Origin of the sequence: Jiangella muralis, assembly GCF_001270745.1 — a bacterium.
Lineage (GTDB): Bacteria > Actinomycetota > Actinomycetes > Jiangellales > Jiangellaceae > Jiangella > Jiangella muralis.
On record NZ_KQ434755.1, the window covers coordinates 280942 to 338612 of the forward strand.

At 72.8% G+C, this 57671-nt stretch carries 45 protein-coding genes and 1 pseudogene (1 of these 46 running past the window's edge); 22 read left to right on the forward strand and 24 right to left on the reverse strand.

From position 1 onward, the window contains the following. Positions 1–15: 15 nt before the first annotated feature. The 4 genes from ACW62_RS33970 to ACW62_RS11610 all read left to right on the forward strand — a co-directional run bounded on the left by ACW62_RS33970 (position 16) and on the right by ACW62_RS11610 (position 3789). A complete protein-coding gene (locus tag ACW62_RS33970) occupies positions 16–531 on the forward strand; it encodes a hypothetical protein (RefSeq protein WP_053204259.1) in 516 nt (171 codons plus the stop codon). 109 nt (positions 532–640) lie between these two features. Beyond that, positions 641–1738 carry a PLP-dependent cysteine synthase family protein gene (locus ACW62_RS34715; RefSeq protein WP_053204260.1) on the forward strand — a complete coding sequence of 366 codons (1098 nt, stop codon included), beginning with the start codon at positions 641–643 and terminating at the stop codon, positions 1736–1738. Continuing rightward, on the forward strand, positions 1735–2994 hold the full coding sequence (locus tag ACW62_RS34720; RefSeq protein ID WP_053204261.1) for an MFS transporter: 1260 nt from the start codon (positions 1735–1737) through the stop codon (positions 2992–2994). Before ACW62_RS34715 ends, ACW62_RS34720 begins: the two co-directional genes overlap by 4 nt. A 72-nt stretch (positions 2995–3066) precedes the next feature. Beyond that, entirely contained in the window at positions 3067–3789 is a 723-nt protein-coding gene (locus ACW62_RS11610; RefSeq protein WP_053204262.1) for a class I SAM-dependent methyltransferase, read from the forward strand. Here ACW62_RS11610 and ACW62_RS11615 read toward each other — a convergent pair. The 9 genes from ACW62_RS11615 to ACW62_RS11655 are packed head-to-tail and all read right to left on the reverse strand — an operon-like array spanning position 3755 to position 13318. After that, entirely contained in the window at positions 3755–5992 is a 2238-nt protein-coding gene (locus tag ACW62_RS11615) for an alpha-N-acetylglucosaminidase (protein WP_083459647.1), read from the reverse strand. The genes ACW62_RS11610 and ACW62_RS11615 overlap by 35 nt on opposite strands. Before the next feature lie 26 nt (positions 5993–6018). Then, on the reverse strand, positions 6019–6879 hold the full coding sequence (locus ACW62_RS11620; RefSeq protein WP_053204263.1) for a carbohydrate ABC transporter permease: 861 nt from the start codon (positions 6877–6879) through the stop codon (positions 6019–6021). Then, positions 6872–7831, reverse strand: a complete 960-nt coding sequence (locus tag ACW62_RS11625) for a carbohydrate ABC transporter permease (protein WP_083459648.1) — start codon at positions 7829–7831, stop codon at positions 6872–6874. Before ACW62_RS11625 ends, ACW62_RS11620 begins: the two co-directional genes overlap by 8 nt. Next, complete coding sequence (locus ACW62_RS11630; RefSeq protein ID WP_053204264.1) at positions 7828–9099, reverse strand: ABC transporter substrate-binding protein; 1272 nt, start codon at positions 9097–9099, stop codon at positions 7828–7830. The genes ACW62_RS11625 and ACW62_RS11630 overlap by 4 nt, the downstream gene beginning before the upstream one ends. Positions 9100–9145: 46 nt before the next feature. Then, complete coding sequence (locus ACW62_RS11635) at positions 9146–9766, reverse strand: GNAT family N-acetyltransferase (protein WP_053204265.1); 621 nt, start codon at positions 9764–9766, stop codon at positions 9146–9148. Then, complete coding sequence (locus tag ACW62_RS11640) at positions 9763–10737, reverse strand: NHL repeat-containing protein (RefSeq protein WP_053204266.1); 975 nt, start codon at positions 10735–10737, stop codon at positions 9763–9765. Before ACW62_RS11640 ends, ACW62_RS11635 begins: the two co-directional genes overlap by 4 nt. Further along, entirely contained in the window at positions 10724–11929 is a 1206-nt protein-coding gene (locus tag ACW62_RS11645) for a cytochrome P450 (protein WP_083459650.1), read from the reverse strand. Before ACW62_RS11645 ends, ACW62_RS11640 begins: the two co-directional genes overlap by 14 nt. Next, entirely contained in the window at positions 11926–13119 is a 1194-nt protein-coding gene (locus ACW62_RS11650) for an NAD(P)/FAD-dependent oxidoreductase (RefSeq protein WP_083459651.1), read from the reverse strand. The genes ACW62_RS11645 and ACW62_RS11650 overlap by 4 nt, the downstream gene beginning before the upstream one ends. A 7-nt stretch (positions 13120–13126) precedes the next feature. Next, positions 13127–13318, reverse strand: coding sequence for a ferredoxin (locus ACW62_RS11655; RefSeq protein ID WP_053204269.1), 192 nt, complete (start codon positions 13316–13318; stop codon positions 13127–13129). Positions 13319–13379: 61 nt separating this feature from the next. Here ACW62_RS11655 and ACW62_RS11660 point away from each other — a divergent pair, with 61 nt between their 5' ends. Beyond that, positions 13380–14342 carry an AraC family transcriptional regulator gene (locus ACW62_RS11660; protein ID WP_169792040.1) on the forward strand — a complete coding sequence of 321 codons (963 nt, stop codon included), beginning with the start codon at positions 13380–13382 and terminating at the stop codon, positions 14340–14342. A 4-nt stretch (positions 14343–14346) separates the two neighbouring features. On the opposite strand, the gene ACW62_RS11665 is transcribed toward ACW62_RS11660, so the two are convergent. The 3 genes from ACW62_RS11665 to ACW62_RS11675 all read right to left on the reverse strand — a co-directional run bounded on the left by ACW62_RS11665 (position 14347) and on the right by ACW62_RS11675 (position 18102). Then, positions 14347–14871 (reverse strand): nucleotidyltransferase domain-containing protein, encoded by a 525-nt coding sequence (locus tag ACW62_RS11665; protein WP_053204271.1) that lies wholly within the window; start codon positions 14869–14871, stop codon positions 14347–14349. 2 nt (positions 14872–14873) lie between these two features. Continuing rightward, positions 14874–16196, reverse strand: a complete 1323-nt coding sequence (locus tag ACW62_RS11670) for a GGDEF domain-containing protein (protein ID WP_157574684.1) — start codon at positions 16194–16196, stop codon at positions 14874–14876. Between the two features lie 661 nt (positions 16197–16857). Then, positions 16858–18102: an MFS transporter gene (locus tag ACW62_RS11675; protein ID WP_157574685.1), complete on the reverse strand. Its 1245-nt coding sequence runs from the start codon at positions 18100–18102 to the stop codon at positions 16858–16860. Between the two features lie 351 nt (positions 18103–18453). On the opposite strand from ACW62_RS11675, the gene ACW62_RS11680 reads away from it, so the two are divergent. After that, the gene (locus ACW62_RS11680) at positions 18454–20346 is read left to right on the forward strand and encodes an alkyl/aryl-sulfatase (RefSeq protein ID WP_053204274.1); all 1893 of its coding nucleotides are present in this window, start codon (positions 18454–18456) and stop codon (positions 20344–20346) included. A gap of 3 nt (positions 20347–20349) precedes the next feature. On the opposite strand, the gene ACW62_RS11685 is transcribed toward ACW62_RS11680, so the two are convergent. Then, positions 20350–21159, reverse strand: coding sequence for a mechanosensitive ion channel family protein (locus ACW62_RS11685; protein WP_053204275.1), 810 nt, complete (start codon positions 21157–21159; stop codon positions 20350–20352). 204 nt (positions 21160–21363) lie between these two features. On the opposite strand from ACW62_RS11685, the gene ACW62_RS11690 reads away from it, so the two are divergent. The 4 genes and pseudogenes from ACW62_RS11690 to ACW62_RS36500 form a co-directional block, all read left to right on the forward strand. Further along, positions 21364–22425, forward strand: a complete 1062-nt coding sequence (locus ACW62_RS11690; RefSeq protein ID WP_053204276.1) for an AI-2E family transporter — start codon at positions 21364–21366, stop codon at positions 22423–22425. An 84-nt stretch (positions 22426–22509) separates the two neighbouring features. Beyond that, complete coding sequence (locus tag ACW62_RS11695; RefSeq protein ID WP_157574686.1) at positions 22510–24969, forward strand: trypsin-like serine protease; 2460 nt, start codon at positions 22510–22512, stop codon at positions 24967–24969. A gap of 5 nt (positions 24970–24974) precedes the next feature. Then, the gene (locus ACW62_RS11700) at positions 24975–29069 is read left to right on the forward strand and encodes a DddA-like double-stranded DNA deaminase toxin (protein WP_169792041.1); all 4095 of its coding nucleotides are present in this window, start codon (positions 24975–24977) and stop codon (positions 29067–29069) included. Between the two features lie 105 nt (positions 29070–29174). After that, positions 29175–29415, forward strand: a pseudogene (locus ACW62_RS36500) (DUF1345 domain-containing protein); the annotation flags it as partial. Here ACW62_RS36500 and ACW62_RS11710 read toward each other — a convergent pair. Both ACW62_RS11710 and ACW62_RS11715 read right to left on the reverse strand, forming a co-directional pair. Continuing rightward, positions 29405–30541 carry an alpha/beta fold hydrolase gene (locus ACW62_RS11710; RefSeq protein WP_169792042.1) on the reverse strand — a complete coding sequence of 379 codons (1137 nt, stop codon included), beginning with the start codon at positions 30539–30541 and terminating at the stop codon, positions 29405–29407. The pseudogene ACW62_RS36500 and the gene ACW62_RS11710 overlap by 11 nt on opposite strands. Before the next feature lie 7 nt (positions 30542–30548). After that, positions 30549–31055 carry a M15 family metallopeptidase gene (locus ACW62_RS11715; RefSeq protein ID WP_053204280.1) on the reverse strand — a complete coding sequence of 169 codons (507 nt, stop codon included), beginning with the start codon at positions 31053–31055 and terminating at the stop codon, positions 30549–30551. Between the two features lie 88 nt (positions 31056–31143). Here ACW62_RS11715 and ACW62_RS11720 point away from each other — a divergent pair, with 88 nt between their 5' ends. Next, positions 31144–31824, forward strand: coding sequence for a response regulator transcription factor (locus ACW62_RS11720; RefSeq protein ID WP_053204281.1), 681 nt, complete (start codon positions 31144–31146; stop codon positions 31822–31824). Next, entirely contained in the window at positions 31817–32920 is a 1104-nt protein-coding gene (locus tag ACW62_RS11725; RefSeq protein WP_053204282.1) for a sensor histidine kinase, read from the forward strand. Before ACW62_RS11720 ends, ACW62_RS11725 begins: the two co-directional genes overlap by 8 nt. A 105-nt stretch (positions 32921–33025) precedes the next feature. On the opposite strand, the gene vanX is transcribed toward ACW62_RS11725, so the two are convergent. The 5 genes from vanX to ACW62_RS35190 all read right to left on the reverse strand — a co-directional run bounded on the left by vanX (position 33026) and on the right by ACW62_RS35190 (position 36772). Continuing rightward, positions 33026–33640 carry a D-Ala-D-Ala dipeptidase VanX gene (gene vanX / locus ACW62_RS11730; RefSeq protein ID WP_053204283.1) on the reverse strand — a complete coding sequence of 205 codons (615 nt, stop codon included), beginning with the start codon at positions 33638–33640 and terminating at the stop codon, positions 33026–33028. After that, the gene (gene vanA, locus ACW62_RS11735) at positions 33624–34673 is read right to left on the reverse strand and encodes a D-alanine--(R)-lactate ligase (protein ID WP_053204284.1); all 1050 of its coding nucleotides are present in this window, start codon (positions 34671–34673) and stop codon (positions 33624–33626) included. Before vanA ends, vanX begins: the two co-directional genes overlap by 17 nt. After that, positions 34666–35637 carry a D-isomer specific 2-hydroxyacid dehydrogenase family protein gene (locus ACW62_RS11740; protein ID WP_205629294.1) on the reverse strand — a complete coding sequence of 324 codons (972 nt, stop codon included), beginning with the start codon at positions 35635–35637 and terminating at the stop codon, positions 34666–34668. The genes vanA and ACW62_RS11740 overlap by 8 nt, the downstream gene beginning before the upstream one ends. A gap of 72 nt (positions 35638–35709) precedes the next feature. Beyond that, on the reverse strand, positions 35710–35994 hold the full coding sequence (locus ACW62_RS11745) for a putative quinol monooxygenase (RefSeq protein ID WP_053204285.1): 285 nt from the start codon (positions 35992–35994) through the stop codon (positions 35710–35712). A 19-nt stretch (positions 35995–36013) separates the two neighbouring features. Next, a complete protein-coding gene (locus tag ACW62_RS35190) occupies positions 36014–36772 on the reverse strand; it encodes a nuclear transport factor 2 family protein (protein WP_205629295.1) in 759 nt (252 codons plus the stop codon). 81 nt (positions 36773–36853) lie between these two features. On the opposite strand from ACW62_RS35190, the gene ACW62_RS36170 reads away from it, so the two are divergent. Further along, positions 36854–37414, forward strand: coding sequence for a TetR/AcrR family transcriptional regulator (locus ACW62_RS36170; protein ID WP_053204353.1), 561 nt, complete (start codon positions 36854–36856; stop codon positions 37412–37414). A gap of 249 nt (positions 37415–37663) precedes the next feature. Next, the gene (locus ACW62_RS11760; protein ID WP_053204286.1) at positions 37664–40465 is read left to right on the forward strand and encodes a glycoside hydrolase domain-containing protein; all 2802 of its coding nucleotides are present in this window, start codon (positions 37664–37666) and stop codon (positions 40463–40465) included. Positions 40466–40474: 9 nt separating this feature from the next. Here ACW62_RS11760 and ACW62_RS11765 read toward each other — a convergent pair whose 3' ends face one another. Then, positions 40475–41359 carry a LysR family transcriptional regulator gene (locus ACW62_RS11765; protein WP_053204287.1) on the reverse strand — a complete coding sequence of 295 codons (885 nt, stop codon included), beginning with the start codon at positions 41357–41359 and terminating at the stop codon, positions 40475–40477. Positions 41360–41462: 103 nt separating this feature from the next. Here ACW62_RS11765 and ACW62_RS11770 point away from each other — a divergent pair, with 103 nt between their 5' ends. Continuing rightward, positions 41463–42095 (forward strand): dihydrofolate reductase family protein, encoded by a 633-nt coding sequence (locus ACW62_RS11770; RefSeq protein ID WP_053204288.1) that lies wholly within the window; start codon positions 41463–41465, stop codon positions 42093–42095. 12 nt (positions 42096–42107) lie between these two features. Here the strand turns inward: ACW62_RS11770 and ACW62_RS11775 are convergent, their stop codons facing one another. The 3 genes from ACW62_RS11775 to ACW62_RS11785 are packed head-to-tail and all read right to left on the reverse strand — an operon-like array spanning position 42108 to position 45732. Further along, positions 42108–43109, reverse strand: a complete 1002-nt coding sequence (locus tag ACW62_RS11775; RefSeq protein ID WP_053204289.1) for a LacI family DNA-binding transcriptional regulator — start codon at positions 43107–43109, stop codon at positions 42108–42110. Next, positions 43103–44266 carry an alpha/beta hydrolase family protein gene (locus ACW62_RS11780; protein ID WP_053204290.1) on the reverse strand — a complete coding sequence of 388 codons (1164 nt, stop codon included), beginning with the start codon at positions 44264–44266 and terminating at the stop codon, positions 43103–43105. Before ACW62_RS11780 ends, ACW62_RS11775 begins: the two co-directional genes overlap by 7 nt. A gap of 2 nt (positions 44267–44268) precedes the next feature. Further along, positions 44269–45732 carry a rhamnulokinase gene (locus tag ACW62_RS11785; RefSeq protein WP_053204291.1) on the reverse strand — a complete coding sequence of 488 codons (1464 nt, stop codon included), beginning with the start codon at positions 45730–45732 and terminating at the stop codon, positions 44269–44271. Positions 45733–45913: 181 nt separating this feature from the next. On the opposite strand from ACW62_RS11785, the gene ACW62_RS11790 reads away from it, so the two are divergent. From ACW62_RS11790 to ACW62_RS11820, 7 genes are all read left to right on the forward strand, one after another. Continuing rightward, entirely contained in the window at positions 45914–48535 is a 2622-nt protein-coding gene (locus ACW62_RS11790) for an alpha-L-rhamnosidase (RefSeq protein WP_157574689.1), read from the forward strand. Between the two features lie 127 nt (positions 48536–48662). After that, positions 48663–49019, forward strand: a complete 357-nt coding sequence (locus ACW62_RS35195) for a helix-turn-helix domain-containing protein (protein ID WP_205629296.1) — start codon at positions 48663–48665, stop codon at positions 49017–49019. A 29-nt stretch (positions 49020–49048) separates the two neighbouring features. After that, entirely contained in the window at positions 49049–50224 is a 1176-nt protein-coding gene (gene rhaI, locus ACW62_RS11800; RefSeq protein ID WP_053204293.1) for an L-rhamnose isomerase, read from the forward strand. Then, entirely contained in the window at positions 50218–50979 is a 762-nt protein-coding gene (locus ACW62_RS11805; protein ID WP_053204294.1) for a class II aldolase/adducin family protein, read from the forward strand. The genes rhaI and ACW62_RS11805 overlap by 7 nt, the downstream gene beginning before the upstream one ends. A 41-nt stretch (positions 50980–51020) precedes the next feature. Continuing rightward, the gene (locus tag ACW62_RS11810) at positions 51021–55256 is read left to right on the forward strand and encodes a DUF5722 domain-containing protein (RefSeq protein WP_157574690.1); all 4236 of its coding nucleotides are present in this window, start codon (positions 51021–51023) and stop codon (positions 55254–55256) included. Next, complete coding sequence (locus ACW62_RS11815; RefSeq protein ID WP_083459656.1) at positions 55253–56695, forward strand: ABC transporter substrate-binding protein; 1443 nt, start codon at positions 55253–55255, stop codon at positions 56693–56695. The genes ACW62_RS11810 and ACW62_RS11815 overlap by 4 nt, the downstream gene beginning before the upstream one ends. 200 nt (positions 56696–56895) lie before the next feature. Further along, positions 56896–57671 carry the 5' portion of a carbohydrate ABC transporter permease gene (locus ACW62_RS11820; RefSeq protein WP_083459657.1) on the forward strand. Its footprint extends 175 nt past the window's final position, so 776 of the gene's 951 nt are visible here — the first part of the coding sequence; its start codon is at positions 56896–56898; the stop codon falls past the right edge of the window.

A 57671-nucleotide genomic window follows, 5' to 3' on the forward strand; every position in this document is an offset into this window, starting at 1 on the left:
GGGACATCGTAGGTGATGCGCGCCGGCGCCGCGCTGGCGCGCCGCGACGAGTTCGGTCGTCCCTCCGTCCCGCCCGTGACACCTGTGTACGATCTTGTCATCGTGTCGAGTCATCAACCGCTGTGGAGCCGATCCAGGCTCCGCTTCCTGCTGGTCTCGGCCGGAATCGTCCTGACGTATCTCGCTCTGCACCTCGTGCCCTGTTCCGACGGGCATGCCGAGGCGTCAGCCGCTCCGGTCGCCGCGCACGAGGTGTCGGTGCAGTTCGATGAGCCGGGGCACCACCCGCCGTCGTCCGACGACTGCGACCACGCCGGTTCCGGGTCCGATCCGCATGACGAGACCTGCGTCGCGACGTCGCGCCCGCATGGCGGCTCCGACGCGATCTTCCTGGCGTTGCCGCTGGTCGCCGGTGGCTGGGGGCTCGGCCGGCGATCCGCGCCGGTCCGCCTCCTCGCGCGTGGCGCCCGCCGGGTCGTGCCGCGCCCCGGGCAAGACGTGCTCCGTTCCTGCTGCGTGTCGAGGCGCTGACAGGTCCTCGGGACGAGCGCTGCCGGCAGGCCGGCCGCGCCGCTCCCGCACGGGGCGATGCGCGCCGGTACCGCGGCGCATTCAGCTGCACGCACAGAACGGACACGTCATGCTTTCTCACGACCTCGTTCCCGCGGTCTCCAACTCCGCGGGTGCGCATCTGTCTCGCGCCGTCGGCAACACGCCGGTGGTGTGGATCGACGCACCGTTCACCACCGATGGCCGCGGCTTCTGGGCCAAGCTGGAAGGGCACAACCCGGGCGGCATGAAGGACCGTCCGGCGCTGCACATGGTCGCCCGCGCCAGAGAGCGGGGCGAGCTGGCGCCCGGCGGCATGATCGTCGAGTCGACCAGTGGCACGCTCGGCCTGGGCCTGGCGCTCGCCGGCATCGTCTACGGGCACCCGGTCACGCTGGTGAGCGACCCCGGCATGGAGCCGATCGTCGCCCGGCTGCTGCGGGCCTACGGCGCCCGGGTCGAGACGGTCGAACGGCCGGACCCGATCGGCGGCTGGCAGGAGGCGCGCCGCCAGCGGGTCCGCGACGTCATGGGGCGGCATCCGGGCGCGTTCTGCCCCGACCAGTACGGCAACCCCGACAACGTCGAGGCGTACGCGACGCTGGCGACCGAGCTGGCCGGCCAGCTGGGCCGCATCGACGTCCTGGTCTGCTCGGTCGGGACGGGAGGGCACTCGTCCGGCGTCGCCAGGGTCCTGCGGCAGTACTACCCCGGCCTGCGCCTGGTCGGCGTCGACTCCGTCGGCTCGACGATCTTCGGGCAGCCGGCCCGGTCCAGGGTGATGCGCGGCCTCGGCTCCAGCATCTACCCGGGCAACGTCGACTACCCGGCCTTCGACGAGGTGCACTGGGTCAGCGCCGCCGAGTCGGTGCACACCTGCCGCCGGCTGGCCGCGTCCCAGTACGCCTCCGGGGGCTGGAGCGTCGGTGCCGTGGCGCTCGTCGCCGGCTGGCTCGCCCGCACGCGCCCGGCCGACACCCGGATCGCGGCGATCTTCCCCGACGGCCCGCAGCGGTACTTCGACACCGTCTACAACGACGCCTACTGCGCCGAACGCGGCCTCCTGGAGGTGGCGCCGGCGGCCGAGCCGGACGTCGTGGCCCACCCGGGCGAGCGCGAGGTGTCCCGGTGGACGCGGTGCCCGGCCGTCGTGAACCCCGTCCTCGCCCGGGCGGAGGCCGGGCGGTGATCGCCACGGTGCGTCAGCTGCGGACGTTCGACCGCCCGATCCGGCTGCTCGCGATCAGCCAGTTCGCGATCAACATCGGGTTCTACATGCTCATGCCGTATCTCGCGGCGCACCTGTCGGTCACGGTCGGCCTCGCCGGCTGGCTGGTCGGCCTGATCCTGGGCGCGCGCAACTTCTCGCAGCAGGGCATGTTCCTCGTCGGCGGCACCCTGGCCGACCGGCTCGGCTACAAGCGGCTCATCGTGGCGGGCTGCGCCCTGCGGGCGGCCGGATTCGTGCTGCTGGGCCTCGCCACCTCGGTGCCGGCGCTGGTCGTCGCGGCGATGGCCACCGGCTTCGCCGGCGCGCTGTTCAATCCGGCCGTCCGGGCGTACGTCGCCAAGGACGCCGGCGGGCGCAGGGTGGAGGCGTTCGCCGTCTTCAACGTCTTCTACCAGGCGGGCATCCTGCTCGGCCCGCTGATCGGGCTGCTGCTGACGGCGGTCGCGTTCGAGCTCACCTGTCTGGTCGCGGCGCTCGTCTTCGCCGGGCTGACGGTCGCGCAGCTGCGGGCGCTGCCCGACCGGCGTCCGGACGGTCCGCGGTCCTCCGTTCTGGCCGGCTGGCGCGTGGTGTTCGCGAACCGGCGGTTCCTGGCCTTCTCGCTGGTGATGGTCGGTTCGTACGTGCTCTCCTTCCAGGTGTACCTGGCGCTGCCACTGGAGACGGGCCGGCTCGCGTCGTCGCCGGAGGTGGCCACGGTCGAGGTGGGGATCCTGTTCGCGGTCTCCGGCCTGATCGCCGTCGTCGGTCAGCTGCGGGTGACCGAGTGGTGCCGGCGGCGCTGGGGCGGCGGCCGCTGCATCGCGGCCGGTCTCCTGCTGATGGCGGCGGCGTTCCTCGTGCCGCTACCGGTGGTGCTGCGTGACCCGCCGTCGGAGGTGCTCGCGTTCCTCCCGCTCCTGGTCTCGGTGGGCGTGCTCACGATGGGTACGATGGTCGTGTTCCCCTTCGAGATGGACACCATCGTGTCGCTGGCGGGGGACCGGCTCGTGGCCACGCACTACGGGCTGTACAACACCATCTGCGGCGTCGGCATTGCGGCCGGCACGCTGGGGACCGGCGGACTGCTCGAACTCGCGCGGGCGCAGGGCGTGCCGTGGGTTCCATGGCTGCTCCTGGCGGCGATCGGGACGGCCTGCGCGCTGGGCGTTCACGTCCTCGCCCGGTCCGGCCGGCTGCGGCCTCGGCCGGTCACACTGGCCGGGACCACCTGATGACGCGCGCGACGTCCTCATCTACTATTCGCTTTAGTAGGTGAGGGCGGCGCGCCGCGGGACAGGGGGCACATGAGCATTCCGAGCACCTGGTACGAGGTGTGGCAGCGCAAGGGCGAGCGTTTCGTCGCGTCCGGTCGTGCTGTTCCCAGCCGGGTCGAGCTGGCCGCACTCTCCGGTTACGACTCGCGGACGTCGGCACTCGATCTCGACGAGTTCGACCGGCAGCGCGATCACATCGTCGTCTCGCTGGCGATCGCCGCCACCGACACCGTCTACGAGGTCGGGTGCGGCGCCGGCGCGCTGCTGCACGGCCTGGAGCCGCTCTGCGCGGGGGTCGGTGGCTCCGACTACGCGCCGGCGCTCATCGACGTGGCGCGCGGCGTCCTGGACTCCGACGACGTCGAGGTCCGCGAGGCGAGTGGGGTGAACCCGTTGCCGCGCTATGACGTCGTCGTCAGCAACGGCGTCTTCATCTACTTCCCGGACGCCGAGTACGCCCGGTTGGTCGTCGCCCTGATGGTGGCCAAGGCCCGGCGCGCTGTCGGTGTCTTCGACGTCAACGACCTGGCCAGACGTGAAGAGCACCAGGAAGCGCGCCGGGCGGCGTACGGTGCGGATGCGACGACGGGCGGGCTGCGGCAGCTCTACCTCGACCGGGCCTTCTTCACCTCCCTGGCCGCCGACCACGGTGTCAGCTGCGTCATCCGCGACTCGGTGATGACGGGATCGATCAACGGGCGCTACCGCTACAACGTGGTCATGTCCCGTCGGGACGGCTCGTCACGAACGTGAGCGCGGCCCTGGCCTGCTCGAGCGCGTCGGCCGCCGGGCGCTCGGGGGAGGAGTCCTCGGCCGTGACCCACGCTTCGGCGACGGCGTACCAGTCGATCGGGGTGGTGGGGGCGCCGGTGAGCACGTTGCGGAGCTGCTGGAACCAGAGCGCCCAGCGTTGCCGGTAGTAGCCGCCGACGAGCCCGGACCAGTCCCGGTTCCCGTACTCCGTGAGCATGGTCGACTCCCGGGCGCCCCATGAGGTGAGCAGCCGCTTCCCCCATTCGACCAGGTGCGCACGTTCCTGCGGCGTCGCGCCGAGTGCGCGCGCCCCGTCCAGCCAGGTCTCGAGCCGGAACGCCGGGTGCGCGTGCAGCGTCGCGTCCTGCAGGTCGATGAGCTCGAGGAAGGTGGCGGTCCCGGTGTCGAAGGCGCCGACGTCGCCGGCGTCGAAGGCCGCGCTGATCCGGGGGAGGACGAGCCGGGCGTGGTCCGCGAGCACCTGCCGCGCGACGTCGACGAGGTCGTGGTCGAGCGACGGCGAGCGCCCGGCCTCGGCGGCCGCGATCAGCCCGGCCAGCGCGGGACGCAGCGCGTCGGCCGGGTACGGGAGGACCCGCGGCCCCACCATGCCGGCCTGGTTCGCGCCGAGGCTCGGGACGGCCGCCACGACGGAGTCGGTGCCGGCGTAGACGACGAACGCGGCGAAGGCATCGGGGTCGTCCGCGTGCGGCGCCTCGAAGATCGCCGGCACCGTCGTGGCGTCGAGAGTGGCGATGTCGACGGGCTGGCCGATGCCCACGAGAGCGGTCTCCTTCGGCGTCGGCGCCGTCTCGTCGACCCGCCAAGGGCCGTAGGCGTGCGTGCGCAGCACCCGCCAGGCGGCGGTCGCCCCCTCCGTCGACTGCCCATAGCGTGCCTCGACCCACTCCTCGAACCACGCGTCGAGGTCGATCGGCTCCGTCGTCCAGGCGAGGTCGTGGAAGAGATCCCAGACGACGGGGTTGTTCGCGACGCCCTCCGCCATGTCGGTGATCCCGACGAGGTTGCCGACGGGCTCGGTGTCCCCGAAGAGGGTCGCCGGCGTCGCCGCGATGGCCTCGACGTCGCCGTAGAGGCTGGTGCGGCCGCCGTAGTTGGGCAGGATGCCGTACGCCCATGGTGTGCCGTCGTAGCCGTTCATCTTCTGCCAGTGCTCGCCCACCAGGTCGAGGACGAGCAGGCGGCTGGTGTCGAGCGCGTCGAGCAGTTCGGGTTGCGGATTTCCGCCCCAGCCCTGCACCACCCAGGTGTAGCCGGCGTCGGCCGTCCGCATCGCGTCCTCGACCGCCCGTGCCGCGGCCGCGAGCGTCGAATCGCCGATCTTGCCGCCTTCGTGCAGGAGGTCGACCGCCCACCAGCCGGACAGCCCGAAGAGGTCGCGCTGCGCGCCGTAGAAGGCCTCGGCGACCTTCGCGTACTCGGCTGTGTCGGTCCGCAGCCAGTCGGGCCGGCGCGGTCCCGCGAGGTCGATGAACCACAGTCCTTGCGGCACGATCTCCGAGCCGGGGTTCCGCTCGGCGAAGCCCGGCGGGACGGTGCCGCTGAAGCCGGGCAGGATCGGGGTGATCTCCAGCTCGGCCATGCGGGCGAAGACCTGGTGGGCGAGGTCCACCCGCCGCTCCACGATCCCCCGGGTGGTGCCGTCGCCGAAGTGCTCGACGTTGTTGAGCCACTGCCACGCCTGGTGCGACGGCGGCACGATCCACCGCAGCAGCTCGGACTCGGTGTACCCGAACTGCTGGAACGCGTGCAGCCAGACCGCCTCCTGGCCGAGGGTGATGTGCGCGGCGTTGATCCCGCTCGCGGCCAGCAGGTCGAGTTCCCGCTCCCACTCGTCCCAGCCGAAGAACGGCGTGGTGTAGCCGCCGACGGTGATGTTGTAGGCCACCCGCCGCTGGTAGGGCGACGTGGCGGCGACGGTCGCCGCGGCCGGCAGTTCCGCGGGCCCGCGGATGCCGGAACGCGACACACTGCCGGTGCGGGTGCGCCGCGCGAACTGGGCGTAGGCGGCCAGCGCGACGCCCGGGGTGGTGGCGTCGATGCGCAGGATGCCGTCCGCCGTGGTCGCCTCGAAGGCGTCGGCGGCGCCGGCCGGGCCGACGGTGACGTCGATGCGCTCGGCCGGCAGGCCGCTGAGGCGCCGGATCCCGGCGAGGGCGGCGGCGGCTCGGTTCGTGGTCATCTTTCTTTCCTCCAGTGGGGTCGGCGTCATTTCAGGCCGGAGACGGCGAGGCCGTCGATCACTCGTCGCTGCATGACCAGGAAGACGATCAGGATGGGGGCGCACGCGAGCAGTGCGGCCGCCATCAGGACGGGGTAGTCGGTAACGAACCGCCCTTGCAGCGTCGCGAGCCCGACGGACAGCGGCTGCGTGCCCGGTTCGGTCGCGACGACGAGCGGCCAGAGCAGGTCGTTCCACGACACGAGCACACCGACCACGGCCAGCGCGGAGAGGCCGGGCCGGGCCAGCGGGAGCATCACCTTCCGGAAGACCTGGAACGGGTTCGCGCCGTCGAGCCGCGCGGCCTCCTCCAGCTCGTCGGGCAGCCCGAGGAAGAACTGCCGCATGAGGAACGCGGAGAAGGCCGTGAAGATGCCCGGGGCCACGATCCCCGCCACGGTGTTCAGCCAGCCGAGCCCCTGGACGATCTGGTACTGCGAGATGAGGAAGACCTGCGGCGGGACCATCATGATGGCGAGCACGAGCCCGAACATGAGCCCGCGGCCCGGGAAGCGCATCCGGGCGAAGGCGTAGCCGGCGAGCGCTCCGAGCAGGAGATGCCCGAGCACCTTGATGACCGTGACGGTCACCGAGACGGTGAGCTGGGAGACGAACGGGAGCTGGGCGAAGACCTCGGAGTAGTTCTCGAAGTGCAACGACGACGGCCACAGCTTCGGCGGGATCGACGTCACCTCGGCGTTCGTCGAGAGCGAGGTGATGATCTGCCAGGCGAACGGGAAGAGCATCACCAGGCTGCCGATGACGAGGACGAGGTGGGCGAAGCCGTTCCGGCCGGTCCGGCGCTCGGCCGGCCGCCGGAGGGCGGGGGCGGAAGCGAGCTCAGGCATAGTGGACCCACCTCCGCTGCAGCCGGAACTGGATCGCCGTGACGATCGCGACGATCAGCAGGATGACGAACGCGATCGCGGCTCCGTACCCGCGGTTGTTCAGCACGAACGACTCGTCGTAGAAGAGGTAGACGAGCGACTTGGTGTCCGCGATGACCGGGTTGTTGCCGAGGATGGCGAACAGCAGGTCGAACAGCTGGAAGCCGCCGATCACGTTCATGACGACCACGAAGAAGATGGACGGGGTCAGCAGCGGCACGGTGATGCGGACGAACTGCGACCACCGGCTGGCGCCGTCGAGCGAGGCCGCCTCGTACAGCTCGGGCGGGATCGAGCGCAGGCCGGCCGAGAGGATGATGATGTTGAACCCCACCGCCATCCAGAGGCCCACGATGGCGACGGCGACGAGCGCGAATCCGGGCGTCGAGAGCCAGTAGGGCCCGTCGATGCCGAACAGCCCGAGGAAGGCGTTGATCACGCCGAAGTCGCCGTTGAACATGAGCCGCCACACCAGCGCGATGGCCACCGGCATGGCCAGGTACGGCAGGAAGAACATCGTCCGGTACACCATCGTCCCACGCAGCGTCGGGCGGTTCAGCAGCGTGGCGAGGCCGACGGCGATGGGCACGCCGAGCAGCACGACGAGGACGTAGACGACGGTGTTGAACAGGGCGCGCAGGAACTCATCGTCGCTGAGCAGCGAGCGCCAGTTCTCGCCGCCGACGAAGGTCACACCCCCGAACGGCCCCCAGTCGGTGAAGCTGAAGTACGCGGTCTGGACGATGGGAAAGAGGTAGAAGACCGCGATGCCGAGGAAGAACGGCCCGGCGAACAGCAGCGGCCACCAGCCCGAGTCGGATCGCCGGCGCCGGCTGCCGGGGTTCGGCGCACCGGCCCGGCCGGCCACGGTGCCCGTCGTGGCCGGCGGGCGGTCGTGCGTGGCGAGGCTCATTCGGACTCCACCGCCTGGTTGAGCATGTCGTCCAGCTGTCGTGCCGCCTCCTCGGCGGTGATCTCGCCCGCGAACGCCTGCCCGGTGATCACCGTCTCCTCCGCGACCCAGGCGTGGGAGTTCCTCGCGACGGGGTACGGGACGGAGTAGTCGATCGCGTCGACGAACGTCTGCAGGCCGAGGTCCGGGTGGCTCTGGACGAACGCGTCGCTCGTCCCCTCGTAGGCGGAGAGAATGACACCGCTCTCGGCCTGGAGCCGCTGGGCCTGCTCGCCGGCGAGGAAGGCCTGGAACGCCTGGGCGGCGGCCAGGTTCTTCGACCGGGCGCTGACGACGTTCGTCAGCGCGTGGGTGACGGTCGCCTTGCGCTCGGCCTGGGGCAGCGGGACGGCGACGAAGTCGGCGGCGTTCGGTGCGGCCGCGACCAGGGCGATGCTGGCGCCGCCGATGGAGGGGAACATCGCGGCCTTGCCGTTCAGGAACCACTGGTCGGCCAGCGTCTCGGACAGCTGCGGGATCGTCGGTGACGATCCGTCCGCGATGAGGTCGGCCCAGACCTGCAGACCGCGGCTGCTGCCCGGCTCGTCCCAGCCGCTCGTGCCGTCGTCGGCGACCACCGAGCCGCCATAGGCGAAGACGGAGCTCCAGTAGGTCGGCTGGCCGTACGGGTAGAACGCGGTGCCGTAGATGCCCCGGTCGCCCAGGGCGTCACGAATGGCCTGGGACGTGGCGCGGAAGTCGTCGTAGGTCCAGTCCGGCGACGGGAGGGGGACCCCGGCCTGCTCGAAGAGCGCCTTGTTGATCCACACGGCGTTCGTGTCGACGTCCTTGGGCACCGCGAACTGCACGCCGTCGAGCTGGAAGAACTCGGTGAGGTGGTCCGGGTACTTCGACGGGTCGATCGCGCCCGACTCGATCAGGTCGTCGATCGGCGCCAGCTGGTCGTTGCCCGCGTAGAGCTCGAAGTACGACATGTCCATCCAGAACACGTCGGGAAGGGTGTTCGACGACGCCTCCGTCTGGAGGGTGGTCCAGTACTGCGCGTACGGCCGGACGACCGGGGTGACCGTCACGTCCGGGTACTCCTCCCGGAACGCGTCGATGATCGCGTCGAGCGTCGGCTCCAGGTTCGGATCCCAATGCGCGTAGGTGATCTCGCCCGACACCTCGCCGGGATCCGAGGTGGTCGATCCGTCGCTGCCGGAGCAGGCGGCGAGCCCGAGCACGATGCCTGACGCGATGGCGATGCCTGCGACGAGCTTGTTCATGCTGCTCTCCTTTCGAACGCTCATTCAGGGGACGAAGGAACCGCGGCTACGGCGTTGTCGCGATGCCGAACAGGGGATGGTGCGGTGTGCTCGACGGAAGCTCGTGGAAGCCGAGCCGGTCGTAGAACGCGCGGGCGCCGACGTTGCTCGGGTCGATGCCGAGGTGGAGGGCGGGCACGCCGCGGGCCGCGAGTGCCGCCCGGTACAGGTCGACGAGGCGCCGGCCGAACCCCTGTCCCCGCAACGTGGGCAGCAGGTTGATGTGCAGCTGAGCGGGGTAGGCGTCGAGCTCGGCGATGCGCATCAACTCGGGCTGCCGTCCCACCTCGAGCAGCAGCGCCTCGCTGATCTGCGGCGCGTGGGCCGTCGGGGCGCCCGGGGCGGGATGCCTCGCCGCGATGACGGGCACCCACTCGCGCCGCCACCACTCGATGAACGCGGCGGTGTCCGCGACGCCGATGAGGTAGCCGATCGCGTGTTTGCCGTCGTCGACGACGAGGGCGAGGTCGGGGGCGTACTCCAGATGCGGCAGCGCGGCCACGTCGGGCAGGAGCGTGTCGTCGGAGTACCACCCGGTCGCATCGCCGCCGCTCGCCCCTGTGCGGAGGCAGACGCGGGCGACGTCGTCGCGGTCGGCCGGGCGGTAGGCGCGGATCTCGACGCTCATCGGGCCGCTCCCGTCTCGTTCGCCGGGTGCTGGCGCAGGTGCAGCTCTCGCCCGCCGATGACCCACTCGGTGAGGAAGATCGAGCCGTCCGGGCCGGTCGCGACGCCATGCGGGCTGTTCAGCACGCCGTCGTGCAGCGGCGGGCGCAGCATCGCGCCGTCGATCTCGTGGTTCGGCCAGCCCGGCCGCTTCTCGCCGTCCGGGAACGGCACGAGCACGTCGAGCACGCCACGGTCGAGGTCGACGCTGTGCAGCGCGCCGTCGAGGTCGGTGACGATGAGCCGCTCGCCCAGCGTCGCGAGGCCGCTCGGGGCACGCATGCTCGGGTGGGTGAACGCGCGGATGAAGTGCCCGTCGAGATCGAGGCGGACCAGGCGGCTGTTGCCGCGGTCGGCGACGACCAGTTCGGGCCCGGTCCGGCCGGCCCTGACGAGCGCGCCGTGCGGGCACCGGAACCGCGCTCCGCCGGCGCCCTGCACCGTCGTCGCCGCGCCGTCGCGGTACAGGTGCACCAGGCTCTCGCCGTAGCCGTCGGCCACCACGACCAGCGACTCGGTGTCGTCGACGGCGACGGAGGTCGGGTACCAGCCGTGCTCGGCGTAGCGCGGATGGTCCGGGCGGACGAGGTCGGTGAAGTCGCCCGAGGTGAGATCCAGCACGCCCGCACGTCCCTCGCGCACCTCCGGCTCGTACGCCGGTGGCCGCTGCTTCCAGCCGGGGTCGACCAGCCAGAGCCGCGGGCGGTCGGGGTCCGGGCCGAGCGTGATGTCGTGCACCTCGAGCAGCGGGACGGGGATCCGCTGCACGCGGACGGTCGGGAGGTGCCGCGCGATGATCGCCCCGCCCGCGGCGTCGGTCCAGTACACCGTCCCGCCGGCGTCGGCGGCGATGCCTGCGTGCGACCATTCGGCGCCGTCGCGCCCGCTCGGCGACAGCGTCGCCCACGTCAGACCGTCGTTACCACGCGACATGGACACTCCCCGGCGAGTAGGTCGGCAGCGGCCCGGCGAACGGCAGCGGCTCCAGTTGATCGGCGCGCACCAGCCGCAGTGACGGCAGCCGGTCCAGCAGTTGGGTGATCGCCTCGGCGATGACCACCCGGGCGAGCTGCTGGCCGATGCACCCGTGGATGCCGTGGCCGAACGCGATGTGCCCGTAGGCGTCGCGGGTGACGTCGAAGGTGTCCGGGTCGGCGAACCGGTCACCGTCGCGGTTCGCCGCCACCGTCGACACCCAGACCGCCTCGCCCGCGCGGAAGTCGATCCCCTGCAGGGTCAGGTCCTCGGCGACGGTGCGCGGATGCGCGGAGACGAACATCGCGTGGAACCGGACGAACTCCTCGACGGCGGGAGGAATCAGTGCGGGGTCGCTGCGCAGCGTCTCCCACTGGCCGGGATCGGTCAGCAGCGAGACCATGGTCGTCGGGATCATGAAGGCGATCGCGTCGCGTCCGGAGCCCATCAGCACCGACACGATCCCCAGGCTCTCCGCGTCGTTGAGCTCCGAGCGCAGGACGTCGCTGATGGTGTCCTCGCCGAGGTCGTCGCGCTTCAGCTCGAGCACCGCGCGGGCGAACTCGACCATCTCGGCCGGCCGCAGCTCCTCGGCGGCGAAGATGTCGGCGAACTCGCCGGACTTGTGCTCCGGGATGCCCAGCACGCGGCAGTGGGCGAACACCGAGACGGGGACGGCGAGGTCCCAGAAGAGGTCGGCGGTGCCCCCGGCGGCGACGAGCTCGTCGAGCCGGCGTTCGATGAACGCGCGGACGTCCGGCAGCTGGCCGCGCACCGAGCGGACCGAGAACCGGCCGACGACGGTCCGCCGGATCCTCGTGTGCTGCGGCGGATCGAGGCCGAGGACGTTGCCCGTCGTGAAGGCGGCCACCAGGTCGGCGTCGGGCACGTGACCGGAGAACACGTGGTGCCCGACCGGGTGGCGCTGGTCGGCCTGGCTGAACCGGGCGTCCTCCAGGACCTGCCGGGCGAGGTCGTATCCGGTGACGAACCAGCCGACGTTCCCGTCGTCGGCCGTCAGCCGGGTCGCGGGCGCCTCGGCCCGCCACGCCGCGAACCGGGGCGATGGGCGGAACGGCGTGCCGTCGGTGGGCATGACGGCCGCGTGATGAGGGCATCCCGTGCCCTCGATGTTCGGTGCGGTGCTCATGGGACAAGCTGCCTTTCTCCGAGATCTGCCGATGTGGAGGCGAACCGAGCGCGCACCTCGCGGAAGGCGCGGGGGAGGTTCCAGCCGACGACGCCGACCGGGACGCCGTCGCGAGTGGCGAGCGCGACGAAGCGGCCGTCCGCCGCGTCGCCCGCGACCACCGCGAGGCTGCTGGCGCCGTCGAACCGCCCGTAGGCCTGGATGCGCGTGCCGTGCAGCTCGGACCAGAAGAACGGCACGATGCCGGGCGCCCGGGCGACGCCGGTGGCGATCGTCGCGGCCACGGCGTGGGCCTGCTCGATCGCGTGCTGCTGGTGTTCGACCCGGGTCGAGGAGCCGCCCGACGCGTCCGCCCAGCGCGCGACGTCGCCGACGGCGTAGACGTCCGGCGCCGCCCGGCCGGCCGGGTCGCACTCGACGCCGTCGGAGCTGCGCAGCGGCGCGCCGGCCAGCCACTCGACGCGGGGGCGGCTGCCCACCGCCGTCACGACGAGGTCGGCGGCGACCTCGGACCCGTCCGACAACACCGCGCCGGTGACCCGGTCCGCTCCGCGCAGCTCGACGACGTCCCGGCCCAGTTCGAGGCGCACGCCGTTGGTCCGGTGCAGGTCCGCCAGCAGCGGGGCGAGCAGCGGCCCCACCTGGCCGAAGCACAGCTGCTCGCCCCGGCCGACGAGGGTCACCGTCAGCCCGCGCTTCGCCAGCCCGGCGGCGATCTCGCCGCCGAGGACGCCGCCGCCGACCACGAGCGCCCGGGCCGCGCCGTCGAGGCCGGCGCGGAGCGCGGTCGCGTCGTCGAGGGTGCGCAGGGTGTGCACGCCCGCGAGCGGTGGGAGCGGCCCGGCCACACGGGCGGCGACCCCGGTGGCGATCACGAGCGAGTCGTAGGCCAGTTCACCGGCCTCTGTCCGGACCCGGCGCCGGTCAGTGTCGAGACCGGTGGCGCGGACCCCCAGGAGGAGGTCGATGCCGAGGCCGGAGAACGTCTCCGCCGGGGCGATGGACGCGTCCTCCGGCGCCCACTGACCGGTCAGCACCTGCTTGGACAGCGGCGGGCGGTTGTAGGGGCGGTGCGGTTCCTCCCCGGCCACGGTGATCGTGCCGTCGTAGCCGGCGCGGCGCAACGCCTCCGCCGTCGAGATGCCGGCGATCGACGCGCCGACGATCACGGTCCTGGGCCGCCCGGTCATGCGCCGCTCACTCCACCAGCGCGATCGCCCGGGCGGGGCACAGCGCCGCCGCCCGCCGGGCCGCGTCCTCGAGCCCGGCCGCGACGTGGTCGGCGAGGACGATGACGATGCCGTCGTCGTCCTGGTCGAACAGGTCTTCCGCGACGAGGGCGCACTGACCGGAGCCCACGCAGGCCGGCTCGTTCACTTCGATCCTCATGACGCCTGCCTCACTGCTGTTCCGATGGGGAAGACCATGGGTTCAGCGTCGGGGATCGGCAGTGGGTGCAACAACGCCGTGCTCGCTCGGAACTGGTACGATTTTTGCCCACGAGGAGGGTGCGATGCCGGTCGCGTACGAGCATCTCGAGCCGCTCTACCCGCTCGGATGGCGCTACTTCCGGTTCAAGTCACCTGTTCTACCGCCACGTCTGCACGTCCATCCGGAGTTCGAGCTGGTTCAGATCGTGAGTGGCGTGGGCACCCGTCTCATCGGCGATTCGATCGAGGAGTACCAGCCGGGCGATCTCGTCCTGATCGGGCCGCGGCTGGCCCACACGTACGCGTCGATCCCCGACGGCGGGCTGAGCGAGGCGATCGTCATCCACTTCACGAAGGCGTTTCTCGGCGAGACGTTCTTCGACCTGCCGGCCTTCGCCAGCGTCAGCACGATGCTGGCGGCGGCGCCCAACGGCCTCCGGTTCGCCCAGGCGCCGGCCGCGCTGGCGGCGCTCGGCGAGCTCGCGGCCGCCGAGAGGACGGTCGGGTTGCTGCACGTGCTGGTCGCGCTCAGCCGCCAGCCCTACACCTGGCTCACGACGGGCCAGTCATCGGCCGGGACCGACAGTTCGAGCGCACGCCGGATCGAGGCCATCGTGGCCCATGTGCACGAGCACTACCGTGCGGCCATCACACTGCGGGACGTCGCCCGCGCGGTGCACATGAACGCGAGCGCCGCGAGCCGGCTCTTCGCGCGGTCGACCGGGCTGACGCTCACCCGCTACATCACGGTCGTCCGCCTGAACGCCGCGTGCCGCCTGCTGCGCGACACCGATCTGCCGATCGCGACCATCGCGTCCGACAGCGGATTCGGCAACCTCTCGAACTTCAACCGCAGGTTCCGCCAGGTGAAGCAGACGACGCCGAAGGAGTACCGCGTCCTCGTCCGGTCCGGCCACGTGGAGATCTCGACCCGCGAGTACCTGCCCAACGTGAAGCAGAGTCAGGAGCTCGAGTTCGGCTGAGGGATCAGTCAGGTGCCACGAGTTCGCGAAGGGTGGCGATGTCGCGGACGTCCTTCGGCCGCCACGGGTGCCCGTTTCGCAGCGTGGGGAACTGCTGTTTCATGGCCAGCATTCCGGCGGCGCTCATCGCGGGGACGGGACGGCCGTCGAGGTGGCCGGGGGAGTCGCTGAAGGAGCCGGCCGGGAACACCCAGTCGGACCAGCGGCCCTGTGGGCCGAACGTGCCGTCGGGATGGGCGTCGAAGTAGGCGGTGCTGAAGCTGACCCCGTCCCAGCTGAACTCGTGCGACTCGTCGGGCGGCTGGGTGTCGAGGACGACGGCGCCGGCAGCGGTGAGCGTCGCGGCGCTGCGCTCGCCGTAGGGCCGCGCCACCCAGAACTCGACGTCGCCGTGCTCGCGGGTGATCCGGCCGATCCGGGCGTCGAGGCCCCACCCTCCGAACAGCCAGGCCGGCACGCCCACCCGGCGCAAGACGTCGAGGACGGTGTGGATGCCAGCCAGCTGGGCGAGACCGCGCTCGCTCGGCATCGTCACGGCTGCGGCGGTGCCTCGGTGCGCTCCGGCGCCGGGGCGGTGGGAAGCGGTGGCGCGGTGAGGTAGATCCGGATGGTGTTGCGTTCCCGCTTCGCCTCGTACAGGGCCGAGTCGGCGGCGGCGACGAGGTCGTCGACGGTGGTCGAGGCGTCGGGGACGTGGTGGACGCCGCCGACGGAGGCGGTGATGGTCACCGGGTCCGGCGCCTCGCCGCCGGGGGCGTCGAGGATGATCGCCTGAACGCGCAGCCGGATGCGTTCGGCGATGCGCCGCAGGCTCTGGTCGCTGTCGATGTCGGCGACGACCACGGCGAACTCCTCGCCGCCCCAGCGGCCGCAAGAGTCGAGCTCGCGGACCTCGCCGCGGAGTTCGTCGGCGACGGCGCGGAGCACGCGGTCGCCGAACAGGTGGCCGTGGGTGTCGTTGATGTTCTTGAAGTGGTCGAGGTCGATCATGAGCAGCCCGAGGCCGGTGCCGGCGTCCTGCGCGCGGACCAGCAGCTGCTCGGCGTGGTGGTGCCAGCGGGCGGACGTCGCCAGGCCGGTCTTGGCGTCGATGCTGGCGGCCTTCTCGAGGCCGGTGACCAGGCTGCCGCGGTGCAGCGCCACGATGACGACCAGGACGGCCGGCAGCGCCACCGGGGTGGTCACGATGGTGATGGCGACGAGCACGCCGAGCGCGGCCGCGCCCGCTTCGAGGATCTGCCCGGAGAGGTCGGAGAACAGGTCGCGGGCCGACGTGGTGGGATTGTGCGAGGCGATGGCCGCCACGATGAGGCCGAAGTTGACGGCCCAGGCGACCGCGGCGGCGAGGGCGATGACGCCGAACTCGACGGCCGTGGCGGGCAGGCCGGGGTAGCTGCTCAGGCCGGTGGCGAGGATGAGGACGGCGAGACTGGTGCCGAGCAGGATGGTCGACGTCGTGTAGACGGCGCGATACGGCGGTGTCCGGCGGCGCTTGACGCGATCCCAGAGCAGCACGTTCGTCAGCACCACCATGGAAAGGGCGAGCGCCGGCGGCAGCACGATGGTGGTGGCCATGACCCACACGGCGGCGGAGTCGATGTGGGCGACGGCGGACGAGTGCGCGACCGCTCGGCGTTGCTCGACGTGCCGGGTGAGCTCGGTCGCCGCCCAGGCACATCCGGCCAGCACACCGAAGCGGACCAGGTCGTTCTGCCCGATCGAGACCGGAACGAGGACGATGGTCACAGCGGCGACGGCGACGGCCAGGGCGTTGACGGCCATGATCAGGATCTGGCTCGGCCGGGGCGTGCGCCACAGCGCCCAGCCCCGGAGCCACGATCGCAATCGGTGCACGCTTCCTCCGCCCGGCGGGCTACGTCAACCCCATGTGAGGACGTGCGGCACAGTATAACCAAGACGTAGGACGCAAAATAGACATGGACGGCGCGGCCAGCCGTAACCGCTCTTTACGACCACAGTTGGGGGCGAAGGTGGGACTTCCGAGCAGCACGCGTCACCGCGTGACGGTTCCGCCGCGGCCCGATCGGCCACTGCCCGGTCTCGACCATCGAGGGGAGGGCCCCGCCATGCGTGGAAACAGCTGGGACTGACGTGAGCAGCGACATCGATCCAAGTGAGAGGCAGGGAGAGAGGTGAGCACGGTGCGCGGCAACAGCTGGGACTGACGAGTGAGCGACCCCGTCCAGGCGAGACACGGAGAAGAGGTGACCGACGATGCGCGGCAACTCCTGGGACTGATGGAGACGAGCCCCCGTCCAGGCGAGGCAACAGAGAAGAGGTGACCGACGATGCGCGGCAACTCCTGGGACTGACGGAGACGAGCCCCCCGTCCAGGCGAGACGCGGAGAGAGGTGGCCGACGATGCGCGGCAACTCCTGGGACTGACGAGCAGGCGACCCCCGTCCACCCCGAAGCAGAGAGAGGTGACCGACGATGCGCGGCAACTCCTGGGACTGACCCTCCGACCTACATTCCTGCCGACGTGAATCGGCGATCACGGCGTGAGTGGCTCCGGACTGGCCGAGGCCGCACGCCGCCACCGGCGGACGACGACGGCGGTCACCACCGTGCCTGCCGCCGCGGCCACCCCGACGATCACGGCGGCATCGGCGAATTGCGCCAGCAGGCCCGCGGCGACGATCGCCAGGCCTTGGGCTGCCCGCAGCGCGGCGACGGCGACCCCGATCGCCTGCCCACGGCTCTCCGCGGGTGCCAGCCGCACGTAGGTGGACTGGGCGACGATGTCATGCGCCGACAGCACCCCGCTCAGCGTCCAGAGGGCCACCGTCACGGCGAGGCCGGGCGCCCATCCGGTCGGTAGCAGGACCAGGCTGCTGCCGATGGCCATCGGCCCGAGCAGCGCCAGCCGTCGCTGGGGGCCGAGGAAGCGCAGCCCGATCATGCCGAGCACGGTCCCGACCGGGTTGGCCGCCAGCAGCCAGCCCACCGCAGCGGTGCCGCCGCCCAACTCGTCGCCGAACGGCACCGCCAGACCCTCGGGAACGGCGTAGAAGCCGGCGCAGCAGGCGACCGCCAGGAGCGTGCGAAGGCGCGCGTCGCCGGCGACGACGGCCCACCCGGCCCGCACGGTCGCCCAGTATCCGAGCTCCGCTGGCCCGGTCGCGGCGCCCCGTGGCCCCGCACCCGCGGCCGGCCGGTACAGATCGATGCCCACCCGGATGATCACCGCCGACACCACGAACGTGACGACGTCGACGAGCAGGGCAGCGCTCGCGCCGAACTGGGCCACCAGGGCGGCGCCGGCGCCGAACCCGATCGCGAACGACGCCTGCGACGTGATCGACACGAGGGCGAACCCGGCGGTGAGCTTGTCGCCGGGCAGCATGTCCGCGAGCACCGACTGCCGCGCGCTGGCGAACGGGCTCGCCACGGCCTGGACGACGAACAGCAGCGCCGCCTGGGCCAGCAGCGGCATCCCCGGGACCGCCATGAGCGCCACCAGCGCGGCCCGGGCCAGATCGGTGTAGACCATGACGCTGCGCCGCGGGAACCGGTCCGCCAGCCCGGCCAGCGTGGCGCCGCCGACGAAGTCGGGCAGGTAGGTCAGCGCGTAGGTCAACGCGGTGAGCCCGGCCGAGTTCGTCCGCTCGTAGACCAGCACGGTCAGCGCCACCCGGGCCAGCTGATCTCCCACGACGGAGAACACGTGCGCCACCCACAGCCGGCGGAACTGCGGCACGGCGAGTACCTGGGTGAAAGAGGCCGGCGAGTCGGACATCGTGCCCCGAGTGTGCCCGACCGCGGCCATTGCGCACAGTGAGGGGGGCCAGTCGCGACGAGTCACATCGGCACACCCGCGTCCGGAAGCCGATCCCCGTCCCGCAGCTCCTCGGCCGGCGGACGGACAGCGACCCGCATCAAGTTGATCTTGGAGAAAGGGCTGAATTGCCACCCGGTTTGCCCGATTGATTCCGCAGTTGCTCCAAGATCAACTAGGGGCGCGGGTGGCGGGGGTGGCTGCGGTGCCCCTTCGCGGCGCCGGTGAGCGCCGATTCACCCCGTCCGGGTGAGTCCACCGGGTCGCCGCCGTCGTGACACTCGACCGGGGGGAGTCGACGGAAGGGATGTCATGGCGCAGCGCAACGCCGCCACCGCGGTCACCAAGGCGGCCAACGAGAAGGTCCTGGGGACGCTGCCGTTCTCCGACGAGACGGACTTCGAGAACGCGCGTCGCGGTCTGATCGCCGAGGGGAGCGGCCAGATCAGGGGCGCCGGCGGTCGGGTCGTCTGGGACATCGACCAGTGGCGGTTCCTCGACGGCGACGCGCCGGACACCGCCAACCCGAGCCTGTGGCGGCAGGGCCGGCTGGCGTCGATCGCGGGCCTGTTCGAGGTCACCGATGGCGTCTACCAGGTGCGCGGCTACGACCTGTCGGTGTGCAGCTTCCTGCGCACGGACTCGGGCTGGATCGTGGTCGACCCGCTGATCAGCGTCGAGACCATGGCGGCGGCGTTCGAGCTGGTGAAGGAGCACGTCGACGACCTGCCGGTGACCGGCGTCATCTACACCCACAGCCACGTCGACCACTTCGGCGGGGTCCGGGCGGTCGTCGCCGACGAGGACGTCGCCGCGGGGCGGGTCCGGCTCGTCGCACCGGTCGACTTCCTGGCGGAGGCCGTGAGCGAGAACGTGATGCTCGGCAACGCGATGTCGCGCCGCGCCTCGTACATGTACGGCAACCTGGTCGGCTGGGACGCGCAGGGCGGGCTGGGCGCCGGGCTCGGCCAGCTGACGTCGTCGGGCACCATCTCGCTGATCCCGCCGACCGACATCGTCTCCGCGACCGGTCAGGAGCTGACGATCGACGGCCTGCGCATCCGGTTCCAGCACACGCCGGGCGCCGAGGCCCCGGCCGAGTTGTGCTTCTACCTGCCCGATCGGCGGGCGTTGTGCATGGCGGAGATCGCCACCCACAACCTGCACAACGTGTACACGTTGCGCGGCGCCAAGATCCGCGACGCGCTGGCGTGGTCGGACCACCTCAACGACGCCATCCGGCTGTGGACCGACGACGCCGACGTGGTGTTCGCGTCGCACCACTGGCCGACGTGGGGGCGGGAGAACATCGTCGCCTTCCTCAAGGGCCAGCGCGATCTCTACCGCTACCTGCACGACGAGACGCTGCGGCTGGCCAACCACGGCTACACGCCGGTGGAGATCGCCGAGCTGATCGAGCTGCCGGACGGCATCGGCGGCAGCTTCGCCAACCGCGGCTACTACGGCTCGGTCAGCCACTGCGTGAAGGCGATCTACGTCTACTACCTGGGCTGGTTCGACGGCAACCCGGCCAACCTCCATCCGCTGCCGCCGGTGGAGACCGCCAGGAAGACCGTCGAGTACATGGGCGGCGCCGACGCCGTGCTCGCCAAGGCCCGCGAGGACTACGCGAACGGCGAGTACCGGTGGGTCGCCCAGACCATCAACCACGTGGTCTTCGCCGACCCGGACAACCAGGACGCCAGGAGGCTGCAGGCGGACGCGCTGGAGCAACTCGGCTACCAGTCGGAGAACGGCACCTGGCGCGACTTCTACCTGTCCGGCGCGAAGGAACTGCGCGACGGCGTGACGGGCGGGAGCACCCCCAACACGGCCGGCCCCGACACCGTCACGGCGATGACGAGCCGGATGCTGCTGCAGTTCCTCGCGATCCGGCTCAACGGGCCCGAGGCCGCCGGCAAGGACTGGACGTTCCACCTGGACCTGCGCGACCCGGACGAGTCGTGGGGCCTCGAGGTCGGCAACGGCGTGCTCAACTTCACCGACGGCCGCCGCTTCGCCGCGCCGACGGCGTCGATCAGCTGCCCGCGGTCGGCGATCGACCAGGTCATCCTGGGGAAGGCCACGTTCCAGCAGCAGATCGACGGCGGGGCCATCGCGGTCGCCGGCGACGCCGGCGCCTTCATCGAGTTCCTGGGCCTGCTCGACGACTTCGAGTTCTGGTTCGACATCATCACCCCATAGCGGCTACACGTCCGCCGGCGGCACCAGAGCCGGCGCGGGCGGCGGCGCGACGACGGAGACCGGCCGGCCCGGCCCGCCGAGTCGCCGGCCGATCGCCGTCACCGCCGCCGACACGACCGCCGCGCCGTCGGACGGCCGGTGCCAGCAGGTGGCCGTCAACGTGGTGCGGTGCGGTTCGATCGCGCGGACCAGGACCCGCGGCGGTGGGTCGGCGAGCACCCCCGGTGTCTGCGCCAGCAGGTCGGCGATCAGTTCCGGCGTCCCCGACTCCACCTCGCCGCCGATCCGCACCTGCAGCTCGGAGGCGTTCCGGCCGGTCGCGCTGTGGTTGACGAACGGGTTGTCGAGCAGCTTCTGGTTCGGCAGGTGCACGACCCGCCCGTCCGGTGTCTCGATGATGACGGACCTGCTGTTGAGCTCGCGGACCCGGCCGGTGTACCCGAGCGCCTCGATCGTGTCGTCGATGCGGACCGGCCGGCGGGTCTGGATGACGATGCCGGCGGCGACGTTGTCGGCGATGCCGCGCAGGGCGAGGACGGCCACTACCGCCAGCAGGATCGCCACCGCCAGCACCGGCTGGATCGACGCCCCGAGCAGGCTCAGCGCGATCCCCACGCCGAGGAAGACGACGACGTAGCCGGTGAGCCGGACGCCCGCGTGCCGCAGGTCGTCCGGCACCCGCACGCCGGCGAGAACCCGGTCGGCCGCACGACGCGCGTAGCGGGCGCAGAGCCACGCCACCACGATGACGGTGACGGCCAGGACCACGTCCCACCCGGTGAACGACAGGCCGGAGGAGAAGAAGTCCCTCATGCGCCCGTGTCGCTCTCGTCCCGATCCGTACGGTTCGCACCCCTGGTCACGGCGCCTCCTCGGCTGGTCGGTCGTCGCCAGGCTGCGCCACGTGGGCCGATGCGCACGTCACCCCGCCGGGGTGAGGGCCGCGGCGCCGGGCTCGCCGATGCTGTGAGGTACCCCGACGTCGAATCGGCCGCCCGCCGAGGAAGCGCAGACACCATGTCGAACGAGCTGGACCGCACGGCCCGCCCGCCCGGCCGGCCGTCGCTGGGCTTCGTCGCCGCGGCCACCGCCGTCGTGATCGGGGTGCTCGCGCTGGCGGTGGCGACGTGGATGGTGCGCGGGGTGATCATCACCGTCGCGGCCGGCCTGCTGCTCGCCGCGGGCCTGGATCCGCAGGTCCGGGCCGTGCAGCGGCGGGTCCGCCGGCGCGGGACGGCCGTGCTCGTCGTCGTCGCCGCGATCGGCGCGGGGCTCCTGCTGTTCGCGACGCTGGCGCTGCGGCCGGCCATCGACCAGGCCGGAGAACTCGTCGACGACCTGCCCGTACTGCTCGACCGGCTGTCCGAGCGGTTCGCCGGCTCGGCCGCCGCCGACTACTTCGCCAGCCCGGAGTTCGAGCAGCAGGTGCGCGGCGCCATCGACGACGTCGTGGCGTTCACCGCGAACTCGCTCGGCGTGGCGTTCGGGGTCCTGGGCAGCGTCGCGGGCGTCGTCTTCACCGGGTTCACCGTCGCCGCGACGACGGTCTACGCGATGCTGGCGCTGCCGCGGATCAAGGCGTTCGCCGGCCGGGCGGCGGGCGACCCCGAACGCGTCGCCGTCGTGGCCGAGGTCTTCCGCCGGGTCGGCGGCTACGTGACCGGCCAGTTGGGCATCTGCGCGTGCGCCGGCGCCTCGTCGGCGATCTTCTTCCTCATCGTCGGGTTGCCGTACGCGGCGCTGCTGGCGCTGATCGTCGCGGTCCTCGACGCGGTGCCGCAGATCGGCGCCACCCTGGCGGCCGTCGTCGCGGTGCTCGTCGCGCTGACCGTCAGCTTCGGCACCGCCGTCGCCGTGACGGTGTTCTTCATCGCCTACCAGCAGCTCGAGAACTTCGTCATCGCGCCGCGGGTGTTCGCGTCGGCGGTGTCGCTGACGCCGATGACGGTGTTCCTCGCGGTGCTCGCCGGCGGCGCGCTGGCCGGGTTCGTCGGCGCGATCCTCGCCCTCCCGGTGACGGCGGCCGTGACCGTCGTACTCCGCTACGTCCTGCGCGGACGTGCTGTGACACAGAGCTGAAGCAAGTGTGAAGAGGCCGCTCGTGATCATGGACCTGACCTGGGGAGCGCCCCGGGACGACGGGTTTCTGGTGTGGAGGCGGCCATGGCAGGCAACAGCGAACTCAGAGTCCGGCGATTACGGGGGTGGGGCGCGGCGATCGTCGCGTCGGCCGTCGTCTGGGCCGGTGCGGCGGCCCCCGCGCCGGCGGTCACCGGCGGCGCGGCGGCGGACGCGGCCGGGCCGGTGGTGCGGATCGAGGTGGGCGACCAGAACGCCTGCTCCGGCGTGCTGGTGGCGCCGCAGTGGGTGCTCACCGTGGCGTCCTGCTTCCCGGCCGACGGCGGCGCCGAGGTGCGCACGGGCGCGGCCCCGGAGGGGACCACGGCGACGGTGGGACGGACCGGTCCGTCGACGGCGGACGGGTACGTCCGCGCGGTCGACTGGGTGGTGCCGCATCCGGACCAGGACGTGGCGCTGGCGCGGCTGGCGCTGAGCGTCGACACCACGCCGCTGCCCGTCGCCGGCACTCCCGCGTCGGACGGCGAGGCGCTGGCGATCAGCGGGTACGGCCGGACCGTGGACACCTGGACGCCCGCTGCGGTGCACACGGCGGGCGTCACGGCGAGCGCGGTCACGGCCGCGTCGTTCGTGCTGAGCGCTCCCGCCGAGTCGTCGGCCGGTGCCTGCGGCGGTGACGCCGGCGCGCCCGTCACCCGGACCGTGGACGGCGCCGCCCAGCTGGTCGGCGTCCTGGTCGGCTCGGCGCGGGACGGCTGCCTCGTGCCGGCGGGCGCCGGGGAGCGCACCGCGACGGCCCTTCGGGTGGACACCCTGGCGGCCTGGATCGGCCGCAACACCGTCTGGTTCAACGAGCGGTTCTCCGCGTCGTACGTGGCGGCGGACGGGGACGGCGACGGGCGCCTCGACGGCATCGCCGGCTACGACCTCGCCAGCACGAGCGATCAGATGATCGCCGTCGACTACGAGGGCACGGGGAGGCTGGACCACCTGCTGATCTACCGGCCGGGCGCCGAGAAGAAGTACTGGGTGGTCAAGCGGCGTGCCGACGGGACGTTCGAGCGGGTGTTCCAGAACCGCGACGCCGGCATCGGGCCGGTGCCGGCGGGCGGGACCGTGCTGCTGGGCGACGCCCGCGACCGGGTGTTCGCGTTCGACTGCCACCGCTCCGGCAAGCAGGACTGCATCGTCGTCTACCGGCCCGGCCTGGTCAGCACGGACAGCGAGAGCGCGTCGTACAGCGTCTTCGAGCGCAATCCGAGCGGTGGGTACCAGCGGATCTTCCGGCACAAGCTGGGTCGCCTGAGCACGACGGCGGACCAGATGATGGCCGTGGACGACGACACGTCGAGGACGGGGCAGCACCTCGTGTTCTACCGGCCCGGTGCCGGGTGGGTGACGGTCGTGTCCTGGGCCTTCGACGTCGCGACCTACAAGTGGGGGCTCGGGCCGAACGTGTACGTGACCGAGGGCGAGGGGATCGGCGGCTTCGACGTCGGTCAGGCGCGGGACCGGATGATCGCGTTCGACTGCCACCGGTCCGGGCGTCAGGACTGCCTTGTGGGCTATCGGCCCGGTGTGGTGGCCGCGGACCCGGAGAGCTCGTCCTACCGCGTGATCGAACGGGTCACCGGCGGAACGTATCGCACGGTGTACCGCCATCCGCTCGGCCGGCTCAATTCGACCGCCGACCAGCTGATCGCCTACGACTACGACGGTTCCGGACACCTGGACGACCTGCTCTTCTACCGTCCGGGTGCAGGCTGGGTCACCGTGTTGCCCGGGCGCCGCGGCGCCGGCGGCGGCTGGGAGTCGGGCCCTGCCGTGTACTCCAACCAGGGCGGCGGAATCGCCGGCTACAACATGGCGCACGCGCAGGACCGGCTGATCGCCTACGACAACGACCACCGCGGCTCGCCCACCGATCTCGTCGCCTACCGCCCGGGGTCGCGCATCGCCTGGGTGCTCGGGCGCCGGAACGAATCCGGTGACGCTCCCGTCACGGTCACGCGGCCGGCCGGTGACGATTCGATCGTGGAGCGCCTCGACTATCCGGTGGACTTCCAGCATCGGTTCACCGGCAGCTCCGGATGGGATGACTGGGGGACGGACGAGGCGGAGGCGCTGAACTTCGAGCTGATCTCCGGGAACGGCGGGATCATCTGGGTCTCCTGCAGCGAGGGCACGGAGGCCGGGGTCGGGGTGCTCAGGGTCTTCGTGGGCCGGTTGAACGGCGAGACCATCGTCGGCGAGCCGTTCGGCCCTTGGATGGCGGTGTGCTTCAAGGTCCTCGAGCCGGATGGCTTCGTGAAGCTGACCGTCCCCGGCGTCTACGAGATCACCGGTGACGGCGGGGCGCCGGGCAAGGGCAATGCCGTCGACGCGACCGTCACCGACGTGACCTCGGGCGTGGAGCGCACCGAGCTCGTCGAGCCGGACGACACCGTGCAGTTCGGGATCTCGGACGACAGCTGCGACTGGGGTCACCCGGACTTTCCCGACAACTGCCGGGAGGATCTGCTGGAACTCCGGGTCGTGGGGTGATGACGATGACGGCGAAACGCGCGTGGCGTGACCGCGCACCGTGGCGGGCGACCGGCGCGATCGGCGCGATCGGCGCAGTGCTGTCGCTGCTCCTCCTGGGCGGCCCCGTCGACGGGACCCGGGCCGCGGCGGTGGAACCGGCTCCGTCCGAGGCGCCGACCTGCGAGCGCCAGGTGGTCCTGGACGCCTGGGTGACGGGCGGCCCGAACGTCCGCCCGGCCGCCGAGGAGGCGCTGCTCGGCGACGAGGCGACGCTTTGCGCCTTCCTCGACGAGCTTCCCGGGCTCGTGGCGCTGGACGACCGTCAACAGGTCGGCCGCATCAAGTCACATGGCGGCGTCGAGGTGGCGGCCGCCGCGAACGTCGCCCTGCGCTCGGGCACCCTCGACGCTCTGCGGACCTTTCTCGACGGTGGCTGGGCGACGGCCCGGGCGATCGACCTGCGTGCCCGGGTGAACCAGATGAAGTCGACCGGAGGTCCGGAGGTGCGGGCCGCCGCGAACGCGGTGCTGCGCAACGGCTCGCCCGCGGACCTGGAGGAGTTCGTCGACTCGGGCTGGCAGCTGTCGTACAACATCGACCTGCGGGTCACCGTCAACCGGGCCATGGCGACAGGTGGCCCGGAGGTGCGGGCCGCGGCCAACCGGGCGCTCCGGGACGGCAGCCTGGAACTGCTGCAGCGGTTCGTCCAGATCGACTGGGGCGTGGCCCAGGTCCGCGACAACGAGAGCCAGACCCTGAACGATCTCCGGACCAGCGCCACGGAGGCGACCCGCCGGGCGGCGCTCGAGACGATCTCCGCGGTGGCGCAGTCCGAACGCGCGAAGACCGAGTCCGCGCTGGCCAAGGCGGATGCGCTGGAGGCGGAACGGCTTGCCGTCGCGGCCGGACGGGAGACGGAGGCCGCCAGGATGTACGCGCAACGCGCGGCGACGGCCGCCGACCGCGCGTCGGCGGCGTCCAGCATCGCCGTCCAGGCCGCACGGTCGGCCGCGGACGCCGCGCGTGCCGCCGCCGGGGCGGCCGGGCGCGCGGCGACGGCGGCCGCGCGGGCGCACACGAAGTCAGACGAGGCGTGGGCGGCCGCGGCGGCGGCGGAGCTGAACGCGGACGACGCCGCCAACGCGCGGGCGCTCAACCGCTTGATGCTGACCATGGGGCCGGAGATGACCGCCTGGATCTCGCCCATCGACCAGATCGACGCCGTGGTCCAGCAGGCGATCGCCGCGGCGGCCGCCGCCGAGGATGCGCGGGCGAACACCGCGGCTGCCGGCCGTGCCGCCGAGGCCGCCGGCCAGGCCGCGGGGGAGACGAGCGCCGAGGCGCAGGCCGCGTTCGCGGCGGCCGGGCGCGCGCAGGCGAGCGCGGAACGGGCCCGGCGCGCCACCGAGGAGACGGTACGGCAGGCGAACATCGCCAAGGACGCGGCCAGGCGGGCTCGCGACGCCGCCACCCGGGCGGTGTCGTACGCGGAGGCGTCGGCGCGCGCGGCGGCGAGCGCCGCCGATCACGCCGGTGGCGCCGTCAACGCGGCCGAACTGGCGACGGAGCATGCGAACAACGCCTTCCGCGCGGCCGAGGACGCGCTGGATGCCGCCGAGCTCGCCCAGACCGTCTACACGGAGGCGCGTGCGGCCGACGCCGAACGGCTGCAGAACGAGTACGAGCTGGAACGGTCGTTGGCCCAGCACCTCAGCGCCAAGGCCGCCGAGGTCGGGCTGGAGGACGCCCGCGGCTTCGACGTGCCGATGCGCGAGTACCACGAGCCCCGGGTCGACGCGCTGATCGCCGAGGCCGTCGATTCAACGGTCGATCCGGCGGTGGCGGTCCGCAAGGCGCGCGAGGTGGCGCGCTACTTCGCGGCCGTGCCCGCGACGTGGACCAGCTCGGCGGCCGTGGCCGCACTCGGCGAGGAGGACGAGTTCCTCGTGCTCGAGTTCGTCCGGACCGGGCTGGCCGCCGCCGAGGAGCAGGACGACCGCACGACCCTGATAGGTCTCATGGTCACCGGCACCGAGGCCATGAGGGTGGCCGCGCAGGCCGCCCTCGACGGCGAGTGGGCCGACGTCGTCGCGTTCCTCGACGATCCGGACTATCCCGAGCGCGGCACCGAGCAGCGGGTGGAGGTCGGGCGGATCCACGCCGAAGCGCGCAGCGCCGGGTACCCGCAGACGGAGGACGCGGCGAACGCGGCGCTGCGCTCGGCGGACCCGGACGCCCTCGGGACGTTCCTGGCGACGACGCACGACACCGTCCGCGCGATCGACGTCCGCGCGAAGGTCGGCGCCATCGCCGGGAACGACGCCTATGGCACCGAGGTACGCAACGGCGCCCGGGTCGCGCTGGCCGGCACGACGGCGATGCAGGTCGAGTTCCTGGAGGTCGAGCGGCATCGTGCGGCCCAGCGCGACCAGGCCACCGCGACGCACGACTACATCGCCACGTCCCTGATGATCGAGACCGCGCAGATCGCGCAGCGCGCCGTCGACCTCGCCCGCACCGCGCAGTCCGCCGCGGCGGAGGCCCGTGGCGCGGCGGAGGCCGCACTGGGCTACGCGGAGGACGCCGAGGAGGCGAGGCTCCGGGCGGGTGCGTACGCCGTGCAGGCCGTCGGCCACGCACGCGACGCAGCCGCGTCCGCGGAACGGGCCGCGGAGGCCGTCCGGGTGGCCGCCGCCGCGACCCAGCAGGCCCAGTTGTCGGCGCGGGAGGCGTCGCTCTCGGCTCGCTGGGCCCGGGGCCTGGCCGTCGCGGCGGCACAGGACGCGGCCAGCGCGTTCGCCGCCTACGACACCGCCTACGCCGCGCAACTGCGGGCCGGCAAGAGCGCGTCGGAGGCGGCCCGTCTCGCCCTGCAGCTGTTCGAGGAACACCAGGACCAGGCCGAATATCTGCTGGGCCAGCTCACGGAAACGTGGAAAGCGACCTGCAAGGGGGCGCCTCGGGCCGGCGAGGCCACCTTCAACGACTGCAGCGCCTGGGCCGACGCGCTCCTCAGCGACCCCGACCAGCCGTTCCACGATCTGGCCGGGTACGCCAGCAAGAACGTCGAGCACTGCCGGAGCCAGTTCGTCGGCAAGTCCCTGGAGGCCTGCCTGTCCATCGTCCTGAGCCCGTACTTCCACGCCGCGGCCCGGGGGATCGCAGAACGGGAGACCGAGACCTACCGCCTGGCCGACGAGTACATGCTGCTCACCGGCGCGGACCTGTTCAGCGCCGCCTCCGAGTTCTCCCGGATCAAGGACTGCAGGGGCGCCGGGGTGGCCGGCCTCGGCGATGTGGCGGAGAGCTTCTCGGAATGTGTCACCGGGGTCATCGACCTCTCCGACCCCGACTGGAACGAGTACGCGAGGCAGTGGCGGGGCACCTTCAACCCTGGGCAGGTCGATGAGTACCTCCGGTTCGCGCAGTACAACTCGGTCTGGGGGCCGATGTACCTGCGCGAGAACAAGTACGACGATCTCATCGTGGGGGCGATCCGGGAGACCGAGCTCATGACGTCGCTGCTACGCATTCAGCCGATCGGCTGCGCGCAGCCCGGCGGCCAGTGCCCGTACGACGGCCTCGCGGACCGGCTGCGGGACCTGAGCGAGTCGATCAAACCGGAGAACCACCAGGGCTATCTCGTGGACGAGTCGGGCCGCGCGCTCGACGCGAACGGGCTGCCGATCGCGAGTGTCCCGCCGGTCGATGATCTGGAGGCGTGGGCGCGCTACACGGTCGAGAGCGGGCTGCACGACGACCTCGCGGCCCTGGAGGACCGCATCGCGATGCTGTTCCGGCAGTCGTTCGGGGCGCCGCTCCCGGTTCCGGCGTGGCATCTCGAGACGCAGCTCGCGTACCGCGTCGCCACGCGGGAGGTGGCGCTGCGCGAGAACACGCTGCGGCTGGTCATGAACAACCCCGGCGGCGCCTGTGACGCGGTGCCGGAGCCCGCGACGAGACCCGACGCGCAGCGAGATGTCGTGGCCGGCTGTGTCCAGGCCATTCAGCTGCTGTTGCCGGCCGGCACGACGATGATCATCTACTACCCGGATCCGGAGAACCCGGGTGAACTGCTCCAGGTCACCGTCCGCGGCGTCGGTCGCTGGCTGGACTAGGGCGGCGGCCGTAGAGTCGGGACCGCTGTGCGACAGGGAGGAGTCGCCGTATGCGGTCCCGGCTCCCGGTCACCGCCATCGCCCGGCTGGCGGGCTCGTTCGCCGGCATTCCTCTACTACACGAGCCCGGACGGCGGCATCGACTAACACCCATGACCCGCCCTGCTACCGGGACTTCCGCTACTTCAGCTACAACCTCGGCATGACGTACCAGGTGTCGGACACGGCGGTGACCAGCACGGCCGTCCGGTCGGTGGTACTCCGGCACTGTCTGCTGTCGTACGCCTTCGGCGCCATGATCCTGGCCACGACGATCAACCTCGTCGTCGACATCGTCAGCGCCTGACGCCCGCGACGAACGCCGCGAGGTCGGCGGCGACCCGCTCCGGTCGCTCCCACAGCACGAGGTGGCCGGTGCCCTCGTACGTCACCAGGCGGCTGCCCTCGATGGCCGCGGCCAGCTCGCGGCCCTGCCCGGCGGGCAGCACGTCCTCCTCGGTGCCCCAGAGGATCAGCGTCGGTACGGCGATCGGGCCTCGGCGGATCGGCGGCACGGCGCCGACCAGGCCGTCGGCGACGGCGCGCCAGACCCGTCCGGGGATGGTCAGCGCGGCGGCCAGCTGGTCGTCGAGGAACGCGGCCGGCACGCGGGTGTGCAGCGGGATCGCGCCGATGAGGGCGTCGGCGTCGGCGCGGGTCAGCGGGTCGGGCAACGAGGCCAGCAGGCCGGCGAACGCCGCCGGCAGCGGCCGCCGCAGGTCGCCGGGCGTGCCGATCAGCACCAGGCCGCGCACCCGGCCGGGATGGTCCATCGCGACCTGCTGGGCGACGTACCCGCCGCTGGACGTCCCGGCCAGCCAGCACTGCTCCAGCCCCAGCGCGTCGAGCAGCGCGACGACGTCCGCGGCCGCGTCGGCCAGCGTGTAGCCGCCGGCCGGCTTCGTGCTGTCGCCGACGCCGCGCTGGTCGGGGACGACGAGACGCAGCGAGCGGGGGAGCAGCGGCACGAGACGGTCGAAGACCCGGTGCGTCTCGCCCCACGCGTGCAGCAGCAGCACCGGCTCGCCGTCGTCGTCGCCGTGCTCGTGGACGGCCAGTTCGGCGCCGGTCGCGAGCCCGACGCGGCGCGGGCCGCCGTCGTCGAGCAGCCGGGCCAGGACGGCCGCGTGGCTGAGCGAGGGGTCGTGCGTCGCCGTCACCAGGATCGACGGGAACTCGGCGGCGAGTGCCCCGAGCCGCTCCAGCGCCGCGGCGCCGTCGGCGGTGGCCAGCTCGGTCTCGTAGCGCCGGACGAACTCGTCGAACAGCTCCGGGCGGTGGCCGTACCAGCGCCGCAGCTCGGTGGACGGTGCGACCGCGGGCAGCCATTGGTCGATCCGCGGATCGTCGCGGCGCAGGCCACGCGGCCACAGGCGGTCGACCAGGAGCCGCCGTCGGCCGTCGGGTGCCTCGTAGACCCGTCCGATCTCCACGCCACCATCATGCGCCCGCCCGGCGCCCGTCACCGCCCATCCGCGGATCGTGCGACGGGTCGGGGTACATCCGCGGGCAGCCATGGACGGCGGCCTCGGGGCGCAGCTCATAGTGCCAGGGCTCGTTGCGGAAGATCTGGCACAGCCCGTACCGGGCGCCGTGCTCGGACAGCCACGCCCTGGCCGCCCGCCCGAGATCGATCGCGACGCCCGCCACGTGCGGCGAGGTGTCCGGGGTGGCGACCCAGCGGGCGGCCTCCTCGGCCGAGCCGTGCTCGACGATCGCGCGGCGCAGCAGCCGCTCCTGGTACTCCGGCGAACGCCAGCCGCTGTTGACGGTGAACTCGACGCCGTCGCGCGCGGCGTCGGTCGCGGCCCGGCGCAGCGCCCGGAGCAGATCGGGGTCGAGGTTCGCGACGCCTGGATACCGGTCGTCGAACACCGTCGCGTCTGCGGGAAGGGCGCCCGCGCCGGCGGGCCGGGTCGTCGTCAGAGCCGGTTCGGTGGAGGACATGGCCTCCAGTCAAGGCAGCGCCGTGTTGCCGGTGCGTATGCGGTTTTCGATACACCCGCGATATCACTCGGCTCGTAGCATCGGGGGCATGCGTGTGCTGGTCGTCGAGGACGAACCCTTCCTGGCGGAGGCCATCCGCGACGGGCTGCGGCTGGAGGCCATCGCCGCCGACCTCGCCGGCGAGGGCGACGCCGCGCTGGAGCTGCTCAGCGTCAACGCCTACGACATCGCCGTCCTCGACCGCGACATCCCCGGGCCGTCCGGCGACGAGATCGCCCGCCGCATCGTCGCGTCCGGCAGCGGCATGCCGATCCTCATGCTCACCGCCGCCGACCGGCTCGACGACAAGGCGTCCGGGTTCGAGCTCGGCGCCGACGACTACCTCACCAAGCCGTTCGACCTGCAGGAACTCGTGCTCAGGCTCAGGGCGCTGGACCGCCGGCGCGGGTACAACAGGCCGCCGGTGCGCGAGATCGCCGGCCTGCGGCTGGACCCGTTCCGCCGCGAGGTGTACCGCGAGGGCCGCTACGTCGCACTGACCAGGAAGCAGTTCGCCGTGCTGGAGGTGCTGGTCGGAGCCGAGGGCGGCGTCGTCAGCGCCGAGGAGCTGCTGGAGCGGGCCTGGGACGAGAACGCCGACCCGTTCACGAACGCCGTGCGCATCACGGTGTCGGCGCTGCGCAAGCGGCTCGGCGAGCCCTGGCTGATCGCCACGGTGCCCGGCGTCGGCTACCGCATCGACACCGGCGACGGAGGCGAGCGTGGCTAGGCCGCCCGGCCTGAGCGTGCGGGTCAAGCTGACGCTCAGCTACGCCGGTTTCCTCATGATCGCCGGTGTGCTGCTGCTCGCCGCGGCGTGGGTGTACCTGATGCGCGGGGCGCCCCTGAGCAGCCTCGTCCCGGACTTCTCCAATCTCCCGCTCGCCTTCGACCGCCACAACCGCGGCCCGGTCGTCTTCGGCCCGGTGGCGGCCGCGATGCTGCTGTTCCTGCTGGTCTTCGGGCTCGTCGGCGGGTGGATCCTGGCCGGTCGGATGCTGGCCCCGCTGACCCGCATCACCGGCGCCGCCCGCAGGGCCGCGGCGGGATCGCTCTCGCACCGGATCGAGCTGGACGGCCGCAACGACGAGTTCCGCGAGCTGGCCGACGCCTTCGACCGCATGCTCCAGCGGCTCGAGGCACACGTCGCCGAACAGCAGCGGTTCGCGGCCAACGCCTCACACGAGTTGCGCACGCCGCTGGCGGTCAGCCAGATCCTGCTCGACGTCGCCCGCAGCGACCCCGACCACGACACCGACCGGCTGGTCGAGCGCCTGCACGCCGTCAACCTGCGCGCCATCGACCTCACCGAGGCGTTGATCCTGTTCAGCCGGGCCGGCCAGCGCTCTTTCGCGCGCGAGCGCGTCGACCTGTCGCTGCTGGCGGAGGAGGCCACCGAAACGCTGCTGCCGCTCGCCGAGGAGCGTGGCCGCGCCATCGAGACGTCCGGCGACGTCGCGCTGGCCGTCGGCTCGCACCCGCTGCTGCTGCAGTTGACGACGAACCTCGTGCACAACGCGATCGTGCACAACCTCCCCGAACAGGGCACGGTGTGGATCACGACCAGCGCGCAGAACGGCGCCGTCACGCTCACCGTCGAGAACACCGGCGAGCCGCTCTCGCCGTGGCGGGTCTCGACCCTCACCGAACCGTTCCAGCGCGGCGTCGACCGCGTCCGCGGCGACCACCCAGGTGCGGGTCTCGGCCTGGCCATCGTCACGAGCATCGCCCAGGCGCACGACGGCACCCTCACCCTCACCCCGCGCGACGCCGGGGGACTGCGCGTCACGGTGCGGCTGCCCGCCGCGCCACTGGAGGCCGGCTGACCTCCAGCCGGCCCGCCCGGTGGCCGCCGCGGCAGCCACTCATCGGTGCCCACGCCGTCACGAGCCACAGCGACCAGCCGCCCGAGGAGCGTTCCGACCACTCGGCTACGTGATGGGGAAGTCGAAGTAGGTGTCGGGGTAGGGCTCGTCGCGCAGCGTGTAGTGCCACCACTCGACGTCGTACCGGGCGAAGCCGCTGGCCTCCATGACGGAGCAGAGGTAGCGGCGGTTCCTCGCCTCGGCCGGCGCGATGCCCGTCGCGCCGTGATGGGAGATGGAGTCCATCAGGTCGTGGTCGCCGCCCATGGGGGCGAGCTCACCGGTCGCCAGCTGGTAGAGCGTGAGGTCGACGCTGCTGCCCCGGCTGTGGCCGGACCGGGCCGACACGTACCCGCGCTCGACCATCTCGGGCCGGTCCAGGTTCGGGTAGTGCCGCAGCTTCGTCCGTCCGTCCTCGGGCTGCTCCGACCAGCGCAGGAAGGAGTCGACCGCCCGCTGCGGGCGATAGGCGTCCCAGAGGACCAGGCCGAAGCCGAGCGCTTCGGCCCGGACCCGGGCTCGTTCCAGCGCCGCGCACAGCGCCCTCGTGCCGACGATGCGATTGGCCAGGTAGCCGTCGACCGGCTTGCCGGTGAAGTTGTCCCAGGTGGCGTACTTGGCGTCCCAGCGGATGCCGGGCACGTACTCGTCCACGACGACGAAGTCAGCGGTCGCGGTCATGGGCGTGGCCCTCCAGCGCCAGCGACAGCACGCGGTCGAGCACGCCGGCGAGCGGCCGGCCCGCGGCCGCCATCATCCGCGGGTAGCGGCTGTACGACGTCATGCCGGGGAAGGTGTTGACCTCGTTGAGGACCACCGTCCCGTCGCTCCGGAGGAACAGGTCCACCCGCGCGAGCCCACGGCAGCCGAGGGCGCGATAGATGGCCTTCGCGGTCTCCTGGACGAGCGCGCGCGACGCGGCCGGGATGTCGGCGGGCACGATCGGGGTCGAGTTGTCGGAGCCGGTCTCGGGCGTGCTCTCCTGATGGATCCGGAAGAAGCCGTGCGACAGCGCGATGTGGTCGACCTCGCCGACGGTGAGGTCCGGCCCGTTCCCCAGGACGGCGCAGCCGACCTCGCTGCCGGCGACCGCCTCCTCGATCACCACCTTCGAGTCGTACCGCCGGGCCGCGTCCACCGCGTCCTGCAGCTCCGCTTCGCTCGTCACCTTGCTGACCCCGAACGACGACCCCGACCGGGCCGGCTTCACGAACACCGGGAAGGTCAGCTCGCCGGCGTCGGGCTTCTCGTCCGCCAGGAGGGCCCAGAACCGCGGCGTCGCGATGCCCGCGCTCGCGGCGACGACGTAGGCGAGGGACTTGTCCATGCAGACGGCGGAGCTCTGGACGTCGCAGCCGGCGTAGGGGATGCCGGAGAGCTCCAGCAGGCCCTGCATCGCGCCGTCCTCGCCGAACCTGCCGTGCAGCACCGGCAGCACGACGTCCAGGCGGATCGTCTCGTAGCGGCCCTGGTCCAGGACGAGCAGGCCGTGGACGTCGCGGTCGGGCGCCAGCACCGCCGGGCGCGCCCCGTCCTCCCAGCCCTCGCCGGGCCCGTCGCACAGCGTCCACGCGCCGCTCGTCGTGATGCCGATCCATACCGTTTCGTACCGGCGCGGATCGAGATTCGCCGCGACCTCCCGCGCCGACTTGACCGAGATCGGGTGCTCCTCGGACGCGCCCCCGAACACGACGCCGACCGTCAACCTATTCATGCCGTTCCTCACTCTCGAAGTTCACGCAGTTGATGAGACTGTTCTCGACCGTGTCGCTCAGGGCGTGGTCGGTGTAGTAGGCCGTGTGCGGGCTGACCAGCACGTTCGGCAGCTCCTGCAGCCGCAGCCAGGTCTTGCTCTCGATCGGCCGGTTCCCGCGGTCGGCGTAGAAGATCCCCTCCTCGCCCTCGAGGACGTCCAACGCCGCGCCGCCCAGCCGGCCGCTCTCCAGCGCCCGGAGCAGCGCCTCGGTGTCGACCAGCGGGCCGCGTCCGGTGTTGACGACGATCGCGCCGTCCTTCAGCAGCTCGATCCGCCGCTCGTCCAGCAGGTGATGGGTCTGCGCGGTGAGCGGGGTGTGCAGCGTGACGATGTCGCTGTGTCGCAGCAGCTGGTCGAGCGGGACGTCGTCCGCGCCCCGGTCGTGGGCCAGCACCTTGCCGCCGAAGCCGCGCAGCCGCTCCACGACCGCGGCACCGATGCGTCCCGTCCCGACCACCCCGACGGTGAGGTCGCGCAGTTCCCGCCCGCGCACCTCGCTCAGCCGGTAGTCGTGGGCGTCGGCGCGGCGGAGGACCGACTTGGCGCCGCGCACCGCCATCAGCATGAGCATCAGCGTGTAGTCGGCCACGCTGTCGGGCGAGTAGGTGACGTTGCCGACGGCGATGCCCACGCTCCGCGCGTAGTCGACGTCGATGTGGTCGTAGCCGATGCTCCGGGTGGAGACGTAGCCGACGCCGGCCCGGCCGAGCGCCCGCAGCGTCGCGTTGGTGACGCGGTTCTGGTGGCCGACGCTGACGCAGCGGTTGCCGCGGGCCAGGCCGGCGGTGGCCTCGGCGGGCGGCGCCGCCGTGATGGTGGGCACGACGCCGAAGCCGGGCGCCAGCCGCCGGAACAGCGCGGCCTCGTCCGGACCGCAGCCGTAGATCGTGATGCCCGTTCGGGCCGGTTCGCGCTGGCTCACGCCGTCAAGTCAAGGCGGTGGAGTGTTGCCGTCGCGTATGGGGAAATCGATATGCCGGCGATATGTGCGGACTCAGAACAGCGGTCCGCCGGCGGTGGCGTCGTAACGCTCGACCTGTACGTGCCTGACCTTGCCCGCCTTCGGTGCCCGGGCCCGGCGGCGCCAGGCGTTCATCGCGTCGGCATCGCGCCACACCTCGACCACGTTGACCCGTTCGGGGTCGACGGAGTCGGCCGTGATGGCGACGTGGAGGCAGCCGTCGGTGGCGCGGGCGCGCGTGACGAGGTCACGGAAAGCCGCGACGAAGGCGTCGCGCTCGTCGGCGTCGACCAGCTCGTGACCGGCGATGATGATCATGTCTGCTCCTCTGAGGTCGTCAGGCCTTGACGTAGCCGCGCGCCTCGGCGATGCGGCCGGCGCGGATGCGCAGGAGGTTTAACCCGCGGACGTGGTCCTGCTCGCCGTCGCCCCACTGCAGCAGCCACGGCTGGACGGCGAGGTCGCCGTGGATCTCGGCCGGCTCCGGCGTGAACCGCAGCGCCGGGTTCGCCGCCAACTCGGACCATCGCGCCAGGCAGGCCTCGCCGCCCTCGCGGCGGACGCCGTCGGGTGCGGGGCCGGAGTCCTCGATGACGCAGTCGTCGGCGATCAGGCCGGTGAGGAGCGCGGGATCGTGCGTGCGGAAGGCCTCGTTGTAGCGATCGAGCACGTCCCGGGTGGTGCGCTCGGCGCCGGTCTCGGTGGCCCCGGTCTCCGGGGCGAGGGGGACGCCGCCGGTCTTGCTGTAGCCGAGGGCCTCGACGATCAGGCCGTCGCGCACCCGCAGCAGCGTCACGCCGCGCACGGAGTCGGCCGGGCCGGCGCCGAAGCGGTACCGCCAGCGGATGGTCGCCCGCTCACCGGCGACGGCGACGTCCTCGGGCTCGAACCGGCTGGTGTGGTCGGCGGCGAGCTCGCGCCAGAACGTCAGGCACGCCTCGCGGCCCAGGTAGCGGGCGCCGTCGGGGGCCGGCTGGATGGCGTCCATCACGCAGTCGGCTCCGATCAGCTCGGTGAGCGCTTCGGCGTCGTGGTCCAGGAAGGCGCGGTTGAAGCGTTCGATGGTCTCGGTCGTCGTGCGGGTCGGCGTCGGCATGGTCGGACTCCTCGTAGATAGACCAGTCGGTCTACTGACCATATAGACCGGTCGATCTACTGGTCAAGTAGAGTGGAATCCGTGACCACGCGCACGGTGCCGGGACCGCGGGAGCGGCTGCTGACCGCGGCCAAGGAGCTGACCTACGCGCAGGGCATCGGCGTGGGGGTCGACGCCCTGCTGAAGCGGGCGAACGTGGCCCGGCGTTCGCTCTACGAGCACTTCGGCGGCAAGGACGGGCTGATCACCGAGGTGCTGCGGGTCAGCGCCGACGAGGACGAGGCCGCGTACCGGCAGGCCATGCGGGCGGCCGGCGACGACCCGCGCGGCCGCCTGCTCGCGGTCTTCGACTGGCTCGACGGCGTCATCCAGGAGCCCGACTTCCGCGGCTGCCGGTACCTCGCCGCCGAGCTCGCCCTGGCCCCGGACCACCCGGGCCACGCCGTCACGCGCCGGTACCGCGAGCGGGTGCACGACCTCCTGGAGGCGGAGTTGCGCGCCCTCGATCACCCGCGGCCGGAGCCGGCGGCCGAGCAGTTGCTGCTGCTCATCGACGGCGCCCTCGCCGTCGGCGCCACTCGGCCCGGCACCCATCCGGCCGCCGCCGCCCGCCTGCTCGCCGACCAGGTCATCGGCGGCTGACGCCGGCCACGAGGTCCGGGCGCCGGGGAGCGTCGTGGTCTGGTGTCGCGTCCTGGTCTGGCGTTGCGTTTCTCGGGCCGGATCGGGCGTTCGGCGTGACGTGAGACCAGGACGCCGCGTGAGACCAGGACGTGCCCGCGGTCGACCGCCGGATAGGGGGTGTCCACCGGGGCGGCCGAGGTCTTGACGAGGCGGGAAGACATGCGCGAATCTGAGCGACATATCTCCTATTCGGTCAGGAGTATGCAGATGCGCTCTCGCCTTCTCGCCCTCTCGGGTCTGGCCGCTCTGATCGCCGGGCTGCTGGCGGCCGCACCGGCCGGCAGCCAGGAACCGGCGCCCCCGGCCGGCGCCGGAGCCGACGCCGTCGTGTGGGTGCCGACCGGGTCGTTCGCCAGCTCCTCGTTGGTCCGGGTCGGCCGCGACGCGGCGCCGGGCGCCGCCCTGGGCGGTGACGAGGTGCTGCGGCTCGAGACCCCGGCCGGCGGACGGGGGTCGGCGCAGCTCGCGGTGCACGCGCCCACGGGACTGGACGACCTGACGGTGTCGGTGGGCCGGCCGCGGTCCCGGCACGGCGGCACGCTGCCGGCGGGCGCCGTCCAGGTGCGCTACCCGGAGTTCATCCCGTTCGACTCGGGCGGCGTGATCGCCGACCCGCTGCGCGAGCTCCCCGCCGTCGACGTCGAGGGCGGCAGCAACCAACCGGTGTGGTTCAGCGTCGACGTTCCGGCCGACGCGGCGCCCGGCGTCTACACCGCGGCGGTGGAGATCGGCGCGGCCGCGGGCGGCATCGGGGAGTGGACGCTGCAGGTCGTCGTGGCGGACGTCGCCCTGGACGCGATGGCGGACCGGCCGTTCATCCTCGACCTCTGGGCGCATCCCGACGCGGTCGCCGACCAGACCGGCACGCAGCTGTGGAGCGAGGAGCACTGGGCGGCCATGCGGCCGTACCTGCGCGACCTCGCCGAGCACGGGCAGCGTGTCGTCAACGTCGCCGTCACCGAGGACCCGTGGATGGTGACCCACGAGGGTGAGTGGCGGCCGCAGACGTGGAGCCACTTCGCGTCCACGGTCGAGTGGCGGTGGGACGGGCAGCGCTTCGATTTCGACTTCGGCGTCTTCGACCGGTACGTGGAGGAGTCGCGGGCGGCGGGCATCGGCGAGCGGATCCACGCCTTCGCGATGCTCCAGTTCGACCACCGCGAGCGGTTCGTCTACACCGACACCCGCACCGGCGAGCGGGTGGTCGAGGAGGTCGACCTCGGCGACGCTCGCTACCGCGAGGGCTGGGGCCAGTTCCTCGGCGCGTTCTCCGCGCACCTGACCGAGAAGGGCTGGTTCGACGACGCCTCGCTCGGCTTCGACGAGCGGCCGGCCAACGAGATGGCCACCGTCTTCGACGTGCTCGAGGACGAGGCGCCGCAGTGGCTGGGCAAGATCGCCGTGGCCGCCAACAGCCTCGACGTCCAGGACTACGCCGACTACGTCAGCTACAACTACTCGTTCCTCGACAGCGTGCCCGACGAGGACATCGCCCGGCGCAAGGCCGAGGGCAAGCCGACGCTGTTCTACACCTACATGAACCCGCTGCGGCCCAACACGGTGACGGCGTCGCCGCCGGTCTCCGCCCGGGTGCTCGGCTGGGTGGTCGCGCAGCGCGACCTCGACGGCTTCCTGCGGTGGACGTACAACTCGTGGCCGCAGGACGTGTACGACGATCCCAGCTTCCGGTACGGCCAGGGCGACGAGTACATCGTCTACCCGGGCGCCGACGGGCCGGTGTCGTCGATCCGCTGGGAGACGTTCGCCGACGGCCTCGACGACGCCGAGCTGCTGCGGCTGTACGCCGAGCGGCACGGCCGCGACGACGCCGTGTTCACCCGGGTCCTCGACGCGATCGACCCGCGGGCCGAGAGCACGCCGGCGGCGTGGTCGGCCATGCTGCTGGGCCGGCGCGCCGTGCTGGACGGGCTGCGGCCGGAGGGCGGCCTCGAGGTCACCGTGTCCCGCCCGGACGCCGAGGTGACGCCCGGCGACGTCGTCGACCTCACCGTGACCGCCGTGGCCACCGGCGACCGGCCGGTGCCCGCGCCCCGGCTGGACCTGCCCAGCCAGCCGGGCTGGTCGGCGCGCGTGGTGTCCGGGCCGCCGCCGGGCGCGCTGCTGCCGGGCGAGCAGGCGACCTGGCAGCTCCAGGTGAGCGTGCACGACGACGCCGGCGCCTACCTCTACCTCGGCGGCGCGGTGACGGATCCGGCCGGCCGGCTGCTGGCCGGCTTCGCGACCGACCTCACCGTCCGGCCGCCGGTCGAGCTGACCGCGCCGCCGGCCGCGGCGCCGGCCAGTTCGCCCGACGCGACCAGCCCGGTGACCGTCACGGTGCCCGTCAGCAACGCGTCGAGCCGGGAGCAGACCGTCGAGCTGGCGGTCTCCGGCCTCGGCTTCTGGCAGGTCGTCACGCCGCCGACGCCGGTGACGCTGCCGCCCGGCGGCACGGCCGACCTATCGGTGCAACTCAACCCGGGCGGCCGCACGGGCTGGACCACCGTGGACGTCGAGGTGCGCCACGGCGGCGCCGCGATCGGCGGCGGGCGGGTCGACATCGTCTCCGGCGGGCGGCACGTGTCCGACTGGGACTGGGCGTCGGAGTCCAACGGCTGGGGCCCGGCCGAGCGCGACGCCAGCAACGGCGAGGACCAGCCCGGCGACGGCGCCCGGATGTCGGTCGGCGGCCGCCAGTACGGCAAGGGGATCGGCGCCCACGCGGCGTCGCGGATCGTCCTCGACCTGGCCGGGCGGTGCAGCCGGTTCCAGACCGACATCGGCGTCGACGACGAGGTCGCCGGCGGCAGCGTCCGGTTCCGGGTCGAGGCCGACGGCAGCGAGCTCTACGCCTCGCCGGTCATGACCGGCGAGGCCGCGGCCCGCTGGGTCGACCTCGACGTGACCGGCGTGCGGACGCTGGCGCTGGTCGTCGATGACGCCGGCAACGGCAACGGCCAGGACCACGCCGACTGGGCCGGCGCCTGGCTGCGCTGCGCACCGGACTGAGGAACGCGGTCAGGCCGGCGCGGGCGTGATGGTGGCGGCCGCGTCGGCCAGCGCCGCCAGTAGGGCCGCGGTGGCGGGCGGGTCGGGCGGCTCGCCGTAGGTGGCGGCGTAGATGTGCTGGCGCGAACCGGGCAGCTCGCTAGCCTCGATGCCGTCGGCGCGGTGGGCGCGCAGGGCCAGCCCGGGGCTGGTCGTGACGCCCAGGCCGGCGACGACGAGGGCCTGCATGACGACCATGTCGTCGGAGGTGTAGCCGATGCGCGGCTCGAACCCCTCGTCGGCGCAGATGGACAGCAGGTGGATGCGGCACCGTTCGCAGCCGGCGATCCAGGTGGCGTCGCGCTGCGACGAGAGCGTCTGCCCGGGCTTGGTCGACAGCAGGTACAGCGGGTCGTCGAGCAGGTGGTGCAGGCGGACGTTCGGCGGCTCGGGCTCGGTGTCGTCGTAGCGGAAGATGATCGCGACGTCGATGGCGCCGGTGCGCAGCATCTCCAGCGACTCGGGCGGCTGGGTGTCGGTGAGGCCGATGCGCAGGCCGGGATGCTGACTGGCCAGCGCCGCCACCGCCCGCGGGACGAGCGAGCCGATGACGGACGAGAAGCTGGCCAGGCGCACCCGCCCGGCGCTCAGCCCCACGTGTGCGGACAGCTCGGCGTCGGCGGCGTCGATGCGCCCGAGGATCTCCGCCGCCCGCGACGCCAGCAGCCGGCCGGCGGGGGTGAGCCGGACCCCGCGGCCGGCGCGTTGCAGCAGCTGCGCGCCGGTCTCGGCCTCCAGCCGGGCGAGGTGGTGGCTGACGGTCGGCTGCGTGTAGTGCAGCTCCTTCGCCACCGCGGTGACCGAGCCGAGCCGGGCGAGCGCGTCGATGACCCGCAGCCGGGTGACGTCCAGCATGCATCGACCCCCTCTATGGGACAGCGAGACCATTGACATTAGACGTATGAGTCGATCCGTCGCACGCTCAGTGCGTCACCCCGGATCAAAAGGAGCCCGCACCATGGCACTCGCCCGCGTCCAGAACTTCGCCATCTCCCTCGACGGCTACGGCACCGGTGAGGGACAGAGCGCCGACGCGCACTTCGGCCACGCCGGCGACCGGCTGCACCAGTGGATGTTCGCCACCCGCTGGTGGGACGCCGGCGGCAGCGGCGGCGTCGACGACGCGTTCGTCCAGCAGCACGACCCCGGGATCGGCGCCGAGATCATGGGCGCCGGGAAGTGGGGCCACCCCGGCTGGCAGGACGACGCGGACTGGAAGGGCGCCTGGGGCCCCAACCCGCCGTTCCACACGCCGGTGTTCGTGCTCACCCACCACACCCGCGCGCCGATCGAGATGGAGGGCGGCACCACCTTCCACTTCCTGGACGCGTCGCCGGCCGAGGCGCTGGCGGTGGCCCGTGAGGCGGCGGACGGCAAGGACGTGCGCATCGGCGGCGGCCCCACCGTGGTCAACGAGTTCCTCGCCGCCGGGCTGGTCGATCACCTGCACGTGGTGGTCGTCCCGATCCTGCTGGGCCGCGGCGTGCGCCTCTGGGACGGGCTGGAGGGCCTGGAGAAGGACTACCGGGTCGAGGCCACCTCGTCGCCGAGCAACGTCACGCACGTGACGTTCACTCGCGTGGCGTCCTGAGCCGTAGCCGGGTCAGCCGGCGGTGGACTGCCGGACGACCAGCTCGGGCTGGAAGACGATCTGCTGGTGCTCGTGGTCGGGGCGGCCGGACGAGTGGTCGAGCAGCAGGCGGGTGGCCTCGTAACCCAGGCGCCGGGTCGGCTGCCGGACGGAGCTGAGCGGCACGATCCAGTCGGCGGCGAAGTCGACGTCGTCGTAGCCGATGAGGGCGAGGTCGTCGGGCACCCGCACGCCATGCCGGGCCAGCGCGCGGTAGGCGCCGAAGGCGAGGACGTCGTTGGCGCAGAAGACGGCGGTGGGCCGGCGCCGGCGCTGCAGCAGCCGGTCGATCGCGGCCGAGCCGGACCGGATGTCCATGCCCTCGTTGTGGCTGACGGTGATCGCCTCGGCGGGGTCCAGCCCGAACCGGGTGACGGCCTGGCGGGCGCCGTCGAGGCGGTCGGAGTGCTGCCGGACCGTCGTCGGCCCGGCGATGTAGGCGATGTGGCGGTGGCCGAGTTCGAGCAGGTGCGTCATGGCCATGTCGCCGCCCTGGACGTCGTCGACGGCGACGGAGCACTCCCGGCTGGAGCCCTGCCGGTCCAGGTAGACGAACGGGATGTCGTGCTCGGCGAGGATGCGGTGCGCCGAGCGGGTGCCGCGCGACGGCGTGATGAGGACGCCGCGGACCCGCTCGGACGCGAGCGTGCGCAGGTGCCGTTCCTCGCGGTCGACGGAGTCGTCGGAGTTGCACAGGATGACGGCGTGGTCGGCCTCGGTGGCGGCGTCCTCGACGCCGCGGGAGGCCTCGGTGAAGAACGGGTTGGAGACGTCGATGACGACCAGCCCGATGACGCGGCTCATCGCGCCGCCGAGCTGCCGGGCGTGCTGGTTGGCGACGTAGCCGAGGGCGGCGATGGCGGCGAGGACGCGTTCGCGGGTCTTGTGCGACACGATCTCGGGGCGGTTCAGCGTGTTCGACACCGTGCCCTGGGACACGCCCGCGCGCGCCGCGACGTCGGCGATGCTCACCATGTTCGGTTCCCTGCCACGCTCCACAGCGGATCGCCCTTCGTTCCGCGCCCCGTCCCGGCGCCACGCCCGGTGACCAGGCCGGTGGTACTCGTTCCGGCCGGGCCCTCGACGGCGAGGAACGCCGCGCGGAGGCCGGCCGGGACGTCGGCTCTCACAGTAGTGCCGTCGATCATCGCGGCGGAGCGTTGCCACCGACGCGACGTCCACGCGCCGGTGTCGCCGGTGTGGTGGAGTTCGGCGGCGAGGGCGGGCGTGGCCGGGTCCAGCTCGGCCCGCACGGCCCCGGCGGTGACGGTGACGGCGCGGACGGCTGGCAGCGCGGGCCCGCGCCCGAGGACCGCCGCGGCGAAGGCGAACGGCTCGGTGAGCCGCCACGCCGGCTCGTGGCCGTGCGCCAGCCCGGGCACGATCCGCCGGGTGACGGGGCCGGTGGGCAGCGCGGAGGTGGCGTCGAACGCGTCGAGGGGGAAGCACGGGTCGGTGGTCCCGGTCAGCCAGAGCGACGGCGCCGTGATGCTCGGCGCGTGGCGGGCGAGGTCGAACGCGTCGGTCCACCGCCGTGCCGCCGGCGCCGGCAGGTCGCGCAGCAGCGCGCTCCACGCGCCGTCACGCGCGAGGTGGCCCGCGGCGTACACGCCGGCCGCGTAGCGCAGCCGCGGATCGGCCGCGGCCAGCAGGAACGCCAGGTAGCCGCCCCAGGAGACGCCGCACACCCCGACGGCGCGCGGGTCCACCTCGGGCAGCGAGCGCAGCAGGCTCACCGCGTCGGCGGCCGCCTCGACGGCCTGGGCCAGCCAGGTGTGCTCGGCGCCCGCGGAGACCGCGGCGAAGATGTCGTCGTGGTCGAGCCGGGCCGGTCGCCGGGCGCCGCCGACGGCGTGGGGCGCGCCGAGGTCGAGGGCCAGCGCGACGTGGCCGCGTGCGGCCCAGTCCCGCGCCCACCGCGGTTCGGCCCGGCCGCCGCCACCGTGCAGCAGCACGACGGCGGGGGCGCCCGGCTCGGGCGGCCGCGCGAGCACGCCGGCCACGTCCCGCTCCGGGCCGAGCCCGTCCGGGCAGCGCAGGACGACCCGCGTCACGTCGCCGGGAGAGCCGGTGACCGTCGCCGGCGGCCGGTCCCGCCCGGCCCGGGCGCGCACGTCGTCGATCCAGCGCACGGTCAGGCCGCCGCGGTGAGCAGGGCCGCGAACCGGTCCCGCGCCGCCGCGACGGCGGGGTCCGCGCGCGGCTCGTACCGCACGGTCTCCGACGACGCCGCGCTCAGCGCGCGCACGGCCGCCAGCTCGTCCGCGGTGCGGCCGCCGAGCGCCTGGACCAGCAGGTTGCCGAGCGCGGTCGCCTCGTCCGGGCCCGCGACCACGGGCCGGCCGGCGGCGTCGGCGGTGAGCCGGCACAGCAGCGTGTTGTTCGCGCCTCCGCCGACGAGGTGGACGACGTCCGCGGGCGAGCCGGACAGCCGGGCGGCCTGGTCGACGTAGTGGGCGAAGGCCAGCGCGAGGCTGTCGACGACGCAGCGCACGATCTGCGCCGGGGAGACGGGGACCGGCTGGCCGGTGCGCCGGCAGAACCCGGCGACCTTCGCGGGCATGTCGCCCGGCCGGGTCAGCTCGGGGGCGTCCGGATCGACGATGCCGACGTAACCCGGCTGCTCGGCCGCCGCGGCCAGCAGCGCAATGAGATCGGGCCGGTCGCCGCCGCGCGACCAGGCGCGCAGGCACTCGGACAGGATCCACAGCGCGGTGACGTTCTTCTGGTAGCGCACGGCGCCGCCGGCGCCCAGCTCGTTGGTGAACCCCGCAGCGCGGCTGGCCTCGGTCCGGATCGGCCGGTCCACCTCGACGCCGACCAGCGCCCACGTCCCGCACGAGACGTACGCGAAGCCGGGACCGGCCGCCGGGATCGCGGCGACGGCGGACGCGGTGTCGTGGGCGGCGACCGCCGTCACCGGCACGGGGGCGTCGAGGCCGAGGTCGTCGACGAGCCCGGCCCGCAGCTCACCGACGACGTCGCCCGGGGCGAGCGGGTCGGGGAACAGCCGCCGCGGCAGGCCGTGAGCGGCGATGGCCTCGTCCGACCAGTGCCCGGCCGGGTCGAACAGCTGCGACGTGCTGGCCAGCGTCCGCTCGGCGGCGAGCCGCCCGGTCAGCAGGTGGGCCAGCAGGTCGGCGACGAAGCCGAGCCGGGCGGACGGGTCCAGCGTGCCGGCCCGCTGCTCGGCGACCAGCTGGGTGAGGGTGTTGATCTCCTGGTTCGGCACGCCCGTGTGGCGGTACAGCGCGGCCTCGTCGAATTCGGCGGCCAGGCCGCGGGTCCGGGCGTCGCGGTAGTGGTAGGGCAGCCCGAGCAGCCGCCCGCCCGCGCCGACCAGCCCGTAGTCGACGCCCCACGAGTCGATGCCGATGCTGCGCACCTCGCCGGCGTCGGCCACCGCCCGCCGGATGCCGTCGAGGACGCTCTGGTAGAGCGCCGGGAGGTTCCAGTGCAGGCCGTCGGGCCAAGCCAGCGGCTCGTTCGGGAAACGGGCCACCGTGGACGTGGTGACCGACCGCTCGCCGACGCGCCCCAGGATGACGCGCCCGCTGGTGGCGCCGAGGTCGACCGCCAGGTAGGTGTCCGTGCTCAAGGGTCCTCACCAATCGGGAATCCGGTGCCGTGAGTCTTCGGCAGCCGCCGTCCGGCGGGCAAGGAGCTGGCCGAACCTGGACACCGGACCGGCGGGCCGAGTCCGACACCGGTCAGAACGGTGGACCCGGGGCCCCGGAGTGAGCAGGCTCGGGTGCACGTCCACCTGTGAGGAGAGCAACGTGACCGTCGTGAACCGTCTCCGCGTCGAGTACCGCGACGCGCCGCCGGCCGTCGAGGCCGAACGGCCGCGGCTGAGCTGGCAGCTGAGCAGCACCGGCCGCGGGGTGCGCCAGGCCGCCTACCGCGTGACCGTGTCGTCCGGGCCGGTGACGGACGGCGGGCCGCTCTGGGACTCGGGCGTGGTCGCCTCGGCCGAGACGGTCGGCGTCGAGTACGCGGGCCCCGCGCTGGCGCCGCTGACCGGCTACACGTGGAGCGTCGTCGTGACGCTGGAGAGCGGCGAGGAGGTGCGGTCGGACCCGGCGACGTTCGAGACCGGCCCGGACGCGGACGCCTGGGCCGCCGCCGAGTGGATCACGCTGCCGCGGACGAAGTACTACCACGACGACCACCGCCCGGCGCCGTACCTGCGGCGGACGCTCGACGTCGACCGGCCGGTGCGCCGCGCCCGCGTGTACGCGACGGCGGGCGGGGTGTTCCGGCTGTGGCTGAACGGGTCGCCGGTCGGCGCCGCCACGCTGGCGCCGGGCTGGACCGACTACCGCTTCCGGGTGCCGTACCACGTCTACGACGTCACCGACGCGCTCGGCGAGACGAACGTGCTCGGCGCCGTGCTGTCCGACGGCTGGTACAGCGGCAACGTCGGCCCGTTCCACAAGCGCGAGTTCTGGGGCGAGGTGCCGGTGTTCCGGGCCCTGGTCGTGCTCGACCACACCGACGGCTCCCGCACGGTGACCGGCACCGACGGCACCTGGGAGGGCTCGTTCGGCCCGATCCAGGCGTCGGACCTGCTGCAGGGCGAGTACTACGACGCGCGGCTGGAACTGGGCGACTGGTGCGGAACGGCGGGGACGTCCGGCGACTGGCGGCCGGTCGCCGTCGAGAAGGGCCCGCAGGGCCGGCTGGTCGCGGCGCTGATCGACCCGGCCGGGCCGTACACCGAGCTCGAACCAGTCGCCGTCACCGAGCCGGTGCCCGGGTCGTACGTCGTCGACCTGGGACAGAACCTGGCCGGCTGGATCAGGCTGCGCGCCGGCGGGCCGGCCGGCACCATCGTCCGCGTCCGGCACGCCGAGGTGCTCAATCCCGACGGCACCCTCTACACCGACAACCTGCGCGGCGCCCGGGCCACGGACACCTACGTGCTGTCCGGCGGCGCCGACGTGCTGGAGCCGGCGTTCACCTTCCACGGCTTCCGCTACGCGGAGATCACCGGACACCCCGGCCCGGTCGCGGCGGACGCCGTCACCGGGGTCGCGCTGTCGTCGCTGACGGGGTTCAACGGCGGCATCGAGACCGGGAACGCGCTCGTCGACCAGCTGCAGCACAACATCCAGTGGGGGATGCTGAGCAACTTCATCGAGGTGCCCACCGACTGCCCGCAGCGCGACGAGCGGCTGGGCTGGACCGGCGACGCGCAGGCCTTCATGCCGACTGCGCTGTTCAACGCCGACCTCGCCGGCTTCATGACCAAGTGGATGGACGACATCGACGACACCCGCATGGAGAACGGCGCGCTGCCCGACATCGCGCCGTGCGTGGTGCTGGAGTGGGCCCGGGAGGGCTCGCCCGGCTACGCCGACGCCGGTGTCATCGTGCCGTGGGCGACGTACCAGGAGTACGCCGACCGCCGCATCGTCGAACGGCACCTCGACGCCGGGCTGGCCTGGCTGGAGTACGTCCGCTCGCGCAACCCGGGCCTGATCTGGCGCGAGGGCCGCAACAACGACTACGGCGACTGGCTGGCCCCGCAGGAGACGCCCAAGGACCTCGTCGCGACGGCGTACTTCGCCCGGTCCGCGGCGCTGGTCGCCGAGCAGGCGGAGGTGGCCGGACGCGCGGACGACGCCGCGGCGGCGCGGTCGCTGGCCGACGCGGTGGCGGCCGCCTTCCGCGAGGCGTTCGTCGAGTCCGACGGCACCGTCACGGCCGGCACGCAGACCGCGTACGTCCTGGCGCTGGCGTTCGGCCTGCTGCTGCCGGAGCAGCGGGACACGGCGGCGAAGGCGCTCGCCGAGGACGTGGAGCGGCGCGGGCACGTGACCACCGGGTTCCTCGCCGTCAGCCACCTGCTGCCCACCCTGACCGCCATCGGCCGCACCGACCTCGCCTACCGGCTGCTGCTGAACGAGGACTACCCGTCGTGGGGCCATCACATCAAGCACGGCGCCACGACCATCTGGGAGCGCTGGGACGGCTGGCGGCCGGAGACCGGCTTCCAGGATCCGTGGATGAACTCGTTCAACCACTTCGCGCTGGGCTCGGTCGGGGAGTGGGTCTACCGGCACGTCGGCGGCATCGAGGCGGCCACTCCCGGGTACGCCCGGGTGCGGATCGCGCCGCTGCCGGGCGACGGCATCGACCACGCCCACGCGTGGCACGACACCGTGCGCGGCCGGGTCGACGTGCGGTGGTCGGTGACGGGCCGCGAGGTCACGCTCGATGTCGAGGTGCCCGCGAACGTGGCCGCCGAGATCGTCGTCCCGGGCCTCGCGGTCACCGAGGGCGGCGTCCCGGCCGCGGACGCTCCGGGCGTCACCGACGTCGTCGAGGACGGCGCGAGCACCCGCCTGGTGACCGGCTCCGGCCGCTACGAGTTCCGCGCGGCGACGCCGGACTGACCACGGCGCCCGGGGTCCTGACCGGGTTCGGACAGGACCCCGGCGCACCTCTTGACCGGCCCGGAACACCCCCGTAACGTGCACGCAACACCAGAATTGAAGCGCTTCAAATCCGGAGGTGGTTCGCATGGCCGAGGTCGCCATCGTCGATCGGCGGTCGTCCTGGCCGCACTCGGCCGCGCGGGCCCGGGCCGCCGCCGGCGCCCGGCCGGGCTGGGCGGACGTGCACGCCCTCCCGGCCGGTCCGGACGGCGCCGACCACCGCGGCGGGATGCGGCTGGTCCGGCCTCGGCCCGCGATCTCGGGGGCCGATCTCGAGCTGCTGGCGCTGCTCGCCACCGGCATGCCGGCCCCGCGGGTGGCGCGCACGCTGGCGGTCAGCGACCGCACCATCCGCCGGCGGGTCCGGTCGATCTGCGAGCTGATCGGGGTGGACACCGCGATCGAGGCCGTGGCCTGGGCGGCCCGGCGGCAGCTCATCTGACGCCGTCACACACGACACGAGGAGATACGATGACCGACGCCGAGCACATCGTCGATCGGCTGAGCCGGCAGCACATCGAGACCCAGTCCTGGGGCTACGTGAGCACCGGGACGCGGTTCAAGGTCTACGACACGCCGGGCACCGCGCGCGACGTGCGCGAGAAGATCGACGATGCCGCTCTCGTCCACCGCCTCACCGGCGTCGCGCCGACCGTCGCCCTGCACATCCCGTGGGACCGGGTCGACGACTACGCCGAGCTGGCCCGCTACGCCCGGGACCAGGGCGTGCGGATCGGCTCGATCAGCCCGAACCTGTTCCAGGACGACGCCTACCGGCTCGGCTCGCTGACCAACGAGGACGCGACGGTGCGCAAGCAGGCCGTCGCCCACGTCCGCGAGTGCGCCGGCATCCTGCGCGAGGTCGGCTCGGACCGGCTGTCGATGTGGGTGGCCGACGGCACCAACTACCCGGGACAGGGCAATTTCCGGCGGCGCCGCCGGCACCTCGAGGACGGCCTGCGCGAGGCCTACGAGGCGCTGCCCGAGAACGCTGAGATGATCCTCGAGTACAAGTTCTTCGAGCCGGCGTTCTACCACACCGACATCGCCGACTGGGGCCAGTCGCTCACCCTGTGCGAGGCCCTCGGCGAGCGCGCGCGGGTGCTGGTCGACATCGGCCACCACGCGCTGGGCGTCAACATCGAGCACATCGTGGCGACGCTGCTGGACCGCGGCCGCCTCGGCGGGTTCGACCTCAACAGCAAGAAGTACGGCGACGACGACCTGTTCGTCGGCGCGATCAACCCGCAGGAGACCTTCCTCATCGCGCTGGAGCTGGTCAGCGCCGAGGACGACGCGGACGAGGCCGTCGCCGCGGCGGCCCGGTCGATCCTCTACAAGATCGACCAGTGCGCGATGATCGAGGACAAGATCCCGGCGATGATCCGCAGCGTCACGGCCATGCAGACGGCGTTCGCGAAGGCGCTGCTGGTCGACCGCGACGAGCTGGACCGGCGCCGGGCCGAGGGCGACGTCGTCGGCGCGAACGAGGTCGTCAACGACGCCTTCGAGACCGACGTCCGGCCGCTGCTGGCGCGGGTGCGCGACCGCCTCGGCGTGCCGGCCGACCCGCTGGGCGCCTACCGCGCGTCCGGCGAGCAGGAGCGGCGCATCGCCGAGCGGGTCGGGACACCGGCCGGATGGTGAGCGACGCCGATCCGGTCGCGGAGCTGGCCGGCCTCTGCCGCGCGCTGGGCGACCCCGCCGCGGGACTCGTTGTGGCGGGGGAGGGCAACGCCTCGGGCCCCGGGCCTGACGGCACCATCCACGTCACCGCGAGCGGGAGCCGGCTGGCCGAGGCCGACGAGCGGTCGCTGGTCCGCATCCGGCCGGGCGCGCTGGTCGCGGCGCTGGACCGCGACGATAGCGACGAGGAGTGGCTGACGGCCCTGCTGGCCAGCCGGGTCGACGACACCGCCGCGCGGCCGACGGTCGAGGCCGGGTTGCACGCCGTCGTCGCCGCCGCGATGGGGCCGGTCTACGTGGCGCACACCCATCCGGTGCACGTGCTCGCACTGCTGTGCGGCGAGCGCGGCGCGGAGCTGGCGACCCAGCGGCTGTACCCCGACCACGTCGTCATGCTCGGCGAGACGGCGTGCTGGCTCCCGTACGTCGATCCCGGGCAGGAGCTGGCCCGGGCGGCCGGGCGGGAACTGCACCGGTTCCGGGCGAGCACCGGCCGCTGGCCGCGGCTGCTGTTCGCCGGCCACCACGGGGTCTTCGCCTTCGGCGGCACGCCGAGGCAGGCCCTCGACACGACGATCATGACCGAGAAGATCGCGCGGATCACCATCGCGGCCGCGTCGATCGGTGGCGTCACACCGCTGGCGCCGTCCGAGGTGGAGCGGATCGGGTCTCGCGAGGACGAGGCCTACCGCCGCCGTCTGCTGAGCACGTCCTGACGCCGGCTCGTCCCGGCGCCCCCGACGAAGGAGCAGCAAGCATGGGCAGAGCGATGACAGCCGGCCGCGCGCTGGCGGCGGCCCTGGCCGCGATGACGCTGGCCGTGGCCGGGATCCCGGCGACGGCGAGCGGCGCCGCACCGGCCGCGGCGCCGCGCACCTGCGCCGAACCGGCCGCCGGCATCACCGAGGTGAGCGTCGGCGACGACACGATCACCGTCACCGGGTCGGTACCGGAACGGTGCCCGCAGGCCGTCGAGATCCACGCGGTGGCCCCGGCGGCGGACGTCCCCGCCGCGCCGGCCGCCGCCACCGCGCTGGAGGTCGTGCGGCCGGCCCGCGACGGCACCTTCCGCGCGACCGTCGACCGGATGGCCGGCGGCGTGGACCGGCTCTACAGCGGCTTCACCGCGGTCGGCGTCCGCGGCGACGTCCGCACGGCGCTCGGCGAGGTCCACTACGCCGACGACTGGGCCTTCGACGCGCCGAACTCCGCGCCGCGCCCGGAGCCGACCACGCAGAAGGGCGTGGCGGTCACGATGACCAGCGACGCCGAGGTGGTCGGCGCGGGCCACGCGGCCGTCACCGTCGGCGTCAACTACCTGATGAAGGCCGGGCCGGGCGCGCCGGGCGAGACCGTCGAGTTCGAGTACGGCGGCGAGACCTACTACTTCGACAAGTCCTACATCGACTGGCTGGACCACACGATCAAGCCGCTGTCCGACAACGAGATGCTGGTCTACCTCGTGCTGGTGCTGGTCTACGACGAGGAGCCGAACTCGTCGTTCCCGATCCTGGTGCACCCCGAAGCGCCGACCGGCGCGCCCGCCGCGTTCATGACCTACGCGTTCAACACCGTCACGCCGGAGGGGATCGCGCACTACACCGCGGCCATGGAGTTCCTGGCCTCCCGGTACACCCGCGACGACGAGCGCTACGGCCGGGCGATGGACTACGTCGTCGGCAACGAGATCGACTCGGCCGGCATCTGGCAGCAGATGGGCGAGAAGACGCTGCCGGAGTTCCTGCGGCACTACGAGCCGGCACTGCGGATCGGGTACGGCGCGGCGCGCAAGTACCACGCCGACGCCCGCGTCTACACCTCGCTCGACCACTTCTGGACGACGAACGCGAACCCGGCCGACCCGCTGCGGTTCTACGACGGACGCGACGTGCTGGACGGCCTGGCGGCGCTGACGAAGGAGCGCGGCGACTTCCCGTGGGACCTCGCGTACCACCCCTACCCGGCGAACATGCTGGACCCGCGGGTCTGGGACGACCCCGTCACCGACGACGCGGACACGCCGAAGATCACCTTCAAGAACATCGCCACGCTGCCCACGTACCTCGACCGTCCCGAGCTGCACTACAACGGTGAGCCGCGGCGGGTCATCCTGTCCGAGCAGGGCTGCCAGAGCCCCACCAACGGCGCCGCCGACCAGGAGTTGCAGGCGGCCTGCTTCGCCTACGCGTACTACAAGATCCTCGCCGCCGACGGCATCGACGCGTTCATCTGGGACCCGCAGGTGGACAACCGGCAGGCCGGCGGCCTGCGGATCGGCCTGTGGACGTGGGACGAGAACCGCACCGACTTCCCGGCCTCGCCCGGTGAGAAGAAGCAGATCTACGACGTGTTCGCGCACATCGACACGCCCGAGTCGCTGCAGCGGACCGAGTTCGCCAAGGACGTCATCGGCATCGACGACTGGACCGACGTCATCCCGGGCTTCGACCCGTCGATGATCGACCAGCGCCGCCCGACCCAGCAGGTCGGCGCGGGCGGCCACGCCGGCCTCTCCGGCGCCGTCCCGGTGTCCGGCTTCGAGGACGGGACCGGCGGCTGGCAGCCGTCGGACCACGTCGGCCGGGTCGAGGCGGTTGCGGACGACGCCGCCGCCGAGGGCGGCCACGTGCTGCGGGCCTTCTTCGACGACCCCGACGTCGTGCAGTCCAACGGGACCAACTCCAAGACCTGGCGTGGGGTCGACGTCCCGCTCGCCGCGCCGCTGGACGCGTCCGCGACGCCGCACCTCGCGCTGCAGGTGCGCCTCCCGGAGCCGGAACCGGGCGCGTTCTCGCCGGTCAACCGGTTCTCGGTGCAGGTCCGCGCGTACGGCGCCGACGGCACGGTGGCGTCCGGCGTCGCCGCGGCCGAGGCGGACGGGACCTGGCAGCGGGTCCAGCTGGACCTGTCGACGTGGCCCGGGCGCGACGAGATCACCCGGATCAAGGTCTGGGCGAAGGGCAGCAGCGGCGACGACTGGGCCGGCACGTTCGACGTCGACGACGTCGTGCTCGCGGCGGACGCCGACGGCGCCGGCGTGCGGCCCAACCTCGACCTGCGGGCCCGCGCCGCCGACCGCGGCGGTCCCGGCTCGGAGATCACCGTCGACGTCGTCAACAACGGCACGGAACCCCTGCCGGACGACCTCGTCGTCGGCAGCTGCGACGGCATCACCACCACCGAGCCGAGCCTGCCGGTCGACGGGCTGGCCGCGGCCGGCGGCGCGACGACCGTCACCGCCACGCTCGAGACGTTCGCGCCGGCCGACGCGGACCACCCGCTGCTGTGCCTCACGCTCGGCGAGCACCGCTACGCCGTCACGATCGAGGTGCCGCCCCCGCCGCCGACGCTGCTCTACGACTTCGAGGACGGCGCCCAGGGGTGGACCGCCGGCCAGAACATCGTGTCCGTGGCGCCGGCGTCGTCGTTCCCGAACGGCCCGCAGCGCCCGCACGGCGGCACGTACGCCCTCGACGCGGTGATGGCCGACGGCGACGTCTCGCAGCCCAAGACGGTGTCGGTGCGCCCGGAGACGCCGCTCGACCTCGGCGCCGCCGACGAGGTGTACGCGTGGGTCGACGCCTACGGGGGCGTGCCCGGCGCGACCGGCTACGAGGCGACGCTGACGCTGTACAGCGGCGACGAGTCGATCTCGCAGGCGCTGCCCACGTTCGTGCCGGACTCCTGGAACCGCGTCGCCGTCGACGTGTCCGCCTGGCCGTACCGCGACGCCGTCACCGGCATCGACGTCTCGTACCGGGTGCTGGGCACCGACTTCAACTGGGTCGGCGGACCCCGCCTGCAGGTCGACGACGTCGGGATCACCGAGAACGCCGCCTCGCGGCCGGCCTGGCGGGCCGCCTGGGGCGCGTCGATCGGCGGCCACTTCGGCGGCGACAGCCGCCCGGACGCCACGTACCGGCAGACGCTCGACGTGTCCACCGGCGGCAGCGCGGTGCGGGTCCGCTTCGTCAACCCGTTCTCCGACCAGGACCTCGTGTTCGACGCCGCCACGGTGGGCGTGCGGTCCGGCTCCGGCGCGGATGTCGCCGGCACGCCGCGGCCGCTGAGCGTCCTCGGGTCGAGCGAGATCCGGGTGCGCCCGGGCGAGACCGTCTACACCGATCCCGTGGCGCTGCCGGTCGCCGCCGGCGACGACCTCGTCGTCAGCACGCACGCCACAGAGTCGTTGCCGCTGCTGTCGCACGACTGGGCACTGAAGACGCAGTACGCGACGGCGGAGGGCGCCGGCGACCACACCGGCGACCCTGGCGGCGCGGCGTTCGCGCCGGTGAGCACCAGCACGTACTGGCTGGACGCGGTCGACGTGCTCGGCGCGCAGGCGCGGGGGACGGTCGTGGCCCTCGGCGACTCCATCACCGACGGCGCGGGCGCCGACCTCGACGCGGACAACCGCTGGCCGGACGTGCTGGCCGACCGGCTGAACGCGCTGGCGCCGGACGACCCGCGGCGGCGCGCCGTGGTCAACGCGGGGATCGGCGGCAACACGCTGAACTCCGTCGAGAACCCCCAGGTCGGCGTCAACGGCCTGGCCCGGCTGGACCGCGACGTGCTGACCCAGACCGGCGTGACCGACGTCGTCGTGTTTCATGGGACCAACGACATCTACGTCGGCGAGTCCGCGGCGGACGTCATCGCGTCGCTGGAGACCGCGGCCCAGCGCATCCACGACGCGGGTGCGCGGGCCGTCGTCGCCACCCTCATCCCGCGTGGCAACGGCGTGGGCTGGACACCCGACCGGGAGGAGCGACGGCTCGCGGTGAACGCGTGGATCCGCTCGAACACCGTGTTCGACGCGGTGATCGACTTCGACGTCGTCGTCGACGACCCCGCCGCTCCCGGCCACATCCGGGCGGACTACGACGCCGACGGCACCCATCCCAACGCGGCCGGGTACGCGGCGATGGCCGGCGCCATCGACCTCGACCTCTTCGCCGCGACGAGCACGCAGCAGACAGGAGCCCTTCGATGAGATCCCTGACGAGCGGGAGAACAGCGGTCCGAGCCGGTGTGCTCGTCGTCGCCGCGGCGCTGACGGCGAGCGCGTGCGGTGGTGACGGCGACGGCGGCGAGAGCGACGGCCAGGTGACCATCACCATCGCCGGACCCAACCAGTGGACCACCGACCCGGACACCTTCGGCCCGGCCTGGGAGGACCTCGTCGCCCGGTTCGAGGAGGAGGAGCCCGGCATCAACGTCGAGACGAACGTGCTGCCGGCCGACTTCGGCGACACCCTCTCCACCCAGCTGGCCGCCGGCACCGCGCCGGAGCTGATCTTCCGCAGCGTCTCGCACACGGCCGACCAGGTCGTGGCGCTGGACGACTACCTGCAGCAGCCCAACCCGTACGTGGAGGGCAACGAGCGCTGGATCGACCTGTTCAACCAGGACTATTTCGGCCCCGACGCGGTCAGCGCCCGCAACGCGGCCGGCAACTACGAGTTCATCCCGTTCAACCTGGTGATCCTCGGCCTGTACTACAACGCCGACGCGCTGGCCGACGCCGGGCTGGACGGCCCGCCGGAGACCTTCGGCGACCTGATCTCCGCCTGCGGCGACCTCCGCGACGCCGGGTACGACCCGTTCGCCATCGCCTCCGGATTCCTCTACCAGGGCTGGACGGTGCAGAACGTCAGCTCGATGCTGATGGCGCACTACGCGGACGAGTGGAACCAGTACGGCCCGGACAACGAGCCCGGCACGTCGGCCACCGTCTCGATCAAGAGCATGGCCAGGGCGATCCTGACCGGCGAGCTCGATCCGACCACCATCCCGGAGGTCGGCGAGACGCTGCAGCTGACCAAGGAGTTCTACGACGAGTGCGCCACGCCGAACTGGTCCGGCATCACCACCGGCGGCGGCTTCGACGACCTGCTGTCCGGCCAGGCCGCGATGGCGTACGCGTCGAACTTCTACGCCCCGCTCTTCGACGACGTCGAGTTCGAGTGGGGAGCCATGCCGTTCCCGGACGTGACCGAGCAGGACTCGCCGCTCAGCACCGGCGAGCCCGCGCGGCACGGCGCGAACACCGAGGGCACCAGCTACATGATCCCGTCGACGACGACCGGCGAGGAGCTGGAGGCGGCCGTCAAGTTCCTCCAGTTCGTGACCAGCCCCGAGGGCGGCCAGCCGTGGCTGGACGGGTCCGGCGGCATCCCGTCGCTGGAGGGCGCGACCCCCGCACCCGGGCTGGAGCCGCTGATGACCGGCGTCTGGGCCGAGCCGCTGCCCGTGCAGTCGTTGTCGTCGCTGGTGCCCAAGGCGAAGTTCTGGACGCCGATCTACGACGGCTACCTGCTGGAGTCCACCTCGCTGGAGGACACCCTGGCCGGGCTGCGCGAGGACTGGATCCAGTGGGCGAACGAGCAGGTCGAGGACGGCGGCTGGACCGACGACTGGACGCAGGGCTGACGTGAGGCGGTGGGCGGGCCGGGCCGACTTGTGTTCGGCGGGGGTGACACCTGCGCCAACAGTTGGCGCTGGTGTCACCCAGCAGCAACAGAGCTTCCCGCTCCACCTCCACGGCGTCGACGGCACCGACGTCCGGCCGGACCGCACGGTCCGGCGGCGGCTGTCCGCGTATCACGGGCCTGGATGAGACGGAGGACACGATGACAGGTACGGCTGGCGCGCCGCTCACCCCTCCGCCGGTGCGGGAGCCTCGGACCGAGCAACGGCGCGGTGTGCCCTGGTTCGCCTACGTGGCGCTCGTGCCGCTGCTGGTCGTGCTGGTGCTGTTCCAGTACTACCCGGCGGTGAGCGGCATCGCGCGCTCGTTCTGGGACTGGAACCCGGGCCAGGTGTCGACGTTCGTCGGACTGGACAACTACGCGACGATGCTCGACGACGCGATCTGGTGGCGCTCGTTCCGCAACCTCGGCTACATCTTCGTGTTCGGCGTGGTGGCGTGGGTGATCCCGCTGGTCGCGGCGGAGCTGCTGATCACCCTGCGCGGCGAGCGGGAGCAGTTCGTGTTCCGCACGCTGCTGATCGTGCCGATGGCGTTCCCCGGCGTGGTGACGGCCCTGGTGTGGTCGTTCATGTACCACCCGAACAACGGGGTGATCAACCGGGCGCTGTCCGCGGTCGGGTTGGGCGGGTGGGCGCAGAACTGGGTGGGCGACCCGTCGTTCGCGCTGTGGTCGCTGCTGTTCGTGGGCTTCCCGTTCATCGCCGGGCTGCCGTTCCTGATCTTCTACTCGACGCTGCGCAACGTGCCGCGGGAGATCTTCGAGGCCGCGGCGCTGGACGGGGTGGGGCGGATCCGCCGGTTCTGGGCGGTGGACCTGCCGCTGATGGCCCGTCAGGTGCGGCTGCTGTTCTTCCTGGCGGTGATCGGGACGCTGCAGTACGGGTTCATGGCCTACATCGTCACCGCGGGCGGGCC

Coding starts and splice junctions, on each gene's coding strand:
- ACW62_RS35195 (WP_205629296.1), top strand. CDS start 48,663: ATGGCCGAGGTCGCCATCGTCGATCGGCGGTCGTCCTGGCCGCACTCG.
- ACW62_RS35190 (WP_205629295.1), bottom strand. CDS start 36,772: ATGCCGACGCCGACCCGCACGACGACCGAGACCATCGAACGCTTCAAC.
- ACW62_RS33970 (WP_053204259.1), top strand. CDS start 16: ATGCGCGCCGGCGCCGCGCTGGCGCGCCGCGACGAGTTCGGTCGTCCC.
- ACW62_RS11805 (WP_053204294.1), top strand. CDS start 50,218: ATGGTGAGCGACGCCGATCCGGTCGCGGAGCTGGCCGGCCTCTGCCGC.
- ACW62_RS11615 (WP_083459647.1), bottom strand. CDS start 5,992: ATGACCACGAACCGAGCCGCCGCCGCCCTCGCCGGGATCCGGCGCCTC.
- ACW62_RS11680 (WP_053204274.1), top strand. CDS start 18,454: ATGGCGCAGCGCAACGCCGCCACCGCGGTCACCAAGGCGGCCAACGAG.
- ACW62_RS11685 (WP_053204275.1), bottom strand. CDS start 21,159: ATGAGGGACTTCTTCTCCTCCGGCCTGTCGTTCACCGGGTGGGACGTG.
- vanA (WP_053204284.1), bottom strand. CDS start 34,673: ATGAATAGGTTGACGGTCGGCGTCGTGTTCGGGGGCGCGTCCGAGGAG.
- ACW62_RS11815 (WP_083459656.1), top strand. CDS start 55,253: ATGAGATCCCTGACGAGCGGGAGAACAGCGGTCCGAGCCGGTGTGCTC.
- ACW62_RS11765 (WP_053204287.1), bottom strand. CDS start 41,359: ATGCTGGACGTCACCCGGCTGCGGGTCATCGACGCGCTCGCCCGGCTC.
- ACW62_RS11620 (WP_053204263.1), bottom strand. CDS start 6,879: ATGCCTGAGCTCGCTTCCGCCCCCGCCCTCCGGCGGCCGGCCGAGCGC.
- ACW62_RS11665 (WP_053204271.1), bottom strand. CDS start 14,871: ATGCCGAGCGAGCGCGGTCTCGCCCAGCTGGCTGGCATCCACACCGTC.
- ACW62_RS11645 (WP_083459650.1), bottom strand. CDS start 11,929: ATGAGCACCGCACCGAACATCGAGGGCACGGGATGCCCTCATCACGCG.
- ACW62_RS11770 (WP_053204288.1), top strand. CDS start 41,463: ATGGCACTCGCCCGCGTCCAGAACTTCGCCATCTCCCTCGACGGCTAC.
- ACW62_RS11760 (WP_053204286.1), top strand. CDS start 37,664: ATGCGCTCTCGCCTTCTCGCCCTCTCGGGTCTGGCCGCTCTGATCGCC.
- ACW62_RS11695 (WP_157574686.1), top strand. CDS start 22,510: ATGGCAGGCAACAGCGAACTCAGAGTCCGGCGATTACGGGGGTGGGGC.
- ACW62_RS34715 (WP_053204260.1), top strand. CDS start 641: ATGCTTTCTCACGACCTCGTTCCCGCGGTCTCCAACTCCGCGGGTGCG.
- ACW62_RS11775 (WP_053204289.1), bottom strand. CDS start 43,109: ATGGTGAGCATCGCCGACGTCGCGGCGCGCGCGGGCGTGTCCCAGGGC.
- ACW62_RS11630 (WP_053204264.1), bottom strand. CDS start 9,099: ATGAACAAGCTCGTCGCAGGCATCGCCATCGCGTCAGGCATCGTGCTC.
- ACW62_RS11655 (WP_053204269.1), bottom strand. CDS start 13,318: ATGAGGATCGAAGTGAACGAGCCGGCCTGCGTGGGCTCCGGTCAGTGC.
- ACW62_RS11810 (WP_157574690.1), top strand. CDS start 51,021: ATGGGCAGAGCGATGACAGCCGGCCGCGCGCTGGCGGCGGCCCTGGCC.
- ACW62_RS11675 (WP_157574685.1), bottom strand. CDS start 18,102: ATGTCCGACTCGCCGGCCTCTTTCACCCAGGTACTCGCCGTGCCGCAG.
- ACW62_RS11745 (WP_053204285.1), bottom strand. CDS start 35,994: ATGATCATCATCGCCGGTCACGAGCTGGTCGACGCCGACGAGCGCGAC.
- vanX (WP_053204283.1), bottom strand. CDS start 33,640: ATGACCGCGACCGCTGACTTCGTCGTCGTGGACGAGTACGTGCCCGGC.
- ACW62_RS11720 (WP_053204281.1), top strand. CDS start 31,144: ATGCGTGTGCTGGTCGTCGAGGACGAACCCTTCCTGGCGGAGGCCATC.
- ACW62_RS11625 (WP_083459648.1), bottom strand. CDS start 7,831: ATGAGCCTCGCCACGCACGACCGCCCGCCGGCCACGACGGGCACCGTG.
- ACW62_RS11635 (WP_053204265.1), bottom strand. CDS start 9,766: ATGAGCGTCGAGATCCGCGCCTACCGCCCGGCCGACCGCGACGACGTC.
- ACW62_RS11715 (WP_053204280.1), bottom strand. CDS start 31,055: ATGTCCTCCACCGAACCGGCTCTGACGACGACCCGGCCCGCCGGCGCG.
- ACW62_RS11640 (WP_053204266.1), bottom strand. CDS start 10,737: ATGTCGCGTGGTAACGACGGTCTGACGTGGGCGACGCTGTCGCCGAGC.
- ACW62_RS11610 (WP_053204262.1), top strand. CDS start 3,067: ATGAGCATTCCGAGCACCTGGTACGAGGTGTGGCAGCGCAAGGGCGAG.
- ACW62_RS11650 (WP_083459651.1), bottom strand. CDS start 13,119: ATGACCGGGCGGCCCAGGACCGTGATCGTCGGCGCGTCGATCGCCGGC.
- rhaI (WP_053204293.1), top strand. CDS start 49,049: ATGACCGACGCCGAGCACATCGTCGATCGGCTGAGCCGGCAGCACATC.
- ACW62_RS11700 (WP_169792041.1), top strand. CDS start 24,975: ATGACGGCGAAACGCGCGTGGCGTGACCGCGCACCGTGGCGGGCGACC.
- ACW62_RS11690 (WP_053204276.1), top strand. CDS start 21,364: ATGTCGAACGAGCTGGACCGCACGGCCCGCCCGCCCGGCCGGCCGTCG.